Source organism: Metapseudomonas cellulosilytica, from assembly GCF_049334135.1.
In the GTDB taxonomy this organism is placed as follows: domain Bacteria; phylum Pseudomonadota; class Gammaproteobacteria; order Pseudomonadales; family Pseudomonadaceae; genus Metapseudomonas.
Genome location: NZ_JBHZGN010000002.1, coordinates 337,453 through 392,705, shown reverse-complemented (window position 1 = coordinate 392,705; position 55,253 = coordinate 337,453). Strand labels below are relative to the sequence as shown.

53 protein-coding genes and 1 riboswitch (2 of these 54 only partly in view) are annotated in these 55,253 nt (G+C 65.9%); of the genes, 28 read left to right on the top strand and 25 right to left on the bottom strand.

The genetic code is table 11. From position 1 onward, the window contains the following. A protein-coding gene (locus ACFW0H_RS03945) for a 1-acyl-sn-glycerol-3-phosphate acyltransferase (RefSeq protein WP_422912592.1) crosses the window boundary here: on the bottom strand, positions 1–202 show its 5' end (the start). Its footprint begins 962 nt before the window's first position; 202 of the gene's 1,164 nt are visible here — the first part of the coding sequence; it begins with the start codon at positions 200–202; the stop codon falls past the left edge of the window. 106 nt (positions 203–308) lie between these two features. On the opposite strand from ACFW0H_RS03945, the gene ACFW0H_RS03940 reads away from it, so the two are divergent. From ACFW0H_RS03940 to ACFW0H_RS03930, 3 genes are read left to right on the top strand one after another with little or no spacing between them, the layout of a single operon-like run. After that, positions 309–491, top strand: coding sequence for a CPXCG motif-containing cysteine-rich protein (locus tag ACFW0H_RS03940; RefSeq protein ID WP_422912591.1), 183 nt, complete (start codon positions 309–311; stop codon positions 489–491). Then, positions 491–751 carry a putative signal transducing protein gene (locus ACFW0H_RS03935; RefSeq protein ID WP_422912590.1) on the top strand — a complete coding sequence of 87 codons (261 nt, stop codon included), beginning with the start codon at positions 491–493 and terminating at the stop codon, positions 749–751. Before ACFW0H_RS03940 ends, ACFW0H_RS03935 begins: the two co-directional genes overlap by 1 nt. A 24-nt stretch (positions 752–775) precedes the next feature. Continuing rightward, a complete protein-coding gene (locus tag ACFW0H_RS03930) occupies positions 776–1,390 on the top strand; it encodes an SOS response-associated peptidase (protein WP_422912589.1) in 615 nt (204 codons plus the stop codon). 280 nt (positions 1,391–1,670) lie between these two features. Here ACFW0H_RS03930 and ACFW0H_RS03925 read toward each other — a convergent pair whose 3' ends face one another. After that, a complete protein-coding gene (locus ACFW0H_RS03925) occupies positions 1,671–3,812 on the bottom strand; it encodes a methyl-accepting chemotaxis protein (protein ID WP_422912588.1) in 2,142 nt (713 codons plus the stop codon). 173 nt (positions 3,813–3,985) lie between these two features. On the opposite strand from ACFW0H_RS03925, the gene ACFW0H_RS03920 reads away from it, so the two are divergent. Beyond that, a complete protein-coding gene (locus ACFW0H_RS03920) occupies positions 3,986–4,804 on the top strand; it encodes a M48 family metallopeptidase (protein WP_422912587.1) in 819 nt (272 codons plus the stop codon). A gap of 105 nt (positions 4,805–4,909) precedes the next feature. Then, positions 4,910–5,893: an NAD-dependent epimerase/dehydratase family protein gene (locus ACFW0H_RS03915; protein ID WP_422912586.1), complete on the top strand. Its 984-nt coding sequence runs from the start codon at positions 4,910–4,912 to the stop codon at positions 5,891–5,893. On the opposite strand, the gene ACFW0H_RS03910 is transcribed toward ACFW0H_RS03915, so the two are convergent. From ACFW0H_RS03910 to ACFW0H_RS03890, 5 genes are all read right to left on the bottom strand, one after another. Next, complete coding sequence (locus ACFW0H_RS03910) at positions 5,894–6,337, bottom strand: ketosteroid isomerase-related protein (RefSeq protein ID WP_422912585.1); 444 nt, start codon at positions 6,335–6,337, stop codon at positions 5,894–5,896. Positions 6,338–6,483: 146 nt separating this feature from the next. Next, complete coding sequence (locus ACFW0H_RS03905) at positions 6,484–7,065, bottom strand: TMEM165/GDT1 family protein (protein ID WP_422912653.1); 582 nt, start codon at positions 7,063–7,065, stop codon at positions 6,484–6,486. A 102-nt stretch (positions 7,066–7,167) separates the two neighbouring features. Further along, positions 7,168–7,279, bottom strand: a riboswitch (yybP-ykoY riboswitch). A 48-nt stretch (positions 7,280–7,327) separates the two neighbouring features. Continuing rightward, positions 7,328–8,803: an amino acid permease gene (locus ACFW0H_RS03900; protein WP_422912584.1), complete on the bottom strand. Its 1,476-nt coding sequence runs from the start codon at positions 8,801–8,803 to the stop codon at positions 7,328–7,330. Between the two features lie 89 nt (positions 8,804–8,892). Further along, the gene (locus ACFW0H_RS03895) at positions 8,893–9,891 is read right to left on the bottom strand and encodes a methyltransferase (protein WP_422912583.1); all 999 of its coding nucleotides are present in this window, start codon (positions 9,889–9,891) and stop codon (positions 8,893–8,895) included. 51 nt (positions 9,892–9,942) lie between these two features. Next, complete coding sequence (locus tag ACFW0H_RS03890; RefSeq protein WP_422912582.1) at positions 9,943–10,905, bottom strand: 2-hydroxyacid dehydrogenase; 963 nt, start codon at positions 10,903–10,905, stop codon at positions 9,943–9,945. Between the two features lie 83 nt (positions 10,906–10,988). Here ACFW0H_RS03890 and ACFW0H_RS03885 point away from each other — a divergent pair, with 83 nt between their 5' ends. Further along, complete coding sequence (locus ACFW0H_RS03885; RefSeq protein WP_422912581.1) at positions 10,989–11,618, top strand: LysE family translocator; 630 nt, start codon at positions 10,989–10,991, stop codon at positions 11,616–11,618. Positions 11,619–11,884: 266 nt separating this feature from the next. Here the strand turns inward: ACFW0H_RS03885 and ACFW0H_RS03880 are convergent, their stop codons facing one another. Beyond that, positions 11,885–12,664, bottom strand: a complete 780-nt coding sequence (locus ACFW0H_RS03880) for an AraC family transcriptional regulator (RefSeq protein WP_422912580.1) — start codon at positions 12,662–12,664, stop codon at positions 11,885–11,887. 83 nt (positions 12,665–12,747) lie between these two features. Between ACFW0H_RS03880 and ACFW0H_RS03875 the strand changes: the two genes are divergently transcribed. Further along, positions 12,748–13,932 (top strand): MFS transporter, encoded by a 1,185-nt coding sequence (locus tag ACFW0H_RS03875; RefSeq protein ID WP_422912579.1) that lies wholly within the window; start codon positions 12,748–12,750, stop codon positions 13,930–13,932. A 132-nt stretch (positions 13,933–14,064) separates the two neighbouring features. Here the strand turns inward: ACFW0H_RS03875 and ACFW0H_RS03870 are convergent, their stop codons facing one another. After that, positions 14,065–15,240 carry a thiolase family protein gene (locus tag ACFW0H_RS03870; RefSeq protein WP_422912578.1) on the bottom strand — a complete coding sequence of 392 codons (1,176 nt, stop codon included), beginning with the start codon at positions 15,238–15,240 and terminating at the stop codon, positions 14,065–14,067. A 181-nt stretch (positions 15,241–15,421) separates the two neighbouring features. Between ACFW0H_RS03870 and ACFW0H_RS03865 the strand changes: the two genes are divergently transcribed. The 4 genes from ACFW0H_RS03865 to ACFW0H_RS03850 all read left to right on the top strand — a co-directional run bounded on the left by ACFW0H_RS03865 (position 15,422) and on the right by ACFW0H_RS03850 (position 23,563). Continuing rightward, positions 15,422–17,104 (top strand): fatty acid--CoA ligase, encoded by a 1,683-nt coding sequence (locus tag ACFW0H_RS03865; protein WP_422912577.1) that lies wholly within the window; start codon positions 15,422–15,424, stop codon positions 17,102–17,104. 241 nt (positions 17,105–17,345) lie between these two features. After that, positions 17,346–19,295: a DUF1302 domain-containing protein gene (locus ACFW0H_RS03860; RefSeq protein WP_422912576.1), complete on the top strand. Its 1,950-nt coding sequence runs from the start codon at positions 17,346–17,348 to the stop codon at positions 19,293–19,295. A 31-nt stretch (positions 19,296–19,326) separates the two neighbouring features. After that, positions 19,327–20,694, top strand: coding sequence for a DUF1329 domain-containing protein (locus tag ACFW0H_RS03855; protein ID WP_422912575.1), 1,368 nt, complete (start codon positions 19,327–19,329; stop codon positions 20,692–20,694). Between the two features lie 148 nt (positions 20,695–20,842). Next, on the top strand, positions 20,843–23,563 hold the full coding sequence (locus ACFW0H_RS03850) for a LuxR C-terminal-related transcriptional regulator (RefSeq protein WP_422912574.1): 2,721 nt from the start codon (positions 20,843–20,845) through the stop codon (positions 23,561–23,563). Here the strand turns inward: ACFW0H_RS03850 and ACFW0H_RS03845 are convergent. After that, positions 23,543–24,406 carry a hypothetical protein gene (locus ACFW0H_RS03845; RefSeq protein ID WP_422912573.1) on the bottom strand — a complete coding sequence of 288 codons (864 nt, stop codon included), beginning with the start codon at positions 24,404–24,406 and terminating at the stop codon, positions 23,543–23,545. The genes ACFW0H_RS03850 and ACFW0H_RS03845 overlap by 21 nt on opposite strands. Before the next feature lie 172 nt (positions 24,407–24,578). On the opposite strand from ACFW0H_RS03845, the gene ACFW0H_RS03840 reads away from it, so the two are divergent. Next, positions 24,579–25,520 (top strand): alpha/beta fold hydrolase, encoded by a 942-nt coding sequence (locus tag ACFW0H_RS03840; RefSeq protein ID WP_422912572.1) that lies wholly within the window; start codon positions 24,579–24,581, stop codon positions 25,518–25,520. Positions 25,521–25,844: 324 nt separating this feature from the next. Here ACFW0H_RS03840 and ACFW0H_RS03835 read toward each other — a convergent pair whose 3' ends face one another. Continuing rightward, entirely contained in the window at positions 25,845–26,681 is an 837-nt protein-coding gene (locus tag ACFW0H_RS03835; protein ID WP_422912571.1) for a metal-dependent hydrolase, read from the bottom strand. Positions 26,682–26,803: 122 nt separating this feature from the next. On the opposite strand from ACFW0H_RS03835, the gene ACFW0H_RS03830 reads away from it, so the two are divergent. The 6 genes from ACFW0H_RS03830 to ACFW0H_RS03805 all read left to right on the top strand — a co-directional run bounded on the left by ACFW0H_RS03830 (position 26,804) and on the right by ACFW0H_RS03805 (position 35,781). Beyond that, positions 26,804–27,823, top strand: coding sequence for an AraC family transcriptional regulator (locus ACFW0H_RS03830; RefSeq protein ID WP_422912570.1), 1,020 nt, complete (start codon positions 26,804–26,806; stop codon positions 27,821–27,823). 50 nt (positions 27,824–27,873) lie between these two features. Further along, positions 27,874–28,515 (top strand): MBL fold metallo-hydrolase, encoded by a 642-nt coding sequence (locus ACFW0H_RS03825; RefSeq protein ID WP_422912569.1) that lies wholly within the window; start codon positions 27,874–27,876, stop codon positions 28,513–28,515. Between the two features lie 80 nt (positions 28,516–28,595). Continuing rightward, on the top strand, positions 28,596–29,294 hold the full coding sequence (locus ACFW0H_RS03820) for an OmpA family protein (RefSeq protein ID WP_422912568.1): 699 nt from the start codon (positions 28,596–28,598) through the stop codon (positions 29,292–29,294). A 197-nt stretch (positions 29,295–29,491) separates the two neighbouring features. Continuing rightward, on the top strand, positions 29,492–33,220 hold the full coding sequence (locus tag ACFW0H_RS03815) for a response regulator (RefSeq protein ID WP_422912567.1): 3,729 nt from the start codon (positions 29,492–29,494) through the stop codon (positions 33,218–33,220). After that, positions 33,201–35,366: a putative bifunctional diguanylate cyclase/phosphodiesterase gene (locus ACFW0H_RS03810; protein WP_422912566.1), complete on the top strand. Its 2,166-nt coding sequence runs from the start codon at positions 33,201–33,203 to the stop codon at positions 35,364–35,366. The genes ACFW0H_RS03815 and ACFW0H_RS03810 overlap by 20 nt, the downstream gene beginning before the upstream one ends. Before the next feature lie 100 nt (positions 35,367–35,466). Beyond that, a complete protein-coding gene (locus tag ACFW0H_RS03805) occupies positions 35,467–35,781 on the top strand; it encodes an EthD family reductase (protein WP_422912565.1) in 315 nt (104 codons plus the stop codon). A gap of 79 nt (positions 35,782–35,860) precedes the next feature. Here ACFW0H_RS03805 and ACFW0H_RS03800 read toward each other — a convergent pair whose 3' ends face one another. From ACFW0H_RS03800 to ACFW0H_RS03785, 4 genes are all read right to left on the bottom strand, one after another. Beyond that, positions 35,861–36,766 carry an acyltransferase gene (locus ACFW0H_RS03800; RefSeq protein WP_422912564.1) on the bottom strand — a complete coding sequence of 302 codons (906 nt, stop codon included), beginning with the start codon at positions 36,764–36,766 and terminating at the stop codon, positions 35,861–35,863. A gap of 289 nt (positions 36,767–37,055) precedes the next feature. Next, positions 37,056–39,089 (bottom strand): phosphate acetyltransferase, encoded by a 2,034-nt coding sequence (gene pta, locus ACFW0H_RS03795; protein WP_422912563.1) that lies wholly within the window; start codon positions 39,087–39,089, stop codon positions 37,056–37,058. Positions 39,090–39,111: 22 nt separating this feature from the next. Continuing rightward, positions 39,112–40,278, bottom strand: coding sequence for an acetate/propionate family kinase (locus tag ACFW0H_RS03790; RefSeq protein ID WP_422912562.1), 1,167 nt, complete (start codon positions 40,276–40,278; stop codon positions 39,112–39,114). Continuing rightward, complete coding sequence (locus ACFW0H_RS03785) at positions 40,278–40,604, bottom strand: DUF3565 domain-containing protein (protein ID WP_422912561.1); 327 nt, start codon at positions 40,602–40,604, stop codon at positions 40,278–40,280. Before ACFW0H_RS03785 ends, ACFW0H_RS03790 begins: the two co-directional genes overlap by 1 nt. On the opposite strand from ACFW0H_RS03785, the gene ACFW0H_RS03780 reads away from it, so the two are divergent. From ACFW0H_RS03780 to ACFW0H_RS03765, 4 genes are all read left to right on the top strand, one after another. Then, on the top strand, positions 40,573–41,058 hold the full coding sequence (locus ACFW0H_RS03780) for an FKBP-type peptidyl-prolyl cis-trans isomerase (protein ID WP_422912560.1): 486 nt from the start codon (positions 40,573–40,575) through the stop codon (positions 41,056–41,058). The genes ACFW0H_RS03785 and ACFW0H_RS03780 overlap by 32 nt on opposite strands. A gap of 126 nt (positions 41,059–41,184) precedes the next feature. Next, on the top strand, positions 41,185–41,667 hold the full coding sequence (locus ACFW0H_RS03775; protein ID WP_422912559.1) for a glutathione peroxidase: 483 nt from the start codon (positions 41,185–41,187) through the stop codon (positions 41,665–41,667). A gap of 145 nt (positions 41,668–41,812) precedes the next feature. Beyond that, positions 41,813–42,403 (top strand): TetR/AcrR family transcriptional regulator, encoded by a 591-nt coding sequence (locus ACFW0H_RS03770; RefSeq protein ID WP_422912558.1) that lies wholly within the window; start codon positions 41,813–41,815, stop codon positions 42,401–42,403. Between the two features lie 56 nt (positions 42,404–42,459). After that, positions 42,460–43,569, top strand: a complete 1,110-nt coding sequence (locus ACFW0H_RS03765) for an NADH:flavin oxidoreductase (protein WP_422912557.1) — start codon at positions 42,460–42,462, stop codon at positions 43,567–43,569. 307 nt (positions 43,570–43,876) lie between these two features. Here the strand turns inward: ACFW0H_RS03765 and ACFW0H_RS03760 are convergent, their stop codons facing one another. Beyond that, positions 43,877–45,064 (bottom strand): glycosyltransferase family 4 protein, encoded by a 1,188-nt coding sequence (locus ACFW0H_RS03760; RefSeq protein WP_422912556.1) that lies wholly within the window; start codon positions 45,062–45,064, stop codon positions 43,877–43,879. Positions 45,065–45,460: 396 nt separating this feature from the next. Between ACFW0H_RS03760 and ACFW0H_RS03755 the strand changes: the two genes are divergently transcribed. Beyond that, positions 45,461–45,823 (top strand): hypothetical protein, encoded by a 363-nt coding sequence (locus tag ACFW0H_RS03755; RefSeq protein WP_422912555.1) that lies wholly within the window; start codon positions 45,461–45,463, stop codon positions 45,821–45,823. An 86-nt stretch (positions 45,824–45,909) separates the two neighbouring features. On the opposite strand, the gene cysZ is transcribed toward ACFW0H_RS03755, so the two are convergent. Then, a complete protein-coding gene (gene cysZ, locus ACFW0H_RS03750; RefSeq protein ID WP_422912554.1) occupies positions 45,910–46,656 on the bottom strand; it encodes a sulfate transporter CysZ in 747 nt (248 codons plus the stop codon). A gap of 282 nt (positions 46,657–46,938) precedes the next feature. Here cysZ and trxB point away from each other — a divergent pair, with 282 nt between their 5' ends. Beyond that, entirely contained in the window at positions 46,939–47,886 is a 948-nt protein-coding gene (trxB, locus tag ACFW0H_RS03745) for a thioredoxin-disulfide reductase (protein ID WP_422912553.1), read from the top strand. 66 nt (positions 47,887–47,952) lie between these two features. Here the strand turns inward: trxB and ACFW0H_RS03740 are convergent, their stop codons facing one another. The 6 genes from ACFW0H_RS03740 to ACFW0H_RS03715 all read right to left on the bottom strand — a co-directional run bounded on the left by ACFW0H_RS03740 (position 47,953) and on the right by ACFW0H_RS03715 (position 51,018). Continuing rightward, positions 47,953–48,294 (bottom strand): HopJ type III effector protein, encoded by a 342-nt coding sequence (locus tag ACFW0H_RS03740; protein WP_422912552.1) that lies wholly within the window; start codon positions 48,292–48,294, stop codon positions 47,953–47,955. Beyond that, complete coding sequence (locus ACFW0H_RS03735; protein WP_044873575.1) at positions 48,291–48,584, bottom strand: DUF1244 domain-containing protein; 294 nt, start codon at positions 48,582–48,584, stop codon at positions 48,291–48,293. Before ACFW0H_RS03735 ends, ACFW0H_RS03740 begins: the two co-directional genes overlap by 4 nt. Positions 48,585–48,669: 85 nt before the next feature. Continuing rightward, positions 48,670–49,041: a dihydroneopterin triphosphate 2'-epimerase gene (gene folX / locus ACFW0H_RS03730; protein WP_422912551.1), complete on the bottom strand. Its 372-nt coding sequence runs from the start codon at positions 49,039–49,041 to the stop codon at positions 48,670–48,672. A 3-nt stretch (positions 49,042–49,044) separates the two neighbouring features. After that, entirely contained in the window at positions 49,045–49,605 is a 561-nt protein-coding gene (folE, locus tag ACFW0H_RS03725; protein ID WP_422912550.1) for a GTP cyclohydrolase I FolE, read from the bottom strand. 22 nt (positions 49,606–49,627) lie between these two features. Next, positions 49,628–50,338, bottom strand: a complete 711-nt coding sequence (gene folM, locus ACFW0H_RS03720) for a dihydromonapterin reductase (RefSeq protein ID WP_422912549.1) — start codon at positions 50,336–50,338, stop codon at positions 49,628–49,630. A 110-nt stretch (positions 50,339–50,448) separates the two neighbouring features. Beyond that, complete coding sequence (locus ACFW0H_RS03715; protein ID WP_422912548.1) at positions 50,449–51,018, bottom strand: antibiotic biosynthesis monooxygenase; 570 nt, start codon at positions 51,016–51,018, stop codon at positions 50,449–50,451. Between the two features lie 232 nt (positions 51,019–51,250). Between ACFW0H_RS03715 and ACFW0H_RS03710 the strand changes: the two genes are divergently transcribed. Next, positions 51,251–52,198, top strand: coding sequence for a MerR family transcriptional regulator (locus ACFW0H_RS03710; protein ID WP_422912547.1), 948 nt, complete (start codon positions 51,251–51,253; stop codon positions 52,196–52,198). 129 nt (positions 52,199–52,327) lie between these two features. On the opposite strand, the gene ACFW0H_RS03705 is transcribed toward ACFW0H_RS03710, so the two are convergent. Next, on the bottom strand, positions 52,328–52,774 hold the full coding sequence (locus tag ACFW0H_RS03705; protein WP_422912546.1) for a PAS domain-containing protein: 447 nt from the start codon (positions 52,772–52,774) through the stop codon (positions 52,328–52,330). Between the two features lie 102 nt (positions 52,775–52,876). On the opposite strand from ACFW0H_RS03705, the gene ACFW0H_RS03700 reads away from it, so the two are divergent. Then, complete coding sequence (locus tag ACFW0H_RS03700; RefSeq protein WP_422912545.1) at positions 52,877–53,326, top strand: flavodoxin; 450 nt, start codon at positions 52,877–52,879, stop codon at positions 53,324–53,326. Continuing rightward, positions 53,326–53,784, top strand: coding sequence for a cupin domain-containing protein (locus ACFW0H_RS03695; RefSeq protein ID WP_422912544.1), 459 nt, complete (start codon positions 53,326–53,328; stop codon positions 53,782–53,784). The genes ACFW0H_RS03700 and ACFW0H_RS03695 overlap by 1 nt, the downstream gene beginning before the upstream one ends. 115 nt (positions 53,785–53,899) lie before the next feature. Here the strand turns inward: ACFW0H_RS03695 and ACFW0H_RS03690 are convergent, their stop codons facing one another. Beyond that, the gene (locus tag ACFW0H_RS03690; protein WP_422912543.1) at positions 53,900–54,796 is read right to left on the bottom strand and encodes a LysR family transcriptional regulator; all 897 of its coding nucleotides are present in this window, start codon (positions 54,794–54,796) and stop codon (positions 53,900–53,902) included. Between the two features lie 96 nt (positions 54,797–54,892). Here ACFW0H_RS03690 and ACFW0H_RS03685 point away from each other — a divergent pair, with 96 nt between their 5' ends. Continuing rightward, positions 54,893–55,253, top strand: the 5' portion of a protein-coding gene (locus ACFW0H_RS03685; RefSeq protein WP_422912542.1) for a CidA/LrgA family protein. 26 nt of this gene lie beyond the right edge of the window; the window shows 361 of its 387 coding nt (coding positions 1–361); it begins with the start codon at positions 54,893–54,895; the stop codon falls past the right edge of the window.

The window sequence follows — 55,253 nt, the reverse complement described above, 5'->3', positions numbered from 1 at the left end:
TGGCCACCGAGTCGATGCTGGCGAACTCCCGGCGCAGCCGATGAGCTATAACAGGCTTGAGGAGCCAGCCCAGCGGGCCCGCCAGTTTCGGGAAACGGTAGCGGGTGAGGGTGCCGAGGAAGGCGTCGTCGGCGAACAGGCGCGCGAGCACTGTCGAGACCTCGGCATCGTCATAGGGTCGGATGGCTTCAAATTCGCCCATTGGTCACTCTTGTTCTGGAATCGGCTGGGTAAAAGGATGGAGACCCCGCCATGCGGGGCCTCAAATAGACCGGCGATTATACAGGCAAGTCACAAGGGAGGCGGTGATGCTGGAAACCGAGGACTACCAATGCCCTTACTGTGGCGAGCCGGCCGAAGCGGTGCTCGATCTTTCGGGCGGCGACCAGCAGTATATCGAGGACTGTCCGATCTGCTGCCGGCCCATCCTGTTCCTGCTCTGGACCGATGGCCAGGACTTCCGCCTGGAGGTTCGCCGGGAGGATGACTGATGCGGCGCATCTATGAACCGAGGGACCTGATCGAAGCCGAACTGCTGATGGGCATGCTCGCCAGCGAGGGGGTGGAGGCGCATCTCGCCGGCGGTCACCTGTTGGGCGGCATCGGCGAGCTGCCGGTGTTCGGGCTGCTCGGCCTGCTGGTGGAGGATGAGGACGCCGAGCGCGCCAGCGGGTTGATCGCCGCGTACAATGCGGCCCAACCGATGCCGGGTGAGGAGCCTGACAGCTACCCCGGCACACTGCTCTGCTGATACCCGCCCCGAGCTGGCCACCCCATGTCTGGACGTTTCGCCCTGTTCCGCTGGTCGCCCGCAATGGCGGCCCTTCCCGGTTTTCCCGCTGACCACCAGCCGCACTGGAACCTGGCCCCTGGCGGGCGGGTGCTGATGCTGCGCGAGCAGGACGGCCAGCGCCGCGCCGACATGGCCCGCTGGGGCCTGACGCCGGCCTGGCTCACCGACCTGTCGAAGACCCCCGCCCACGCCCGGGTCGAGACCCTGGCCGACCAGCCGATGTTTCGCGAGGCATTCCGCTCGCGGCGCTGCCTGATTCCGGCCAACGGCTTCTATGAATGGCGTGGGGTGCGCAAGCGGCCTTACTGGGTCAGCGCCGAGGGCGGGATCATGTACTTCGCGGCGCTCTGGGAGTCCTATCCGGTGGGTGACGTGGCCTACCTCAGCCTGGCCATGGTCACCCAGCCCGTCGCCGACCTGCGCCGTCCCCTGGTGCTGGACGAGGACGGCCAGCGAATCTGGCTGTCGGGCGATTCGACGCCGATGCACCTGCTCGAACTGCTGGCCAGGCCCGGCCCGCCGCTGCGCGAGCGGGCCCTGGCGAACCTGGTGAACGATCCGAAGCTGGATGGTCCGGAGTGCCTGACGCCGGCGTAGACGGTCCACCTGTAGGGGCGAATTCATTCGCCAAGCCGTCCAAAGGACTGCCATGCGGAGTCCGCGCTCGGGCATCGACCCTCTCCCCAGCCCTCTCCCTGAAAGGGAGAGGGGGCGGACGGTGCAAGGTCTGGCTGTGGTGCTTTTCCTGTGGGGGCGAATTCATTCGCCAAGCAGGCCGAAGGTCTGCCATACGAGGTTGAGAGGGGCAGCTGCGCCGCCCTTGGCGATTGAAATCGCCCCTACAAGAAAAAGCCCCTCGTGAGAGGGGCTTCCAGCCTTACACCCTGAACTGATTGATCAGCCGCCTTTGCTGCTCGGCCAGCCTGGTCAGCTCGGCGCTGGCCTGGGAGGCTTCGTCGGCGCCGCCGGCGACTTCGTTGGCCACCTGGCCGATGTTGATCACGTTGCGGTTGATGTCTTCGGCCACCGCGCTTTGTTCCTCGGCGGCGCTGGCGATCTGGGTGTTCATGTCGTTGATCACGGAGACCGCCTGGGTGATGGACTCCAGCGCATGGGCGGCCTCGTTGGCGTGCTGCACGCTGGTGTCGGTCTTCTCCTGGCTGTCCTGCATCACTTTCACCACTTCGCGGGTGCCGTGTTGCAGCTGCTGGATCATGGTCTGGATTTCTTCGGTGGCCTGCTGGGTCTTCTGCGCCAGGTTGCGCACCTCGTCCGCCACTACGGCGAAGCCGCGGCCCTGCTCGCCGGCGCGCGCCGCCTCGATGGCCGCGTTCAGCGCCAGCAGGTTGGTCTGCTCGGCGATGCCGCGGATGGCGACCAGGATGGCGTTGATGTTCTCGCTGTCCTTGGCCAGGTTCTGCACCACACCCACGGCGTGGCCGATCTCGGTGGCCAGTGCAGAGATGGCTTCGGCGGTGCTGTGGACAATGCGCTTGCCATGGTTGGCCGCCTGGTCGGCATGGCTGGCCGCTTCCGCCGCATGGGTGGCGTTGCGTGCCACGTCCTGGGCGGTTGCGGTCATCTCGTGCACGGCGGTGGCCACCAGCTCGATTTCCGCCAGTTGCCGCTGGACGCCCTGGTTGGTGCGAATGGCGATGTCGGCGGTGTGCTCGGAGGAGTCGCTGACCTTCTGCACCGAGGTCACCACCTGGCTGATCATCGACTGCAGCTTGCCGAGGAAGGTGTTGAAGCCGCCGGCGATGGCGCCCATTTCGTCGGCGCGGCTGTTGTGCAGGCGCTGGGTCAGGTCGCCATCGCCCTTGGCGATGTCGTCGAGCATGCCGACCATCTGGCGCAGCGGGCGGGCGATGCCGTAGCCGACGAACCAGATCACCAGCAGGCCCAGGCCGGCAATCAGCAGGCCCACCAGGGTCATGCCGAATATATCGGCGTCGCGCTGGGCGGCCAGGTCGGCCTGCAGCTGGTTGAGCTCGGCGAAGACCGCCTCCTGCGGCAATTGCAGCACCAGCGTCCAGCGCACGCCGGTATCGGCGATGGTGAACGGCAGCAGCAGCTGGATGTGGCCATGTTCCTTGTCCCAGGAGTACGACTGCTGCCCCGGCGACAGGCTGGCCAGCTTGGTCATCTCTTCGGCGCCGAGGACGCTGGCGGCCGGTTCTCCGAGTTTGCCGGCGTCTTTGGTGTAGGCGACCAGGCGGCCATTGGCGGAGATCAGCGCAATCTCGCCGGCACCGTCATACAGGCTGCTGTCCGCACTTTTCAGCAGGTCCTGGATGAACGCGAGAGACAGGTCGGCGCCTACCGAACCGCGGAACTGGCCATTGACCAGGATCGGCGCATTGAACGAGGACATCATCACCATCTTGCCGCCCATCTCGTAGGGCGCCGGGTCGACGATACAAGGACGCAGGTTCTGTTTCGGGCACAGGTAGTACTCCCCCTCGCGAACACCGGTGGGCAGCAGCTTTTCGCTTTCCAGCGTGTCACCCATCGGCTCCACGGTGAGGCTGCCGTCGGCCTTGCGGTACCACCAGGGCATGAAGCGGCCGTTGGCGTCGTAACCCTCGCCGCTGCGCCCGCTGTAGTCGGCGTCACTGCCGGCGAAGGCGTTGGGTTCCCAGGCGGCGAAGGCGTCCAGGAGCTTCGGGTTCTGCACCACGGTCTGGCGCAGCAGGCGGGACATCTCGTCCCGGCCGAGGGACAGCGCGGGCTCGCCGCCGGCGGTGGATTCGCCGAGCAGCATGTTGGTGTGCGCCAGCCCTTTCACCACCGTCAGCGGATACTCCAGCTCGCGCTGGATCTGGCTCGCCTGGGCCCGGGCCAGGGCGACCAGACGCTGTTCGATACCCTGCTCGAGCAGCGCCTGGGTCCGCTGCTGCACCAGCTCCTGGCTGCGGGCGCCGGAGAACAGCGCATAGAGCACCAGGGCGGCGACCACGGCGAGCACGCTCGCGCCGGCCAAGGCTGCGATGGAGAATTGGATGGACCTGAACTTCATGGGGGCTCCGGATCGAGAGGATTGCACCTGTGCTTCCTGTATCGGCAGCAAGGTGAAATTTCCTGAGTCGGCCATGCAGTTAATTGCGCCAGTGGCTTGTCTACATGCGACGTGGTTGCCGGGGTTCCGGGTCAACCGTAGCATTACCGACCTCGCAAGAATGGAGAGCCAATATGGCCAAGCTGTTTTACCTGTCCGGGCTGACCGCGGCCCTGCTCCTGGCAGGATGCCAGGCCGTCAACACCACCAGCGGCGGAGCAGTGGGCGTCGACCGTCAGCAGTACATGTTCAGCATGCTGTCGACCTCCGAGCTCAACCAGATGTACGCCCAGTCCTACCAGCAAACCCTGAGCGAGGCCTCCCAGAAGGGTGTGCTGGACAAGAGCAGCGCCAACGCGCGTCGGGTCGATGCCATCGCCAAGCGCCTGATCGCCCAGACCCCGGCCTTCCGCCCCGATGCCGCGCAGTGGGCCTGGGATGCCAACGTGATCGACAGTGACGAGCTCAACGCCAACTGCGGTCCGGGCGGCAAGATCATCGTCTACAGCGGCCTGATCGAGAAACTCAAGCTCACCGACGACGAGCTGGCAGCGGTGATGGGCCACGAAATCGCCCACGCCCTGCGCGAGCACAGCCGCGAGGCCATGTCCAAGGCCTACGGTGTGCAGATGGCCAGCCAGATCGGCTCGGCGCTGGGCGTCGGCCAGTTGAGCATGGGCGTGGCCAATGCCGGGGTCGAATACCTGATGACCCTGCCCAACAGCCGTTCGAACGAGAACGAGGCTGACCTGATCGGCCTGGAGCTGGCCGCCCGCGCCGGCTACGACCCGAATGCCGCCATCACGCTCTGGCAGAAGATGGAAAGGGCGGGTGGCGGCGCGCCGCCCGAGTTCATGAGCACCCACCCCTCGTCCGGTTCGCGCATGGCGTCGCTGAAAGCGGCCATCCCGAAAGTGATGCCCCTGTATCAGCAGGCCAAGGGGCAACGCTAGTATTTGCGGATGTCGCGCCTGGCATCCCGGCAACCCGCGTTCTAGACTGCTCGCCGCCACCTCGCTGTATCGAGGTGGCGAATCTCCAGCGGATGAGGAGTCGCAGTGAAAATCGCCGTACTTGGAGCAACCGGCCTGCTCGGCCACCATGCGGCCCGCGCGGTGAAGGCCGCGGGTCACCAACTGGTGCTGATCCACCGGCCGTCGTCACGGATAGAACGACTGGCATACCTCGAAGCCGAGTGCCGGCCAGCGGAACTGCTGGATCACGCCGGCCTTACTCGGGCCCTGGGTGGCCTGGATGGCGTGATCTTCTGTGCCGCGGGCTACCCGAAGCGTCCACGCCGCTGGCAGGAGGAAGTCGCCAGCGCCCTCGACCAGACCAACCACTTCTACGCCGCCTGCCTGGCCGCCCATGTGCCGCGCATCCTCTACACCGGCGCGGCCATTGCCCTGCCGCAGCATCCCGAGGGCCTGCCTGGCCATGAGGGACTTTTCTACGAAGGCATGCCGCGCTGGAAGAACCCCTACCTGCTGAGCAAGTGGGCGCTGGATGAACAGGCCCGTGAACAGGCGCGCAGTGGCCTGCCGGTGATCATCGGGATTCCCGGCATGTGCCTGGGCGAGTTCGACGCGGTGCCCAGCACCGGCCGCCTGGTCATCGCCATGGCCGAAGGCTGGATGACTCACTACGTGCCGGGCCGACGCAACCTGGTGGATGCCGCCGATGCCGGGCGCGGTCTGCTGCTGGCGCTGGAGAAGGGGCGGGTGGGCGAGCGTTACCTGCTCACCGGGCAGAACATCGAGATGGCCGAGCTGACCGAACGTATCGCAGCGCTGCTCGGCGTAGCGCCGCCACAGCCCATGCCGTTGGCGCTGGCCAAGGGCATAGCAGCCATTGGGCGCTTGCGCTATCGGCTGTCCGGTGAACGGCCGAAGCTGGATGACACTGCCATCGCGGTGATGGCCGGGGGACAGTTCCTCGACGGCAGCAAGGCGCGCCACGAATTGGGCTATGTCGCCGAGACGCCGCTGGAGATCACGCTGGAACGCACTATCGGATGGTTCCGCGCCAACGGCTATCTCTGACTAAGGCAGGGCTTTCTCGGCCAGATGCTGGGTCGAAAGGCCCAGCTGGGCGCGGAAGCTTTCCATGTCGAACATGGTGCAGATTTCCTGCACCTCACCCAGGCTATTGATGGTCCAGAACGCCATCGCCGAGATGCTGAGTACCTTGTCACTGGGCGGATAGCCCAGGGCCGGCTTCTGGATGCTGCCGATCAGGGTGCACCAGGTCACCACCTTGTTGCCTTCGGCGATGCATTCCTCCACCACCACTTCCAGGTCGGGCATGGCTTCGCGGATGTTCTGCACCATCCGGCAATAGGCGGCGCTGTTGAAGGGGCGGCTGATGAAGGAACTCTTGTAGAGGAAGTCCTTGCTCTGCAGCTGCTCGGCAAGGGCCAGGCGGCCCTTGTTCCACGACAGTTCGATGTGCTGGCGAACCAGCCGTTTCATATCGTCCAGTGACACGATGCGCTCCCTTGCGCCGTGGATCAGCGCGTCACTTTACCAGTACGGCCGTCCCAGGCATTGGCCGAAATGCCGCCAGTGGCGGCAACTTCGTTGCATGCAGGATGGGGCGAGCTAGCGGAGCGCCGCCCGCCCCATACGACCGCTCAGAGCACCCCGCTGAGATTCAGGGCTTCGTACACCGCATAAGCGGCCAGGGCGGCGAAGGCGGCTGCGGCCAGGCGGCGGATCAGCGCCAGTGGCAAGCGGTCGGCGGCGAAGTTGCCGGCCAGCACCACGGGCACGTTGGCGATCAGCATGCCGAGGGTGGTGCCCATCACCACCATGACGAAATGCGGGTACTGGGCGGCCAGCATCACGGTGGCGACCTGGGTCTTGTCGCCCATTTCGGCGAGGAAGAAGGCGATCAGGGTGGTCACGAAGGGGCCGTACTTCTTCAGGCCGGACTCTTCGTCGTCATCCAGTTTGTCCGGCACCAGGGTCCAGGCAGCCACGGCGGCGAAGGAGGCGGCGAGGACCCAGCTCAGGGTGGCGGCGGAGAAGAAGCTGGCGACCCAGGAACCCACGGCGCCGGCGGCGAAGTGGTTGGCCAGGGTGGCAACGACTATGCCCCAGATGATCGGCCAGGGTTTGCGGAAGCGGGCGGCGAGGAGCAGCGCGAGCAGCTGCGTCTTGTCGCCGATTTCGGCGAGGGCGACGATCAGTGTCGGGACGAAGAGGGATTCCAGCATCAGGGTTCCTACGGGGGCGGGTCGACTAATCACCATGACACGTACAGCCTGCCCGCCCCGGGTCAGGATGTGCGTGTCATAGGTCTTGTCAAACCGCTGGCCTGTCCGTGCAGGCACTGGGTCGCATGCGCCATGGTCTGCGGACCAAGTGTGTTGACGCACGCCGGGCGAGCTGGGCGCTCGCGGGAGACTACTCCCCTAGGACGGGGCGCATTGTGCACAAGCCGGGCAGCCCCGGCAAGCGCGAATTGCCCTGCGGTCAGTTGTCGCCGCCGTGCACGTCCATCTCGCTGTAGCTCACCAGGCGGCTGCCCTTCTTCATCCGATAGCCCAGCCAGATGGCGAGGAACAGCGGCAGGCTGATATAGGTGGCGGCCAGGCCCGCCCAGTCGATGCGCTCGCCGACGAAGGCCTGGTAGTTCTGCCCGAGGGTGATCACGAGGCAGAGGCTGAAGGCGAATAGCGGGCCGAAGGGGAACAGCTTGGCGCGGTAGGGCAGGTCCGCCAGGCGGCCGCCCTGGGTCAGGTAGCCCTTGCGGAAGCGGTAGTGGGAGATGGCGATACCCAGCCAGGCGATGAAGCCGCACATGCCCGAGGTGTTCAGCAGCCAGGTGTAGAGGGTGCTGTCGCCGACGATGGAGGTGAAGAAGCACAGCGCGCCCACCAGGGTGGTGGCGTAGAGCGCATTGCGCGGCACCCCGCTGGCGGACAGGCGGGCGAACAGCCTGGGCGCCTTGCCCTGCAGGGCGAGGTTGAAAAGCATGCGGGTGGAGGCGTACATGCCCGAGTTGCCGGCGGAGAGGATGGCGGTGAGGATCACCGCGTTCATCACGCCGGCAGCGGCGGCGAAGCCGGCACGCTCGAAGAGCAGGGTGAAGGGCGAGACACTGATGTCGCTGGCGTCGTTCTTCAGCAGGTTCGGCTCTGTGTAGGGAATCAGCATGCCGATCACGAAGATGGCCAGGATGTAGAACATCAGGATGCGCCAGAACACCTGGCGGATGGCGATGGGGATGTTCTTCCTGGGGTTCTCCGATTCGCCGGCGGCGATACCGATCAACTCGGTGCCCTGGAACGAGAAGCCGGCGATCATCGCCACCCCGACCATGGCCTGCAGGCCGCCGACGAAGGGGGCGTCGCCCTGGGTGAAGTTGCTGAAGCCAGGGGATTCGATGCCGCCCATGATGCCGAAGATGGTGGCCAGGCCGATGCCGATGAAGACCACCACCGTCACCACCTTGATCAGGGCGAACCAGAATTCGCTTTCGCCGAAGCCCTTCACCGAGATCACGTTGAGCAGGAACATCAGGCCGAGGAACAGGGCGCTCCAGTAGAGGCCGGGTACGTCCGGCAGCCAGAAGCTCATGATCAGCTGCGCCGCCACCAGTTCGGCGGCGATGGTCACCGCCCAGTTGTACCAGTAGTTCCAGCCCAGGGCGAAGCCGAAACCGTCGTCGACGAAGCGGCTGCCATAGGTACTGAACGAGCCGGAAACCGGAATGTGCGCGGCCATTTCGCCGAGGCTGGTCATGAGGAAGTAGACCATCACCCCGATCAGCGCGTAGGCGAGCAGGGCACCGCCGGGGCCGGCACTGGCGATTGTGGCGCCGGACGCGACGAAGAGGCCGGTACCGATGGAGCCGCCGATGGCGATCATGTTCAGGTGGCGTGGTTTGAGGGAGCGGTGCAGGCCGTCCTTGGCCGGGGTGGTGCAGGCAGCATTGAGATCGGTCACGAAAAAAACTCCAGACCGCCCGGCGCGAACCGGGCGGGGGCGGCTATCGATTGCCGCTTGACTGTGGATAAGGGGCAGCGCCCGCCAGGTCAGCCCCGGCGGGCACCGTAGATGCGGAAGCCGTCGCCCTCGGCGAGGGTGCGGCAGGAGCCCAGGTGCCGCTCGATGAGCGGTGGGTACTTGAGGAAGCTGTTGGCCACCAGGCGCAGTTCACCACCGGGCGCCAGGTGCTGGCGTGCTTCGCGCAGCAGGTCCTCGCTGGCCTGGTAGTCGGTGTGCACGCCCTGGTGGAAGGGCGGGTTGCTGACGATGGCGGCGAGTCCCTCCGGGGCGCCCTGGATACCATCGGCGGCGATCACCTCACCCTCAAGGCCATTGGCGGCCAGGGTCAGGCGGCTGCTGGCGACGGCGAAGGCGTCCACGTCCAGGAGTGTCAGGCGGCTCTGTGGATAACGGCGCTTGAGCACCGCGCCGAGCACCCCGGCGCCACAGCCGAAGTCCAGCAGGTGGCCGCCGGGCAGGCCATCCAACTGCTGCAGGAGCAGGGCGCTACCGCGATCCAGGCGGCCATGGCTGAACACACCGGGCAGGCTGACCACCTCCAGCGGGCCGTCGGCCAGTTCCAGGCGGTAGTGCTGGGCAAGGCTTCCAAGGTCGGGCGCTGCGGGGGCCTGAGCGATGCTCACCTGCCACAGCTGGCAATGCCGCGCGCTGTCCAGCTTGCGCGGCTTGCCGAAGGCGGCCAGCTGCTTGGCGGCGCGCTCGATGCCGCCGCGCTTCTCGCCCACCAGGAACAGCTCGCCGCCGGGCAGGCGCGCGGCCAGGGCAGCCAACAGGTAGTCGGTCAGCTCGCGGGACTTGGGCAGGAAGAGCACGGCGGCGGCAATGGTGGCCTCCGGCGGCGTCGTGCCGAAGTGGCTGCGTCCGGCGAAGCGGCTCTCGAGGGCCGCGTGCTCACCGGCGTGCCAGCTCCAGCCGCTGGCCTGGGGCAGGGTGCCGAGCAGGTCGTCGGCTGGCAGTCCGGCCAGCAGCACCGGGCGTTGGAACAGGTCGGGCTGTCGAAGCAGGACTTCGCTGCGTGGGTCCATCTGAAGAAGATCCTGATAAAAGCAGCGAATTTTATCAGGATCTTGTATGAACTAGCTGACGACTCTGACAGGCGATGCCTTCAGCCAAGCCGTGCCATTCTCGGCGAGCTGCCGCACGATGCGCTGGCGGGCCTCGCGGCTGCCCCAGGCACTGTGCGGCGTAACGATCAGGCGCGGGATATCGGCGGCCAGCAACGGGTTGCCGTCGCGCGGTGGCTCCTGGGTCAGCACGTCGGTGGCGGCGCCACCCAGGTGGCCGCGGCGCAGGGCGTCGGCCAGGGCCTGTTCGTTCACCAGGCCGCCGCGGGCGGTATTCACCAGCAGGGCACCGGGCTTCATCAGGGCCAGTTCGGCGGCGCCGATCATGTCGCGGGTCTGCTCGTTGAGCGGGCAGTGCAGGGTCAGGGCGTCCACCTGGGGCAGCAGCTCGGCGAGCGGCAGGCGGTCGGCGCGGGCCGGGCGCCCCGGCAACTGGCCGAGCAGCACGCGCATGCCGAAGGCTTCGGCCAGGCGCGCCACGGCTCCGCCCAGTTCGCCATGGCCGAGCAGGCCGAGGGTCTTGCCTTCCAGTTCGAAGATGGGGAAGTCCAGCAGGCAGAATTGGCTGGCCTGCTGCCAGCGCCCGGCACGCACCGCCGCCTGGTAGTCCGGCAGGCTGGTGGTCAGGGCGAGCAGCAGCGCCAGGGTATGCTGCGCCACCGACGGCGTGCCGTAGGCCTGGCAGTTGCAGACGGTGATGCCTTGGGCGCGGGCCGCCTCCAGGTCGATGTTGTTGGTGCCGGTGGCGGCGACCAGGATCAGCTTGAGCTGCGGGTTGGCGGCCATGGCGGCGGCGTCGATGCGCACTTTGTTGCTGATGGCCACCTGGGCGCCATGCAGGCGTTCGGCGACCTGTTCGGAGGCGGTCTGCGGGTGCAGCTGCAACTTGCTGAAGGCTTGCCGCAGCGGGGTCAGGTCGAGGTCGCCGAGGTCGAGGGAGGCGTGGTCGAGGAAGACGGCGCGGCTGCTGTTCATGCTGGTCTGTACCTTTTGCGGGTCCGTTGGAAGGCGTAAGGTTGCCAGCCTACCAGAGCCAATCGTTGCCAATCGGAGGTTCCATGTACTTGACGGAATTTCTCACCGTCGCCCTGATTCACCTGCTGGCCGTGGCCAGTCCCGGGCCGGACTTCGCCATCGTGGTACGCGAGAGCGTGGCCCATGGCCGGCGCGCCGGCACCTGGACCGCATTGGGCGTGGGTACCGGGATCTTCGTGCATGTGGCCTATTCCCTGTTGGGCATCGGCTTGATCGTTTCCCAGTCGATCATGCTGTTCAACGCCTTGAAGTGGGCGGCTGCCGCTTACCTGCTGTACATCGGCATCAAGGCCTTGCGCGCCAAGCCGGCCGATCCGGTGGCCGCCGAAGCCGCCCTCATGGCTGGCGAGCGCAGTCCGCGCGGGGCCTTCGTCACCGGCTTCGTCACCAATGGCCTGAACCCCAAGGCGACGCTGTTCTTCCTTTCCCTGTTCACCGTGGTGATCAATCCGCACACGCCGCTGGCGGTGCAGGCCGGCTACGGCGTCTACCTGGCCTGCGCCACCGCAGCCTGGTTCAGCCTGGTGGCGCTCTTGTTCAGCCAGCGCCGCGTGCGCGCCGGTTTTGCCCGCATGGGGCACTGGTTCGACCGGTTGATGGGCGCGGTGCTGGTGGGATTGGGGATCAAGCTGGCGTTCACCGAGCTCAAGTAGCTGGCCCTTGCCACGTTGTAGGAGCGAATTCATTCGCGAAGCGGGCCGAAGGCCTGCCATACAGCCATCGTGGATGAGTTCGTTCCCACAGGAGAAGCAAGGGCATGCGAAACCCATCGATCCGACAGCATGGGTTTCGCTCCGCTCGCGGAACGCCGCCCGACCCATCCTACGGGCTGCCCTTGCCGCGTTGTAGGAGCGAATTCATTCGCGAAACAGGCCGAAGGCCTGCCATGCAGCCATCGCGAATAAATTCGCGCCCACAGTCATTCCTTTTCCAGCGCGGCCAGTTGACCGAGGTTGGCCACGTACTCCCGCGGGTTTTCTCCCAGCAGACGCCGGAACATGGCGCTGAAGGCCCGTCCGCTGCCGTAGCCCAGATCGGTTGCCACCTTCTGCACGCTCTGCCCGGCCAGCAGCCGGGGCAGGGCTTCGGTGAGGCGCAGTTGCTGGCGCCAGTCGTTGAAGCTCATGCCCAGCTCACGGGCGAACAGCCGCGCCAGGGTGCGGCTGCTGGCGCCCACTTCCAGTCCCCAGTCGTCCAGGGTGCGATCCAGTTCCGGGGTTTGCAGCAGGGCCAGGCAGATGGCCCGCAGACGGCGGTCTTCCGGCACCGGCAAGTGCAGGGGCATGCGTTCCAGAGCAGCGATCTCGTGGAGGATCAGCCGCTGCACCAGCAGTCGATGGGATTGCGCATCCATCTCCTCCAACTGGATGGCGCGCAGGATCAGCTCCCGCAGCAAGGGTGAAACCGCCAGAACGCAGCAATTGTCGAGGTTGGCGGGGGCGGCGTCGGCGGCGATGAACAGGGTGCGCATCTGCACCTGGCCGGACATGAAGATCTGGTGTTCGATGCCCGGCGGAATCCATACCGCCCGAGTGGGCGGGATCACCCAGGCGCCTGCGTGGGTGACCAGACGCATCAGGCCCCGGGCGGCATAGAGGAATTGCGCCTCGGCATGCAGATGGCGATCGACATGGGCGCCGTCGGCATAGTCCCGGGCGATGGCGCTCAAGCGGCCCTGCTGGTGGAGGTTGATGAGCATGTCTGATTCGATGACTTATATGGCAGATCGTGCGCTTGTGGCCAACCTAGCATGACGGCTCCAACAACTCGAACGCCGCTGCCATGAATCGACCTCGAACCGTCATCCGCTTCATCAACGCCGCCCATGTGCTCGATCACATGTTCATGCTGATCTTCCCGGCCGCTGTGCTCGGCATGGGTCGCGACTTCGGTCTGGCCTATGGCGAGCTGATCGGCCTGTCCCTGGGCGGCTTCATCGCCTTCGGCGCCTGCTCGCTACCGGCGGGCTGGCTGGGCGACCGCTGGAGTCGGCGGCAGATGATGCTGCTGTTCTTCCTCGGCATCGGCGCCGCGGCTATTTTCACCGGCCTCAGTCATTCGGTGCCGGCGCTTGTGGCGGGCCTGACCCTGATGGGTGTGTTCGCCGCCATCTACCACCCGGTAGGCACCGCAATGCTGGTGGCCCATGCCGAGAACCGCGGCCGGGAGATCGGCATCAACGGCATGTGGGGCAACCTGGGCGTGGCCTTTGCCGCGTTGCTCACCGGCTTTCTCACCGCCCGCTTCGGTTGGCGTGCGGCTTTCATCCTGCCGGGCGCGGTGGCGCTGCTGCTGGGCTTCTGGTTCGCCTGGTGCGTGCGTGACGAGGCGCCTCCCGTGGCCGCGGCCAACGCTCGGCGCGCAGGCCTGGGGACGGGCATTTCCATGCCGCTGGTGTTCGGCGTGCTGGCACTGGTAACAGCCACCGGCGGCGTGGTGTTCAACGCCGCCACCGTGACTTATCCCAAGCTGTTCCAAGAGCGCCTGCATGACCTGTTTTCCGCCCCGGAAACCCTCGGGCTGGTGGTCAGCCTAGCCTACGCCTTCGGCGCGGTGGCCCAGCTCCTGATCGGTCGGGTGATCGACCGGGTCAGCCTGAAGCTGCCCTTCGTGCTGCTGACCTTCTGCCAGGCGCCGTTGCTGCTGGCGATCGCCTGGGCTGACGGCTGGGTGGTGATGCTGCTGGGCGCGGCCTTCATGTTCGCGGTATTCGGCCAGGTGACGGTGAACGACTCGATGGTCGCCAACTTCGTTGCGCCACAGTGGCAGGCGCGGGTCTTCGCCCTGCGCTACTTCCTTTCCTTCGGCGCCAGCGCAGCGGCGATTCCGATGATCGCCTTCATCGAGCCGAGGCAGGGACTGACGGGGTTGTATATGGTGCTGACGGGCTTCGCGGCGCTGACCTTCGTGGCGGCTCTGGTGTTTCCGCGAACGCCGGCGCATGCGCCCAAGGCAGTCGCTGCGTAGGGTGGATAGCGCTCTTCTATCCACCATCCGGTGGAAATCCAACACGTGGATTTCCACCTTTGCGATCCAGTTGAATCCTACCCATGAAAAAGGCGCGGTATCGACCGCGCCTTCTTGCATTGCTGCGAAGCGTTACAGCAGCTCGATCGCCACCGCAGTCGCTTCACCGCCACCGATGCACAGCGAGGCGATGCCGCGCTTGCCGCCCTTGTTACGCAGGGCGTTGATCAGGGTGATGATGATCCGCGAGCCGGTGGAGCCCACCGGGTGGCCCTGGGCGCAGGCGCCGCCGTAGACGTTGACCTTGGCGTGGTCCAGGCCGTGTTCGCGCATGGCCAGCATGGTCACCATGGCGAAGGCTTCGTTGATCTCGAACAGGTCAACGTCGTCCTTGTTCCAGCCGGTCTTCTTGAACAGGTTGGTCATGGCGCCGATGGGGGCCAGGGTGAATTCGCTCGGGTCCTGGCTCTGGGTGGCGTGGCCGACGATCTTCGCCAGCGGCTTGAGGCCACGGCGGGCGGCTTCGTCGGCGGTCATCAGGACCAGGGCGCTGGCGCCATCGGAGATGGAGCTGGCGTTGGCGGCGGTGATGGTGCCGTCCTTCCTGAAGGCGGGTTTCAGGCCGGGGATCTTGTCCAGGTTGGCGGTAAGCGGTTGCTCGTCGTCCTTCACCACCACCTCACCCTTACGGGTGGTCACGGTCACCGGGACGATTTCGGCGGCCAGGGAACCGTCGGCGATGGCAGCCTGGGCGCGCTTGAGGGATTCGATGGCGTAGGCGTCCATCTCTTCACGGGTCACGCCGTGCTTGTCGGCGGTTTCCTGGGCGAAGGAACCCATCAGGCGGCCGGTGCGGGCATCTTCCAGGCCGTCGAGGAACATGTGGTCCTTGATCTCGCCATGGCCCATGCGCAGGCCGGTGCGGGCCTTCTCCAGCACGTAGGGCGCGTTGGACATGCTTTCCATGCCGCCGGCCACCATCACCTGGTTGCTGCCGGCCTTGAGCAGGTCGTGGGCCAGCATCACGGCTTTCATGCCGGAGCCGCAGAGCTTGTTGATGGTGGTGCAACCGGTGGCAGCGGGCAGGCCGGCGACCAGCGCCGCCTGGCGGGCCGGGCCCTGTTTCAGGCCGGCGGGCAGCACATTGCCCATGATCACTTCCTGCACATCGGCCGGCGCAATGCCGGCGCGGCTGACCGCCTCGCGTATGGCCAGCGCTCCAAGGTCCACGGCGGATACGCCGGACAGGCTGCCCTGGAAGCCGCCCATGGGAGTACGGGCGCCACTGACGATAACGATATCGGACATCTCGAACCTACCTTTTATGGCTAACTGGCCGCGACCGGCCGGAGCCCTGGATTCTATCTGGTGACCGGAAAGCTAAAAAGAGTCACTCATCAAATCACTCTTTCGACTGATTTGCGCCTGGCCGAGGGGGCCTAAAGTCGAGATCAACAAAAAAGACCTCCAACCTCACCAGGTACGCCCCATGCTCGAGACCCGCATCATCAAGCCCGCCGACAATGCCTACGTCTATCCGCTGCTGATCAAGCGCCTGCTGATGTCCGGCAGCCGCTACGAGAAGACCCGCGAGATCGTCTACCGCGACCGTATCCGCTACAGCTACGCCACCTTCAACGAGCGCGTCGCGCGCCTGGCCAACGTGCTCACCCAGGCCGGCGTCAAGGCCGGCGACACGGTGGCGGTGATGGACTGGGACAGCCATCGCTACCTGGAGTGCATGTTCGCCATCCCGATGATCGGCGCCGTGCTGCACACCATCAACATCCGCCTTTCGCCGGAGCAGATCCTCTACACCATGAACCACGCCGAGGACCGCTTCGTGCTGGTCAACAGCGAGTTCGTGCCGGTCTTCAATTCCATCCGCGGCCAGCTGACCACGGTAGAGAAGACCCTGCTGCTCACCGACGGCAGCGACCATAATGCCGACCTGCCCAACCTGGTAGGTGAGTACGAGACCCTGCTGGCAGCGGCCGGCACCTCCTACGACTTCCCCGATTTCGACGAGAACTCGGTGGCCACCACCTTCTACACCACCGGCACCACCGGCAATCCCAAGGGGGTCTACTTCACCCATCGCCAACTGGTGCTGCACACCCTGTCCATGGCTTCCACCATCGGCGCCCTGGACAGCATCCGGCTGATGGGCACCAACGACGTGTACATGCCCATCACCCCGATGTTCCACGTGCATGCCTGGGGCGTGCCCTACGTTGCCACCATGCTCGGGGTGAAGCAGGTCTACCCGGGGCGCTACGAACCGGACATGCTGTGCCGCCTGATCCGCGAGGAAAAGGTCACCTTCTCCCACTGCGTGCCCACCATCCTGCAGATGGTGATGAACGCGTCCACCGCCCAGGGCTACGATTTCGGCGGCCTGAAGATGATCATCGGCGGCAGCTCGTTGAATCGTGCCCTCTACGAAGCCGCCAAGGCCCGTGGCATCCAGCTCACGGCCGCCTACGGCATGTCCGAGACCTGCCCGCTGATTTCGGTCGCCCACCTCAACGAGGAACTGCTGGCCGGCAGCGAGGATGAGCGCATCACCTACCGCATCAAGGCCGGCGTGCCGGTGCCGCTGGTGGAGGCCGCCCTCATGGACGCCAACGGCCAGTTCCAGCCGGTGGACGGCGAGTCCCAGGGCGAGCTGGTGTTGCGCGCGCCCTGGCTGACCTTCGGCTACTTCAACGAACCGCAGAAGAGCGAGGAACTCTGGGAGCACGGCTGGCTGCACACCGGCGACGTGGCCACCCTGGACGGCATGGGCTACATCGACATCCGCGACCGCATCAAGGATGTGATCAAGACCGGTGGCGAGTGGATTTCCTCCCTGGAGCTGGAAGACCTGATCAGCCGTCATCCCGCCGTGAAGGAAGTGGCGGTGGTGGGCGTACCCGATCCGCAGTGGGGCGAGCGGCCCTTCGCTCTGGTGGTGGTACGTGACAACCAGGCCCTGGACGCCAAGGCGCTGAAGGAACACCTCAAGCCCTTCGTCGAGCAAGGTCACATCAATAAGTGGGCCATTCCCAGCCAGATCGCCGTTGTTACTGAAATTCCCAAGACCAGCGTGGGCAAGCTGGACAAGAAACGCATTCGTGTCGACATCGCCCAATGGCAGGCGACCGGCAGCACCTTCCTCTCCGCTCTCTAAGCAGCACGGGCCGCGCCTTTCGGGGCGCGGCCCGATTGACCAAGCAAACGCTTGGCTTACTAATTGCTGCGTTCTGACGATAACTGGCTATCTTTCCTACCGAAGGATCGGACTAATCCGCCGGAAGGGGCGAGCCAGAGTGCCTGGGGGCTCCAAATCACACTTTCGAGGGATCAAGCGCTAATACCCGCTGGCTATAGTCCGCAAGCATCAATAACAAAAAACACATGGAGTAGCGTCGATGACAACAACCACAACGTTCTGGCGCCTGGCAAAACTGCCACTGGCCGTCAGCCTCGCTTCCACGCTCGCCGCTCCGGCATTTGGCGTGTCCTTCAACATCGGTGAGATCGAGGGGCAATTCGACTCCTCGCTGTCCGTGGGGGCCAGTTGGTCCATGCGGGGGGCTGACAAGGACCTGATCGGGGTGAATAACGGTGGGGATGGCCTGTCCCAGACCTCCGACGACTCCCACCTGAACTTCAAGAAGGGCGAGACCTTCTCGAAGATCTTCAAGGGCATCCATGACCTCGAACTGAAGTACGGCGACACCGGCGTCTTCGTCCGTGGCAAGTACTGGTACGACTTCGAGCTGAAGGACGAGCACCGCCTGTTCAAGGACATCGACGACAGCGGCCGCAAGGAAGCTGCCAAGTCCTCCGGCGCCGAGCTGCTCGACGCCTTCATCTACCACAACTACGACATTGCCGACCTGCCGGGCAGTGTGCGCCTGGGCAAGCAGGTGGTGAGCTGGGGTGAAAGCACCTTCATCGGCAACAGCATCAACTCGATCAACCCGATCGACGTGTCCGCCTTCCGCCGCCCCGGCGCCGAGATCAAGGAAGGCCTGATCCCGGTCAACATGTTCTACGTGTCCCAGAGCCTGACCGACAACCTCTCCGCCGAAGCCTTCTACCAGCTGGAGTGGGACCAGACCGTTGTCGACAACTGCGGCACCTTCTTCGCCCAGCCGGACGTCATCGCCGATGGCTGTGACCAGAACCTCGCGGTACTGACCAACAACCCGGCCCAGATTGCTCAGATCAACAGTATCTTCGGCCCACGCGGCCTGGGTGTGACACCGTCGCCGTTCAATGAAGGGATACTGGTCAAGCGCGGACCTGACCGCGATGCCGACGACGACGGCCAGTATGGTTTCGCGCTGCGCTACTTCGCGGAGCCGCTGGATACCGAATTCGGCGCCTACTACATGAACTACCACAGCCGCCTGCCGGTATTCAGCGGCACCGGCGCCTCGGTAGCGGCGCAAAACCAGATCAACGCAATCTCCACTGCCTTGCTTGCAAACCCTGCGCTTGGAGCTACCGCTGCGGCGCGCGCCAACGCTGCGGGGCGTCTCGCCGCAGCGGCAACGGCGGGCAACTCCCAGTATTTCGTCGAGTACCCGGAAGACATTCACCTGTTCGGCCTGAGCTTCTCCACCACCCTGCCCACCGGAACGGCCTGGAGTGGTGAGGTCAGCTACCGACCGAACGCGCCGGTCCAGCTGAACACCACGGACATTCTGTTTGCGGGTCTGAACCCCATTGTCCTGGGTGGGGCAATTCGTCCTTTCGACAATGCATCGGTTCTCGATGGCCAGGCCGGCCAGGACCTGCACGGCTATCGCCGCAAGGAAATCACCCAGTTCCAGACCACCTTCACCCATTTCTTCGACCAGGTCATGGGCGCGAGCCGCCTGACCCTGGTGGGCGAAATCGGTGTGGTCCACACCGGCGGCCTGGAAAGTACCAGCAAGGCGCGTTATGGCCGCGACCCGGTGTTCGGCCCCGGCCCGCTGGCGGGCACCTTGAACGGCTTGCCGACCTGCCAGGCTCTGAACGTCAGCACCCTGGGCAGTGCCACGGCGGAAAACGTCAGCAAGTACTGCGAGGACGACGGCTTCGTCACCAGCACCGCCTGGGGTTACCGCATGCGAGCGGTGTGGGACTACAACGACGTGTTCGCCGGCATCAACCTGAAGCCGAACATCGCCTGGTCCCATGACGTGGACGGTTATGGTCCGAACGGTCTGTTCACCGAAGACGCCAAGGCGATGAGTCTGGGGCTGGATGCCGAGTACCAGAACACCTATACCGCCAGCCTGTCCTACACCGACTTCTTCGGCGGCAAGTACAACACCCTGATCGACCGCGATTTCCTCGCGCTCAGCTTCGGCGTGAACTTCTAAGCGGACTGCAATCTTGAGGAAGACGAAAACCATGAAAACAACAAAGAGTCTGCTGAAAACCGGCGCCCTGGCGCTGTCCTTGCTGGCCACCAGCGTGATGGCTGCGGTGCCCGCCGATCAAGCCGCCAAGCTGGGTACCACGCTGACGCCGCTGGGCGCCGAGAAGGCCGGCAACGCCGATGGTTCCATCCCCGAGTGGACCGGCGGCCTGCCGCAGAATGCTGGCACCGTCGACTCCAAGGGATTCCTGTCGGACCCCTTCGCCAGTGAGCAGCCGCTGTTCACCATCACCGCGCAGAACGTCGACCAGTACAAGGACAAGCTGACCCCCGGCCAGCTGGCGATGTTCAAGCGCTACCCCGACAGCTACAAGATGCCGGTGTACAAGACCCACCGCTCGGCCTCGGTGCCGGCCAAGGTGATCGAAGCCACCCAGTACAACGCCACGCACACCAAGCTGGTGGAGGGCGGCAACGGACTGGAGGACTTCCACACCGCCAACCCCTTCCCGATTCCGCAGAACGGCCTGGAAGCCATCTGGAACCACATCACCCGCTATCGCGGCGGCAGCGTGCGCCGTCTGGTGACCCAGGCGACCCCGCAGCCGAACGGCTCCTACAGCCTGGTGTACTTCCAGGACGAGTTCACCTTCCGCGACCAGTTGAAGGACTACGACGCGAGCAAGCCGAGCAACGTGCTGTTCTACTTCAAGCAGCGGGTAACCGCGCCTTCGCGCCTGGCCGGCAACGTGCTGCTGGTGCACGAGACCCTCAACCAGGTGAAGGAACCGCGCCTGGCCTGGCTCTACAACGCCGGGCAGCGTCGCGTGCGTCGCGCGCCCCAGGTGTCCTACGACGGTCCGGGTACCGCGGCGGACGGCCTGCGTACTTCCGACAACTTCGACATGTACAACGGTGCGCCGGACCGTTACGACTGGAAGCTGGAAGGCAAGAAGGAGATCTACATCCCCTACAACAGCTACAAGCTGGATGATCCGAAACTGAAGTACAGCGATATCATCAAGGCCGGCCACATCAACCAGGACCTGACCCGCTACGAGCTGCACCGCGTATGGCACGTGGTGGCGACCCTGAAGCCGGGCGAGCGCCATATCTACGCCAAGCGTGACTTCTACATCGACGAGGACACCTGGCAGGCCGCCGCCATCGACCACTACGACGGTCGCGGCACCCTGTGGCGCGTGGCCGAGGCCCATGCCCAGTACTACTACAACCACCAGGTGCCCTGGTACACCCTGGAAAGCCTCTACGACCTGCTGTCCGGGCGCTACCTGGCCCTGGGCATGAAGAACGAAGAGAAGCAGTCCTACGACTACGGCTACACCGCTGGCGAAAGCGACTACACCCCGGCGGCCCTGCGCCAGGCGGGCGTTCGCTAAGCCCTACAACACCTTGTATGGAAGCCGGCCTGCGGGCCGGCTTTTTTCTTGCCTGTACTTCCCGCCGGGGCTTCTATTGGTTCACTTGAACGGCTAGGCTCGTCCAGGTTAGCGGCCCTGTACGCACAACACTCCTAGAAGCTGGGTGATGACCGTTCTGACCCGTACGCGATCCATGACTTCAGCCGCCGGACCGACGGCCGATGCACGCTTCTTTCGCCCGCCGCGGCCCGCCGGCCACGTTCCGCGCCCGCGCCTGTGCGAGCGGCTTGCCGCCGGCCTGGATGGCCGCCTGCTGATGCTCAGTGCTCCGGCCGGCTTCGGCAAGAGTTCCCTGGCCATCGAGTTCTGTGAAAGCCTGCCGCCCGGCTGGCAAAGCCTCTGGCTCAGCCTCAGCCGCCGCGACAGCGACCCCGGGCGCTTCCTCGAACGGCTGCTCGATGGCTTGCGCCAGTTCTATCCAGGCCTGGGCGACGAGGCGATGGGCCACCTGAAGATGCGCCAGCGCCACCAGCCCTTCGCCTTCGAACAGTGGCTGGATGGCCTGCTCGATGAAGTCGCGGCACGCCTCGATGCCGATCAGCCGCTGCTGCTGGTGCTGGACGACTACCACCTGGCGCAGAACGCGGTGCTCGATCGCTGCCTGCAGTTCCTCCTCAATCACCTGCCCGATGGCTGGGTGCTGCTGGTGACCAGCCGCCAGCGCCCGGACTGGCACCTGGCGCGGCTGCGCCTTTCTCGACATCTGCTGGAGTTCAGCGAGCAGGACCTGCGCCTGACCGAAGAGGAATGCCTGGCCCTGCTGAGCAGCCAGGGCGCCAAACTCGATGGCGAAGATCTGGAAAGCCTGCTGCAGCGCAGCGAGGGCTGGGTCGCGGGCCTGCGCCTGTGGCTACTGGCCGGCCAGGACGCCGCCAGCCCGGACGTGGGGCAGGGCGCCCATGGCGATGAAAGCCTGATCCGCGAATACCTGCTGGAGGAGGTGATCGAGCGCCAGCCGCCCGATGTCCAGGCCTTCCTCTTCGAGACCGCCCGCTTCGAGCGCTTCTGCGCCGAACTCTGCGACGCCGTGCGCGAAAGCCACGACAGCGCCGCCATCCTCCAGCACCTGCAGGCCCACCAGGTGTTCCTGGTGCCGCTGGACGAACAGGGCCGGTGGTACCGCTACCACCACCTGTTCACCGACCTGCTGCGTACCCGCGCTTCCATCAGGCTGGCGCCTGCCGGCATGCACCTGCGCGCCTGCCGCTGGTTCACCGCACACGGCATGCTCGACGAAGCGGTGGAACAGGCCCTGCGGGCTGGCCAGCCGGATGTGGCGGCCTCGTTGGTGCAGAACCTTTCCGAAGAACAACTGCTGGCCAACCAGAACATCGCCACGCTGCTGCGCTGGAAAATGGACCTGCCCGACAGCCTGCTCTCCAGCACGCCACGGCTCATCGTGCTCTACAGCCTGGCCCTGGGCCTGGCCTGCCAGCTGGACGCGGCGGAGGAACTGGCGGGCAACCTGGCGCGCTTCCTGCCGGCGCCGGATGCCGCGCAGCAGAGCAGCCTGCTGGCGCAGTGGCAGGCGATCAGCGCGTTGATCGCCCGGGGCCGGGGCGATATCGACCGGGCCGAGCAATGCTGCACCGAGGCCCTCACCGCCCTGGCGCCGGAAAACTACGGGCAGCGCCATCTGTGCCTGTCCCTGCTGGGCAATATCGCCGTGGTGCGCGGCGACCTCTGGCGCGCCCGCGGTTTCAATCGCGAGGCCCTGGAAATGGCCCGCCGCGGCGCCAATCCCTTGTTCGAGTCCGTGGTCCATTACGACCGTGCACGGGTGCTGCAGATGCGCGGCGAAGTCCAGCGTTCCCAGGCCGAGGTGCAACTGGGCCTGGAGCGACTGCGAAGCGTGGCGACGCCGCGTGCCTGCGTCGCCCGGGCCCGGCTGATGCTCTACCAGGGTTACCTGCAGAGCCTGCAGATGCGGCCCCAGGCGGCGCGGGTCAGCCTCCAGGCTGGCATCGCCGAAGCCCGCGCCTGCCGGGATATCAGCCTGCTGATCGGCCATTGTGTCCTCGCCGGGCTGGAAGGCCGGGAGGGCCGTTTCGCCGCTGCCTTCGCGCAACTGGCGGAGGCCGAGCGGCTGATGCACATCTGGGATGTGCCGCCCATCTACTACCTGGCGATGATCACCCTGTTCAAGTGCGAGCTGTGGCTGGCCCAAGGGCAGCTGGAGCTGGCCGAAGCCTGGCTGCCGCGCCTGGCGGAAACCTACTCCGGCGAGCAGGCTGCGGCGGCTCCCGAGTTCCACCCGCAATTGGCGCTCTATATCGAGCTGCAACAAGCGGCCCTGGCCCGTGCCCAGGGCCAGACGGCTGAGGCCGATGCGCGCCTGCGGGCGCTGATGGAAAAGGCCGAGGCCCAGGACTCCCTCCATGTCGCGCTGATGGCGCGGCTGCAGCGGGTGGCGGTGTTGCGCAACGGTCGCGAGCGGGAATCGGTCGCCTTGCTGGATGGGGCCCTTGATGGCCTGCCCGGTGGTGCCCTGCTGCCTTTCCGTGAGTTGCTGGAGCAGCATCCCCAGTGGCTGCGTGAACAACTGGCGGCCCGCTCGCCGGACGCGGTACGGGAACTGCTCGAACTGCTGCCGGGCGCCGAGGTCGTGCTGCCGGCCGACGCCGGAATCACGGAGGCCCTCAGTTCGCGGGAGCTGGCGGTGCTGCAACTGATCGCCCAGGGTTGCTCCAACCAGGAAATCAGCGAGCGCCTGTTCATCTCCCTGCACACGGTGAAAAGCCACGCCCGCCACATCAACAGCAAGCTGGGCGTGGAGCGTCGCACCCAGGCGGTGGCCCGGGCCAAGTCACTCGGTCTGTTGCGCTGAGGCCGGTGGCGAGAGGTCCAGTGCCGGAGCGGCCGGTCCGGGGGCGGCGGGCGTGGCCAGTTGGGCGTCCACATCCTGCTGGATGCCGGCCAGCACCGGCAGCAGGTCGGTCATGTTGCCGCGCACTTCGGCATCGGGGTGCTTCTCGGCCAATTCGGCGACCCGTGCCAGCAATTGCCCGCGCACCTCGGCCTGCAGATGCACGAATAGCTCGGGCATCTGCTTGGCCAGTTCGGCGCTGTAGAGCACCAGGTCCTCGCGGTTGAACTGGCGCGTCAGGCCCAGGTAGTCCAGGGCGCTGGAGGTCAGCATGGCCGCTGCGGCCTTGGTTTCCTGCAGCCCCTTGAGGCGCACCGGGTTGCCCTGTTCCTTAGCCGAAAGGGTCATCCAGAACTCCACCGTGAGGCTGAAGAGGATGGCCTGCTGGCGCAGGGAGTAGGTCATCAGGCCCAGTGCCTCGGCGCCATAGGGCTGCTGCGCGGCCTTGAAGTCGAAGTACAGGCGCATCAGCTCCTTGAGCTGGAACAGCACCTCGCGCGCCTCGTTCTGCCGCAGTTCCAACGGCGCATAGATGTTCAGCTGCGGCTTGAAGTTCTCTTCGCTGACCATGCGCGTGTAGATCGGACCGGTGAATTCGCCGCTGCGCCGTGGCAGCGCGTTTGCCTGGGTGCTGTCGATCATGCGCAGAGCCAGGATCAACTGGTGGTAATCGGCGCTGCCCCAGGGGCGCTGAATGTTGGGAATCTTCTGGCCGAGGTAGAAAAGCTCGGCTGCCGGGGCGTGCAGCGCGCACACCAACAGGAGGATGGCCAGCGGCCAAAGCAGGGGGCGGTTCAGTGTCATCGTCCGTGGCATTCCGGCGGGAAGGGCCGGCCAAGATTAGCGAGGCCATGCCGCGTCGTCACCCGCGCCTTGGTTGGGCTGGCGACGCTCACGCTCAACCTAGGTTGGGCGCGGGACGTGTGCCTGCGTGCTCTGATAGCTCCTCGACTACAACAATCACGAGGTGCCCGGAATGTCCGCATCCAGCCTGCCGCTGTCTCCGCCGCTCGCCGCCGGTTTCGCCCGCCTGGGCTTCGGTTCCCTGCCGCTCGATCGCCTGAAGGCGCGCTACGCCAGCGCCGACAGCGGATCGCGCTTCATCGAGCTGGATGGCTTCAATGTCCACTATCGCGACGAGGGCAGCCGTGACAAACCGGTTCTGGTGATGATCCACGGCGTGGTCGCCTCCCTGCACACCTGGGACGGCTGGGTCGAGGCCTTCGCACCTCACTACCGGATCATCCGCTTCGACGTGCCCGGCTTCGGCCTCACCGGCCCCAAGCGCAAGGGCGACTACTCGGCCGAACGCATGGTCGGCATGCTCGGCCTGTTGCTGGATTACCTGGGGATCGCCAAGGCCTCCATCGCGGGTAATTCCCTGGGCGGCTACATCGCCTGGAATTTCGCCCTGGCCCAGCCAGAGCGGGTGGAAAAGCTGGTGCTGATCGACCCGGCCGGCTACCGGATGCGCAAGGTGCCCTGGATGATCGCCTCCGCCGCGCTGCCCGGCGCCACCCTGGCCATGCCGCTGTGGATGCCGCGAGCGTTGATCGCCCAGGGGATCAAGGAAGTCTATGGCGAGCCGGGACGGATCAGGCCCGGCGTGGTGGACCGCTACTACGACCTGAGCCGTCGGCCGGGCAATCGCCGGGCGATGATGGATATCTTCCGCGTCCTGCTGAAGGTCAACCGCGAGGAGCTGGACGGAACCGGTCAGCGCGTGGCGCAGATCAAGGCGCCGACCCTGCTGCTGTGGGGCGAGAGGGACCGCTGGATCTCGCCGAAACACGTGCCGCTCTGGCAGCGCGACCTGCCGGGCATCCAGGTGAAGACCTATCCCGGCGTGGGGCATATCCCGATGGAGGAGATTCCGCAGCAGAGTGCGGCGGATGCGATGCGGTTCTTGTTGGGGTGATTGACTTCAGTTTGGCCGAGCATTGCGCAAGGCCCACCTTCCCTCACCCCAGCCCCGCTCTGCGCCCCGGCCAGAACGCTTCGCGTTCTGGCGCTCACAGGCACAGGAAGCAGTGCTTCCAAAAACGCGCCTGTTCGCCCCAGAGGGAGAGGGAGCAGTACGTGCAGGATCGAGAGAAAGTGCCAGGCGCGAGTCACCCCTCTCCCTTTGGGAGAGGGGCCGGGGGGTGAGGGTAGTGTCCGCCGCTCGGACTTCACCTCAAGCACATTCAAGCCACAAAAAGAAAACGGCCCCGAAGGGCCGCTTTCTCTACTCGAATGACGCTCAAGCCACACTCGCCCGCGCCACATCGAACTCCTCCCGTGCCCGGTACAACAGCTCCAGGTTGTCATGCTGCCAGGGATGGAAACCCTTCCTGAAGAAGTCCAGGTAGGTCCCGATCAGCGGCCGGAAGATGCCGTTGCGGCCCCACATCCAGCTCAGGCCGTCGCGCCAGACGCGCCAGTTCCACAAGAGGCCGTCGCGCTCGAGCATGTGTGCCAGGCCACGGGTGGTGTCGAGGACGAAGAAGAAGGTGCCCATCAGCATCGCCCGGCGCAGCAGCCGGTGGCTGCCGCAGACCTGGTTGTAAACGTCGAAGGCCACCGCCTTGTGCTCCGTCTCTTCCAGCGCGTGCCAGCGCCACAGGCGGGCCATGGTGGGATGGGCGCCGGCCATGTACTCGGGATTCTTCAGCAGGCCGTCGGCCATGATCGCGGTGATGTGCTCCAGGGCCGCGGTGGCAGCCAGCTGGCGGCGCGGGGAGAACTTCTTCTGGGTGAAGCGGATCCGCGCCTGGGCGCGGCGCTCGATGGTACCGATGTCATAGCCCAGTTCGCGCAGGCGGTTGCTGTATTCCAGGTGCTCGCGGCTGTGATGGCCCTCTTGGCCGATGAATCCGCGAATCTGCTCTTTCAGTACCGGGTCTTCGATCTGCTCGCGGAATTGGCGCACCGAATCGATGAAAAACCGTTCGCCGTCAGGGAAGAGCACCGACATCGCGTCGAACAGGTGGCTCTTGAAGGCGTCGCCACCATGCCAGTGGCGGGGCAGGGGGCTGGGCAGGTCGAAATCCATGTGACGCGGACGGATAACCAATCCTTCGGGGGTGGTGCTGGCCATGGGGGCTCCTTGAATCTATCTGGACCATGGTCCCAATATCCGCTTGCCGGGTTTTGTCGGACAAGGTTATCTACAGCCAACCTTCAGGTCATATCCGGCCATAGCCAGAACAAGACGCCAATATGAAGCAACCCCTGACTTTCTCCGCCGAACTGGTTCCCATCGCCTATGCCGAAGCCCTGCTGACCCTGGCCGAAGAGCTGGGCGTGGCGCGTCCGGTATTGCTGGCCAGCGCCAGGATCCGGCCGGAGGTGCTTGGCAACCCCAATGGACGGCTGTCCTTCCTCGACTTCAACCATCTGGCCGGTGCCGCCCTTCGGCAATGCCGCGAGCCGGCCCTGGGCCTGATGCTCGGCCAGCGGCTGAACGTTTCCACCCACGGCATCCTTGGCTATGCGGTGCTCTCCAGCGCCAACCTGGGGCGGGCCCTGCAGTTCGCCATGCAGTATTACCGGGTCCTGGGCCTGGCTTACGAACTGGAGCTGGTGGAGCAGGGCGACTGCCTGCAGTTGCGCGCCACCGAGTCCTTCCCCATGGGGCCCCTCGGGCGTTTCGCCGGCGAAGGGCTGCTGGCCAGCTTCTTCAGCATCGCCCGCTTCCTGGTGGGGGAGGAGCTGCACGGCCAGCAGGTGGGTTTCGCCCATACGGCGCCGGTCTATGCAGCGCGCTATGCGGAGGTGTTCGGCGTGGCTCCGCGGTTCGAGCAGCCCTGCCACTGGCTGAGCCTGCCCAGGAGCTACCTGGCTCGGCCCATGGCGCTGGCCAATCCGGCCACGGTGCAGATGTGCGAACAGCAGTGCGAGGCCCTGCTGGCCAGCCTGGATGTCCAGGACGCCCTGCTGACCCGCGTGCGTCGACTCCTGCTGGCGCGTCCCGGCGACTTCCCCGACCTCGACGGTGCCGCCCGCGCCCTGCACACCAGCGGCCGCAGCCTGCGCCGGCACCTGGCGGTCATGGGCACCAGTTATCAACAGGTACTGGACGAAGTACGCAAGGGCCTCGCCCTGCAATACCTCGGCACCACCCAGTTGCCGCTGTTCGAGATCGCCAGCCTGCTGGGCTTCAGCGACCCGTCCAACTTTCGCCGTGCCTTCCGCAAATGGACGGGCAGGCTGCCGAGCGATTATCGTGCCGGGCCGTGAAGCCCATTCGCCGAGCGCCGCAGAGCGCGCCGCCGTACCGGAGATGCCCGATGACCCAGCCCACCGCCCTGATCCGCGAAACCTTCCCCGTCGGTCCCTTGCAGTGCAACTGCACCCTGATCGGCGACCCGGTCAGCAAGAAGGCCATCGTCGTCGATCCGGGCGGCAACCATGAACAGATCCTGGCGCGCCTGGAGGCCCATGGCCTGAAGCTGGTGAGCATCATCCACACCCATGCCCACCTGGATCACTTCCTGGCTTCCGGCGAGTTGAAGAAGGCCACTGGCGCGACCCTGCACCTGCACAAGGAAGACCAGTTCCTCTGGGACAACCTGGAAATGCAGTGCCGCATGTTCGGCGTGCCCTACAAGCCGGTGCCATCGCCCGACCAGTGGTTGGCCGACGACGAGGAACTGGCCTGCGGCTGCGGCGTGGCCCTGCATACACCGGGGCACACCCCAGGCTCCATGAGCTTCTGGTTCCCCCAGGCCAAGCTGCTGATCGCCGGTGATACCCTGTTCCGCCGCGGCATCGGCCGCACCGACCTCTGGGGCGGCGACTACGCCACCATCGAGCGCTCCATCAAGCAGCGCCTGTACAGCCTGGACGAGGAGGCGACCGTGGTCACCGGCCACGGCCCGGACACCCGTCTGGGCGACGAGATGCGGGAAAATCCCTTCGTGCGGGCCTGAGCCACGGAATTTCTGTCGAGATTGATGTCTAATTGCCCGCAGCCACACCGGCTAAACGATTTCTCAGGAGTAATGAGTCCATGTTCACCCCGCGTCGCCTGATCATCGCCGCCACCGCTTTCGCCATGCTGTCGGGCTGTGCCGCGCCAGGCACCTACGATAACCAGGGCCAGGCCCCGAGCCAGGGCGGCATGAGCAAGACCGCCAAGTACGGCGCCCTGGGTGCCCTCGCCGGCGCCGTGGCAGGTGCCGCGATCAACCACGACAACCGTGGCAAGGGTGCTCTGATCGGTGCCGCCGTGGCTGGCGCGGCCAGCGCGGGCTACGGCTACTACGTCGACAAGCAGGAAGCGGAACTGCGCCGCAGCATGGAAGGCACCGGTGTGCAGGTGGAGCGTCAGGGCGACAATCTCAACCTGATCATGCCCGGCAACATCACCTTCGCCACCAATTCCGCGAACATCGCCAGCAACTTCTACAGCCCGCTGAACAACCTGGCGACTTCATTCAAGCAGTACGACCAGAACAACATCGAGGTGGTCGGCCACACCGACAGCACCGGTGGCCACCAGTACAACGTGAACCTGTCGCAGCAGCGCGCCCAGAGCGTGGCCAACTACCTGATGGCCCAGGGCGTCAATGGTGCCCGCGTGACCTCCCGCGGCATGGGCCCGGACCAGCCGGTCGCCAGCAACGCCAACGAGACCGGCCGTTCGCAGAACCGCCGTGTGGAGATCAAGTTGACTCCCATCCCCGGCGCCCAGGTTTCGCAGCAGTAAGATTCCCTGCATCCCCGTACAAGGCCCGCGTTCGCGGGCCTTGTCGTTTTTGCCGCGCGTCGTTCGTCTGCTGGCGCAACGCCAGTTTCAACATTCCTGTCTAGACTGCGATGCAGGGTTCCGTTGAGCCCCGTCGCAATCGTCGACCAGTGCCCCCTAGAGGCGCGGCGACGGCCACGGACTGGACAGGAGATGGCATGGACGATCGACAGCTGCCCCTTTCTCGCAAGTACCTGCTGCCCTTGCTGGTGACGCTGGCCCTGATGCTGGTGCTCGGCGGCCTGGTGCTGTGGCAATGGCTGGCCCTCGAAGCGCGCAACCGGACCGAGTACGAACAGCGGTTCAAGATCGAGGCCGAGGAAATCGCCCAGCGCGTCAGTACGCGCATGCGCGCCTACGAGATGGTGTTGCGCGGCATGTCCGGCCTGGTGGTCGGTAGTACCGCCGTATCGGCCGAGGAGTGGGCGCGGGCCTCCGACCAGTTGCAGCTGCAGGACCGCTATCCGGGCATCCAGGCGCTGGCCTGGGCACGCTATCTGAAGCACGACGAGCTCAATGAATTCGTCGGCGAAATCTGGGAACAGGGCCGCCGCGACTTCCGCGTCGTCCCCCAGGGCCCGCGGGACGAGTACATCGTGGTGCAGTACAGCAGCCCCATGGACTGGCGCAACCGCCGCACCCTGGGCTTCGACATGCTCACCGAGGACGTGCGCAGGCAGGCCCTGGATGTGGCGCGGGATACCGGCGAAGCCAGCCTCACCGGGCCGATCAAGCTCAGGCAGGAAACCGACCAGGAAGTGCAGAGCGGACTGCTGCTCTATATGCCGGTGTATCGCCCGGAGGCGCCCATCACCACAGCCGAGGAGCGCCGCGCGGCGCTGCTCGGCATGGTCTGTGGCGCGTTCCGCGTGCACGACCTGATGGAGGGCATCCTGGGCACCCAGGCCAAGCTCTACAGCATCGACCTCAAGGATCTCGGCAGCCCCGAGGCACCCCTGCTGGCGCAGATCGAGCAGGCTGTCCCGCCACGTTTCCACCAGGTCCAGGAGATCCATCTGTTCGGTCGCACCTGGGCGCTGGGGGTGGGCAGTACCGCCGAGTACGAAGCGATGCAGGGCAACAACCGCATCACCTTCAGCCTCTGGACCGGCATGGCCGCGGCGCTGCTGCTGTCCCTGCTGGTGGGGGGGTATCTCTACCAGCGCGAGCGGCAGCTGCAGCTCAGTCAGGTTGCCACCGCCGAACTCGCCGAGCGGGAAGAGCGCTTCCGCCTGCTGCTGCAGCACCTGCCGGTCGCGACCCTGATCTGCGATGCCGAGGGCCGGATCGAGATGGCCAACGCCAGTGCGGGCGATCTGCTGGCCTGCGATGCCGGGCACCTGCCGGGGCAGCGTGTGCAGCGCTTCCTGCCCAATGCCCCGGCGTTGCAGAGCGGGAACATCGACCAGTCCCCGACCCAACTGATCGAGGTGGAGGCATTGCCGGAAGGGGGCGAGCGAATTCCCGTGGCGCTCACCTTGAGCAGCCTGAATCATGGCGTTGGCCAGCGCTTTCTGATCAACCTCGTCGACCTGCAGGCGCGCAAGAGCGCCGAGGAGCGTTTCCGCCTGGTGGTGGAAGCGTCGCCCAATGCCATCGTCCTGGTGGATACCCGCGGCCGGATCGCCATGGTCAATCGCCAGACCGAGCAACTGTTCGGCTACACCCGCCAGCAGTTGCTCGATGCCCCGGTGGAAATGCTCCTGCCCGAGGCCCTGCGCGACGCCCATGCGGACCTGCGCGAGGGCTTCCAGCGCAAGCCCGAGCAGCGGCGCATGGGGAGCAACCGCGAGCTGTTCGGGCAGCATCGGGATGGTCAGATGATCCCGCTGGAGGTGGGCCTGTCGCCCATCCGCGCCGGCCGCGAAACCCTGGTGCAGGCGGTGATCATCGACATCAGCGAACGCAAGGCGGCGGAGCAGCGTCTGCGCGACCAGGCCGAGCAGCTGATGCTGGCCAACCGCTACAAGTCCGAATTCCTTGCCAACATGTCCCATGAACTGCGCACGCCGCTGAACAGCATCCTGATCCTCAGCGACCAGCTGCGGCAGAACATGGTCGGCAACCTCACCGAGAAACAGACGCGCCACGCGGACATCATTCATCGCGCCGGCGGCGACCTGCTGCAGCTGATCAACGACGTGCTCGACCTGGCCAAGGTCGAGGCCGGGCGCATGCAGCTGAAACTGGAACCGCTGAACATCCAGGACATGCTCGCCGAACTGGATGGCAGCCTGCGGCCGATGGCGGAAATCAAGGGATTGCGCCTGTCCTCCCATGTCCAGGCCGGCGTGCCGCGGGTTATCCACAGCGACCGGGTGCGTCTGCACCAGATCCTGCGCAACCTGCTGTCCAACGCGCTCAAGTTCACCGAACAGGGTGATGTGGAACTCTCCGTGGAGCTCGACACGGCTGCTGCAATGGATGAACGCGAGGTGCTGCGCTTCGTCGTCCGGGACACCGGCATCGGCATCCCCGAAGACCAGCATGAGCGCATCTTCCAGGCTTTCCAGCAGATCGACGGCTCCACCAGCCGGCGCTTCGGCGGCACCGGCCTGGGGCTGGCCATCACCCGCCAGCTGGTACTGGCGCTGGACGGCGAGATCAGCCTGGAAAGCGTGCCGGGACGGGGCTCGCGTTTCATCGTGCGCCTGCCGGTGGCGGTGGCCGCCAACCAGCCGAAGGACGAGGACGTGCCCGCGCAGCCGGTGCGCATTGGCCAGGGGCCGGCGGTGCTGATCGTCGAAGACGACGTCAACTTCGCCTCGGTGATCGCCGAAGAAGCCCAGGCCCATGGTTTCTCCAGCGTCCATTGCCGCAGCGGCAGGCAGGCCATCGGCCTGCTGCAGGAAGAACGCTTCGCCGCGGTCATCCTCGACATCCTGTTGCCCGACATCAGTGGCTGGCAGATCTACCGGCGCTTGCGCGGCCAGGCCAATCACCGCACCACCCCGGTGAACATCATCTCCTGCGTGCCGCAGCCCCAGGACTGGAACGAGGACGCTACCCGCTACCTGGTCAAGCCCATCGCCCGCGAGGACCTGGAGAAGGTCTTCAATGACCTCGAGGGCGGCCAGCCGCCGGATGAGCGCAAGCTGTTGCTGGTGGAGGATGTGGACGTGGAGCGCGAGCACTACCGCGAGCACCTGGAGCAACTGGGCTTCAACGTGGTGGCCAGCGCCAGCGGCGAGGGCGCTCGCAGGGCCTATGCCGAGAGCGATTTCTCCGCGCTGGTGATCGACCTGGACCTGCCCGACCAGGACGGCTTCGAGCTGCTCGACAGCCTCGACCGGGAACGATCCCTGGATGGCTCGCGGGTGGTCATCAACACCGGGGTCGATGTCAACCAGCAGAACCTGCAGCGCCTGCGCCGTTACTCGGCGGTGGTGGTGCGCAAGGCGGGGGAGGACCTCGACAACCTCAGTTCGGCGGTCCAGGGCTTCCTCGCCGGCCTGCGCCAGCCGCAGCCGGGCGCGGTGGTGGACCCCCTGGAAGGCAGCCGCGTGCTGCTGGTGGATGACGATGTGCGGAACATCTACGCGCTCAGTGCGCTGCTCGATGAAACCGGCATGAAGGTCACGGCCGCCCGAGATGGCCTGGAAGCCATCGACTGCTTCCAGCGCGAACCCTTCGACCTGATCCTGATGGACATGGCCATGCCCAATATGGACGGCTACACCGCGACCCGCGTGCTCAAGCAGGAGCATGGCTGCGGCATCCCGATCATCGCCCTGACTGCCCATGCGATGAAGGGTGACCGGGAAAAATGCATCACCGCCGGCGCCGACGACTACCTGGCCAAGCCGGTGACTCGCCAGGAGCTCCTGGACATGCTCTACCGCTGGCTGGAACAACCGGGAGGTTGCCATGGCGCACCCGCAGCCTAAACAAGCCCCTGCCGCCAATGTCCTGCTGGTGGTGGACGACCGCCAGGAAAACCTCGCCGCCATGGAGGCGCTGCTGGACGATGGCGAATGGCAGGTCCGCACCGTCGATTCCGGTGAGGCGGCGCTGCAATGCCTGCTGGAGGAGGAAGTCGGCCTGGTCCTGTTGGACGTGCAGATGCCACGCATGGACGGCTTCGAGGTGGCGCGGCTGATGCGCAGCAGCCCGCTGACCCGCTACACGCCGATCATCTTCATCTCCGCCATCGCCCACACCCAGGATGCGGTGTTGCGCGGTTACGCCTCCGGCGCGGTGGATTTCATCCTCAAACCCTTCGACCCCCAGGTGCTGCGCCACAAGATCCAGTCCCTGCTGGCCCACGAGCGCAACCGCCGCGATCTCCTGCATCTCAGCCAGCAGCTGGACAGTGCCCGCGCCTTCAATGCCTCGGTGCTGGAAAACGCCGCCGAGGGCATCCTGGTGGTGGGCGAGGACGGCCTCATCAGCTTCGCCAACCCCGCCATGGCGCACATGCTCCAGGGCACGGTGGGCGACCTGGTAGGCCGGCCCCTGTTGAGCCTGATCGCCTATCCGGAGGTGGGCGGCGAATGGAAGCTGTCGGACTTCTACCGCCACTGGAAGCAGAACGAGACCTATCGCCTCCACGACGCCTGTCTGAAGACGCTGGGCGGTGAACGCCTGCCGGTGGCGCTGTCGTCTTCGCCCCTGCCGCGCTTGCAGCGCTCCATGGTGGTCATCGCCCTGGACATGTCCGTGGTGCGCCAGCTGCACGCGCAACTGGAATCCCAGGCCATCACCGATGCCCTGACCGGATTGCTCAATCGCCGCGGCTTCCACCAGGCGCTGGAAGCTTCGCTGGCGCGCATCGAGCGCAATGGCAAGCGCATGGCGGTGCTCTACCTGGACCTGGATGGCTTCAAGCTGATCAACGACTCCCTCGGCCACGAGGCCGGTGACCGTGTGTTGCGCCGGGTGGCGGAGCAGTTGAAGAACTGCCTGCGACCCTACGACATCCTTGCGCGTATGGGCGGCGATGAGTTCACCGCGCTGCTCGACACCCTGGACCACCCCGAAGATGCCGCGCGAGTGGCGGAGAAACTGATCGAACTGGTCTCGGTGCGCCATCGCATCGAAGGTATCGACATCACCCTCGGCGCCAGTGTCGGCATCGCCTGCTTCCCCGAGTGCGGGCAGAGCGTGGACGGCCTGCTGCGGGCGGCGGACATCGCCATGTACGAGGCCAAGCGCGCCGGGCGCCAGCAGTACCGCTTCTATTCGCCGGAAATGAATGGTCGCGCCCGCTCCCGGCTGATGCTGGAGGAAAGCCTGCGCAATGCCATCGAGCAGAAGGACTTCCATCTGGTCTACCAGCCGCAGATCCATCTGGAAACCGGCCGCCTGCGCGGTTTCGAGGCCTTGTTGCGCTGGGAACACCGGGTCGCCGGTACCGTGGCGCCCAATGTCTTCATCCCGTTGCTGGAGGAAACCCGCCTGATCAACCGCCTGGGCGACTGGGTGCTGCGCGAAGGGGCCAGCCAGTGCAGCGCCTGGGGGGCTTCCTTCGGTCAGGACCTGGTCATCAGCCTCAATGTCAGTCCGGTGCAATTCGGCATGCCGCAACTGGTGGACGATCTGCGGCGGGTGCTGGGTGAGTTCAACCTGCGACCCGAGCAACTGGAGGTGGAGGTCACGGAGAGTGCGCTGATGCAGGACCTGGAGCTGACGCGCGACCAGCTCCGGCAGCTACGTGCCCTGGGTGTGCGCATCGCCATCGACGATTTCGGCACCGGCTATTCATCCCTGGCGTATCTGCGTCATTTCGAGTTGGACACCCTGAAGATCGACCGCCTGTTCATCTCCAACATGCTGGAATCCCGACGCGACGCCGCGGTGGTCAGCACCATCATCGACCTCAGCCGCCACCTGGGCCTGGAGGTGATAGCCGAAGGCGTGGAAACCATCGCCCAGCGTGACTGGCTGCTGGAACACGGCTGCACCTTCATGCAGGGCTTTCTGGTGGCGCCGGGACTGCCGGTGGCCAAGGCGGAAGCCTTTCCGCGGCTGGTGGACTGGCGTGCACTACGCGAGGGTGCTGCTGGCAGCCTCTTGCCCACGCCGTCTTCCTGATCGGCGAAGGCCATCACGCACAGCGGAAATAGCGGGCCTACACTTCACCTGTCGGGGCATCCGGGACCACGTCCCCGGCATATCGCGATAAGGAGGCTCCATGTATTGCTTTGTTGTGGCGTACCCCAATGCGCCGGGCGCCAAGTTCGACTTCACCTACTACTGCGAGGAACACATCCCGCTCCTGGCCCGCCTGATCGGCGAAAACCTGGTGAAGGTCGAAGTCCGCAAGGGCCTGGCCTCGGTGGATGGCGCCGTGGCGCCGTTCATCTGCATGGCCAACATCTGGGTACTGTCTGTGGAGGAGTTGCGCAGCACGCTGGAATTGAACGGCGACGAGATCAGCGCCGATATCCCCAACTACACCAACCTGGCGCCCCTGCTCCAGGTAGATGAGGTGCTACAGACTTCATAGAGCAAGAGAAAGCCCGCCAATCGGCGGGCTTCTCGTTTCAGCCTGCAGGGTGGGTCCAAGCCCACCATCGGGTCCGCGTTCAGGCCGCCGGGAACTGCTGGTGCAGGCGCGCCAGTTGGGCGTCCTTGGCTTCCCACAGGCGGTTCACCCATTGCTGGAAGGCCAGGCGGTAGTGCTCGTCCTGGTCGTAGTTCCGGCCGATGAACTCGCGGGGGATTTCCAGCTTCTCGATGCGTACCACCACCTGGCGCAGCTGGCCGGCCAGCAGGGCCCAGAAGCTCGGATTGCCATCCGGGTAGTGGATGGTGACGTTGATCAGCGAGTGCAGTTGCTCACCCATGGCGTCCAGCACGAAGGCGATGCCGCCGGCCTTGGGTTTGAGCAGGTACCGGAAGGGCGAGCCCTGTGCGTCGTGCTTGGCGCGGGTGAAGCGCGTGCCCTCGAGGAAATTGAAGATGCCCACCGGATTGTCGCGGAACTTGGCGCAGGTGCGGCGAGTGGTTTCCAGATCCTTGCCCTTCTTCTCCGGATATTTGGCCAGGTAGGCCTTGGAGTAGCGCTTCATGAAGGGGAAATCCAGCGCCCACCAGCACAGGCCGATCACCGGAACCCAGATCAGCTCCTGCTTGAGGAAGAAGCGCAACAGGCGAGTGCGGCGATTGAGCAGGTGCTGCAGGACCAGGATGTCCACCCAGCTCTGGTGATTGCTGGTGACCAGGTAGCTGCACTGGTAATCGAGGCCTTCCAGGCCTTTGACGTCCCAGCGGGTGTCACCCACCAGGCTCATCCACGCCTTGTTGCAGCTGATCCAGCCTTCGGCGATGGAGCTGGCTGCCCAGTTCAGCAAGCCCCTGGCCGCGCGCAAGGGCAGCAGCAACTTCAGCAGCGTGACGGCGAACAGCGGGATGCACCAGAACAGCGTGTTGAGGGCCAGCAGCAGCGCCGCCAGTGCGCCACGCAGGGAGGAAGGGATAAAGCTGAGCATGGCAGGGATGAAGCCTCACCGTGGGGTGGTCGTGGCCACCTCGTTATGGACCGGACCCGCGGCAATCCCTGACGGCGGGCAGAATGGTGGCCAAGGTTAACGGTTGTTCACTGGACTGCAAGCGCGAAGGGTGACCAGGTGGTCGAGGCGAGGGCGAAGAGCGTAGGGCTGCACGTATTCCTGTAGGGGCGAATTCATTCGCCAAGCAGGCCGAAGGTCTGCCCTTGGAATTCACAGGGGCTGCTGCGCAGCCCTTGGCGAATGAATTCGCCCCCACAGAAGAGCAAGGTCAGCCCTCGTTGCCGCACGCCGCCTGGATCGCCGTGAGGGCGATGGTGTGGATGATGTCGTCCACCAGCACGTTGCGGGGCAGGTCGTTCACCGGCTTGCGCAGGCCCTGGAGCATCAGCCCGCCACTGACCACATGGTCGCCCTGCTGCGTTTGCTTGTAGGCCGCATCGCCGCTGGCCAGGTCGGGGAACACGAAGACCGTGGAGCGGCCGTCCTGGGCCGCGCTGGCGTAGGGCAGGGGACCGTCGATGGGCAGGTCGGGGCGGGCGGCGCGGGCCAGCTCCAGCGCTTCACGGACCTTGCCCAGTTCCGCGGCGTCGCCCGAATCGCTGATCAGCGCCACCCGCGGGACTATGCCCAGGGCTGCGGCGGAGTCGGCGCTCTGCAGGGCGATTTCCGCCAGGTCCCTGGCGTCGGGCTCGGGGTTCACCGCGCAGTCGCCATAGACCACCACCTGGTCCGGCATCAGCATCAGGTAGACGGACGAGGCGATGCGGTAACCGGGGGCCGACTTGATCAGCTGCAGGGCCGGGCGAATAGTGTTGGCGGTGGGGTGGATGGCGCCGGACACCAGGCCGTCCACCTCGTCCAGGGCCAGCATCATGGTGCCGAGCAGGACGTTGTCTTCCAGCTGCGCGGTGGCCATGGGGGCGTTCAGGCTCTTGTTCTGGCGCAGCTCCACCATGGGCTGCACGTAGCGCTCGCGGACCCGATCCGGATCGAGGATTTCCAACCCCGCGGGCAACTCGATGCCGTGGGCGCGCGCCACGGCGTGTACATCTTCAGGCTTGGCCAGCAGCACGCAATGGGCGATGCCGCGCGCCTGGCAGGCGGCGGCGGCCTGCACCGTGCGCGGTTCGCTGCCTTCGGGCAGGACGATGCGCTTGCCGGCCAGCTGGGCCTGCTGCAGCAGCCGATGACGGAAGGCCGGCGGTGACAGGCGCTGGCCGCTCGGGGCGCCGCAACGGGCGCGCAACCAGTCGAGTTCGAGGTTGCGGGCGACGAACTCGGTGACCTTCTCCGCGCGCTCGCGGTCGTCCACCGGGATTTCCTTGTTCATCCGGTTCAGGTTGGTGGCGGTGTCGTAGGTGCCGGTGGCCACGCTCAGTACCGGCAGGCCGCCTTGCAGGGCGCCCCGGCAGAGTTCCAGGGTGCGTGGGTCGGGCGGGATATCGCTGGAGAGCAGCAGGCCGGCGAGCGGCACGCCGTTCATGGAGGCCAGGCTGGCGGCGAGGATGATGTCGTCGCGGTCACCCGGGGTCACCACCAGCACGCCGGGCTTCAGCTGCTGCACGGTGTTGGGCACGGTACGCGCGCAGACCACGATCTTCTGCACCCGGCGCTGGTCGTAGTCGCCAGCGTGGATCACCTGGGCTTGCAGCAGGTCGGCGACGTCGCGGGTGCGCGGCGCGTTCAGCTCGTCCAGCCAGGGCACGCTGCCGAGGACGCGGAAGTCGTCGCCGCGCAGCAGCGGCGACTGTTCCTTGAGGCGGCGCACGAAGTCCTGGTCGCGCACCTTGTTGAGGATCACCCCCAGCACCTTGGGGTCGCGCGGGCCGCCGAACTGCTGGGCCTGGATCTCCAGGCGGTCCGACAGCTCGGAGAGACTCTCGTCTTCCGGCGCCGAGACCAGGAGCACGTCGGCGTCCAGGCTCTTGGCCAGGTGAAAGTTGATGCGTGCGGCGTAGCTGGCGTGGCGGGTCGGCACCATGCCCTCGACTATCACCACGTCCTTGCCCTGGGCGGCGTGCTGGAAGAGGCCGGTGATCTCGTCCAGCAGCTCGTCCAGCTGGCCGTCGGCGAGCATCCGTTCCACCTGGGACTGCGCCAGTGGCGTGGGCGGTTTCAGGCCGTGGGTGCGGGCCACCAGTTCGGTGGAGCGTTCCGGGCCGAGGTCACCCGGATGGGGCTGGGCCACGGGCTTGAAGAAACCGACCTGCAGGCCGGCCAGTTCCAGGGCGCGCACCAGGCCGAGGCTGGTGGAGGTGAGGCCGACGCCGAAGCCGGTCGGGGCGATGAAAAAACAGTGCATGGGGCTCCTTGGCAAAGGTGATTCAGGCGAGCAGGGCCAGGGTGTCGAAGGCGATCTGGCGTTCTTCGTTGGTCGGCACCACCAGCACGCGCGGATGGCCGCGCTTGTGGATGGGGCCGGCGACGCCACGCACGCAACGGGCGTTGGCTTCGCGGTCGATGGCCAGGTTGAGCAGCTTCAGGTGATCCACCGTGCGGCTGCGCACAAGGGGCGAATTCTCGCCTATCTCGCCGGTGAAGATCAGCCCGTCCAGTTGCGGCAGGGCGCAGCCCACGGCTGCCAGGGTCTTGGCCAGGCGATAGCAGAAGACTTCGATCGCCAGGGTGGCGCCGGCGTGACCCTGGTCGCGGGCCTTCTCCAGGCTGCGCATGTCGCTGGCCAGCGCGGAAAGACCGAGCAGCCCGCTTTCCTGGCGCAGCACCTGGTCGATCTTCTCCAGGCTCCAGCCGAGGCTGCGGTGCAGCTGGGTGTAGAGGTGCGGATCGATGTCGCCGCTGCGCGTGGCCATCACCAGGTTCATGCTGGCGTCGCGGCTCTGGCCGTTGACGATGGCGCAGGCGGAGCTGTGCTCGCCCAGGTGGGCGGAAAGCCAACAGCTGTCGCCAATGGAGAGCCCCGCCAGTTCGGCGGCGCGGTGGCTGACGTAGCGGTGGCTGTTGCCGTGGAAGGCGTAGCGGCGCAGGCCGTGATCGCGGTAGACGGCGTCCGGCAGGGCCAGGCGGTAGACGTGCTCGGGCATGCTCTGGTGGAACGCCGTGTCGAACACCGCCACATGGGGCAGGCTCGGCAACAGGTGCATGGCGGCTTCGACGCCCGCCAGGCTCGCCGGCATCTGCTGCGGCGCCAGCGGGGCGAGGGCCTGGAGGCGGCGGATCAGTTGGGCGTCGATGCGGCGGGCGGAATTGAACAGTTCGCCGCCATGCAGGACGTGGTGGCCGACGCCGTGGAGCTTGCCGCCAGCGGCGCCCTGGACGATGGGCATCAACTGGGACAGCGCGGCGCGATGGTCCGCGTTGGGGATCATCAGGCTGTCCTTGTCGCCGCCGCGCTGCCAGCGCAGTTCGGCGTCGCGGCTGCCGAGCCCTTCGGCCAGGCCGTGGAGGATGAACTGGCTGTGGGCTTCGTTGACCAGGGCGAAGCGCAGGGAAGTCTTGCGGGCGTGGATCACCAGGATGTTGCGTGCGGGCATCAGGTTTCCTCGGTGGATTCGGGGGCCAGGCCCTGGGCGCACCAGCCGCAGGGGAACAGGTGGCCCAACTGGGCGGCGCGCCGTTCGGGGTCGAGTACCCAGGCGCGGGATTGCCAGGGCGGCTGGTGCCGCAGATGCTGAGTATGGCCGCAGGAAAGCACCGCCACCCAGTGACCGTCTTCATCTTGTCTGTAGCCGACCAGCCGCGGCCGCCCGTCCGCGTTCGGGTCGCAATCGACTGGCCGCGCGGTTAAACTTGCTCGTTCATCATTCATTCGCAGAAGGTCTCGCACCATGCTGATCGCCGCCAACAAGGCCGTGTCCATCGACTATACCCTTACCAACGACGCCGGTGAGGTGATCGACAGTTCCGCCGGCGGCGCCCCGCTGGTGTACCTGCACGGCGCCGGCAACATCATCATCGGCCTGGAGCGTGCCCTGGAAGGCAAGCAAGCCGGCGACGAGCTGAACGTTGCCATCGAGCCGGAAGACGCCTATGGCGAGTACAGCGCCGAGCTGGTCGCCACCCTGGACCGCGCCATGTTCGAAGGCGTGGATCAGCTGGAAGTCGGCATGCAGTTCCACGCCTCCGGCCCGGACGGCAGCATGCAGATCGTCACCATCCGCGATATCGACGGCGACGACGTCACCGTTGACGGCAACCACCCGCTGGCCGGCCAGCGCCTGAACTTCAAGGTCAAGGTGGTCAAGGTGCGTGACGCCAGCGACGAAGAGATCGCCCACGGCCACATCCACGGCGAAGGCGGTCACCACCACTGACGGCCGTCCGCGACTGCCGACCCGGCAAACCGCGACCCGGCTGCTAAGCTGAAAGAACCGAAAAAGGCGCCCCGGGGCGCCTTTTTTGTCTGCTGTGAAATCCCTGAGATTTTCGAGGAGTCAGTCATGAGTGTGTTTCACGACCTCAAACTGCGTGCGCTCAACGGTCAGGATCTGCCGTTGGCGCCCTACAAGGGCCAGGTGGTTCTGGTGGTGAATGTCGCCTCCAAGTGCGGCCTGACCCCCCAGTACGCCGGGCTGGAAAAGCTCTACCAGCAATACCGTGACAAAGGCTTCACCGTGCTGGGCTTGCCCTGCAACCAGTTCGCCGCCCAGGAGCCGGGAAGCGAGGAGGAGATCCGCGAGTTCTGCAGCCTGAACTACGGCGTGACCTTCCCCCTGGGCAGCAAGATCGAGGTCAACGGCTCGGCACGCCATCCGCTGTACCGCCTGCTGGCGGGCGAGGGGGCCGAGTTCCCCGGCGACATCACCTGGAACTTCGAGAAGTTCCTCGTCGGTAAGGACGGCCGCGTGCTGGCGCGCTTCTCGCCGCGCACGGCGCCGGAAGACCCCGCGTTGATCCAGGCCGTCGAGAAGGCCCTGGCCTGATTCACCCCCACTCATGACCGGGGCGGAAGGAACCGCCCCGCCTCCCCCCCACGCATTCGCACGCCATCCCTCCGGCCTGTGGCCACCAATCACGCAGATCAATAGTGCTGGGCAGGGCGAGACGACCGGTCATATGCTCGCCGCCATGACCAGTATCCGACTCGACAAACGCGACCTCATCCTCGCCAAGGGCTCCCAGGTGATGACCCGCCGTGGCTACCACGGTACCGGCGTGCAGGAGATCGTCCAGGCCGCGGGCATTCCCAAGGGCTCCTTCTATCACTACTTCGCCAGCAAGGAAGATTTCGCCCTGCAGGCGCTGGAGCACCTCTACCAGCCGCGCCTGGAGCGTTATGCCCAGGCCCTGGCCAATCCGGCGCTGAGCCCGTGCCAGCGCATACTCGCGTACTACCGCGACCTGCTGGCGCACTTCTCCAGCCGCGAAAAGCCCGAGTACCACTGTTTCATCGGCAGCCTCGGCTACGAGATGGCCGAGCTGTCGCCCGCCATCGGCGCGCAGGTGGAAGGCATCCTGCAGGGCTCGGTGGACATCCTCCAGGCTTGCCTGGAAGAGGCCGTGGCCGCTGGCGAACTGCCCGCCGATGAAGACTGCGCCAACCTCGCAGCCTTTATCGCCAACGCCTGGCAGGGTGTGCTCACGCGCCTGAAAGTGGGCGGCGGCACCACGCCCATGAACGCATTCGTCGACCGCCTGGAGTTGCTGCTCCGGGCCTGACTTTCCATGCCTTGAAACCGAGACGACCGGTCATCTGGCCGGCCACAGGAGAACCCATGTCCGCTCCCGTACAAGCCCTCTTCGAACCCTTCCGCCTCGGCGGCCTGGAACTGCCGACCCGTGTGGTGATGGCGCCCATGACCCGTTCCTTCTCCCCGGGCGGCGTGCCCAACGCCAAGGTGGTGGAGTACTACCGCCGCCGCGCCGCCGCCGGTGTCGGCCTGATCATCACCGAGGGCACCACCATCGGTCACAAGGCTTCCAACGGCTATCCCCACGTGCCGCGCTTCTTCGGCGAGGACGCCCTGGCTGGCTGGAAAGAAGTGGTGGACGCCGTGCACGCAGAGGGTGGCCGCATCGTTCCGCAACTCTGGCACGTGGGCAACGTGCGCCGCCTGGGCACCGAGCCTGACGCCGGCGTGCCCGGCTACGGCCCGATGGAGAAAGTGAAGGACGGCCAGGTGGTGATCCACGGCATGACCAAGGGCGACATCCAGGAAGTGGTCGCCGCCTACGCCCAGGCCGCCCGCGACGCCAAGGCCATCGGCATGGACGGCGTGGAAATCCACGGCGCCCACGGCTATCTGATCGACCAGTTCTTCTGGGAAGGCAGCAACCAGCGCAGCGACGAATACGGCGGCAGCCTGGCCAACCGCTCGCGCTTCGCCATCGAAGTGATCCAGGCCATCCGCGCCGCCGTCGGCCCGGACTTCCCGGTGATCTTCCGCTTCTCCCAGTGGAAGCAGCAGGACTACACCGCCCGTCTGGTGACCAGCTCCGAAGCCCTGGGGGATTTCCTCAAGCCGCTGTCCGATGCCGGTGTGGATATCTTCCACTGCTCCACCCGCCGTTTCTGGGAGCCGGAATTCGAAGGCTCCGACCTCAACCTGGCCGGCTGGACCCGCCAGCTCACCGGCAAGCCCACCATCACCGTCGGCAGCGTCGGCCTGGATGGCGAGTTCCTGCAGTTCATGGTCAAGACCGACAAGGTTGCCCAGCCGGCCAATATCGAAGGCCTGCTGGAGCGCCTGAACAAGGAAGAATTCGACCTGGTCGCCGTGGGCCGTGCCCTGCTGGTGGACCCCGACTGGGCGGTGAAGGTGCGTGAGGGCCGGATGCAGGACATCCTGCCGTTCAGCCGGGATGCGTTGGTGAGCCTGGTGTAAGACCTGAAGAAGCCCCGCCTTGGCGGGGCTTCTGCTTTGGAGCTTGCGTCTGGCTCGCTGTATCAATCCGGCACGGACTGCTCCCTCTCGCTCTGGGGCGAACAGGCGCGTTTTTGGAAGCACTGCTTCCTGTGCCTGTGAGCGCCAGAACGCGAAGCGTTCTGGCCGGGGCGCAGAGCGGGGCTGGGGTGAGAAGCATCCACCGCTCCGACTCCTGCCAAACCCGCAGTCAGTTGGGCTGACAGCACCGCCCCCTGGGGCCGGGCTCGCTCCGCTTGGTCTTTACGGCGCCGGCCGTGGCCTTCACCTAAACGCGGGGAGGCAGGCTGCCGCCGACGGGCGCTTCCAACTCCGGCCGACGGGCATGCAGCAGGTATTGTTCGAACTGCTGGACGATGGCTTCCCAGCCCTGGCGACCGGCGTGCATCCGCGCATTGAGGCGCACGCGACGCAGGCTTTCCGGGTCTTCGAGCAGCCAGCTGGCCGCGTCGATGAAGCTGGATGGCTGATCGGGCATGGCCAGGGCACCGTTATGGCCGTGGCGGATGTGCTGGGCCGCCGCGGCCTGGTCGAAGGCGACCACCGCCAGGCCCGAGGCCAGCGCTTCGAGCACCACATTGCCGAAGGTTTCCGAGAGGCTGGGGAAGAGGAACAGGTCTCCTGAGGCATAGTGACGGGCCAGTTCCTCGCCGCGCTGCACGCCACAGAAGATGGCGTCCGGCAGGGCGCGCTGGAGCGGGGTTCGCTGCGGGCCGTCACCCACTATCACCAGCTTCAGCCGCAGCTGTGGATAACGTTGCTGCAGGCGCAGGAAGGTGTCGCCGAGCAGGCCCAGATTCTTCTCCGCCGCCAGGCGGCCGACGTGGAGCACCGCGATGTCCCGCTCCCCCAGGCCCCATTGCGCGCGTAGTTCAGGGCTGCGGCGGACCGGATTGAACAACTGGCCGTCGACACCGCGGGACAACAGCTGCAGGCGTTCGAAGCCGCGCCGGGTGAGGTCCTGCAATTGGCTGACGCTGGGTACCAGGGTCAGACGCGTGGCGTTGTGGAACCAGCGCAGGTAGTTGGTCAGCAGGCGGGTCATCAGGCCTGCGCCGTAATGCCCGGTGTATTGCTGGAAGTTGGTGTGGAAGCCGCTTACTACCGGAATGCCCAGGCGCCGCGCGGCGCGCAGGGCGGAGAAACCCAGCGGGCCCTCGGTGGCGATGTAGAGCACATCCGGTTTGCGCTGGCGCCAGCGGCGCAGCAGCTTGTGCAGGCAGGACTGGCCCCATTGCAGGCCCGGGTAGCCCGGCAGGGGCCAGCCACGGATCAGCAGCAGGTCGTCGTCGCTTCTGCGGCCGTTGTCACAGGACTGGCGCGGGCGCACCAGCTGCAGCCGGTGGCCGGAGGCGCGCAGGCCATCGCAAAGGCGGCCAAGGGTATTCGCCACGCCGTTGACTTCGGGCAGGAAGGTTTCGCTGATCAGCGAGATGTACAGGGGGGCTGTGGTCATGGAGCCAATATCGGTGCCGGCGATGATGCCCGTATGACAACCCTGTGACCGATGAATGACGCCATCGCCGCGCGGGCGGGGCAGGGCGAGGAGAGGCTCGCCGGGATGCCCGCGCCTGGGTACGGCCGTCGCGCAGCCGGGGGATTGGCCCGGACTCTCCTAGAATTGATAGCGCATGTCCCTCATGCCGAGAGGGCTGCGTAATCCTTTGCTCAATGCATGGGGCAGCGGATGGTCTGGCAGTTACCACATCCCCCGACCTGATGGGCAACGCATCCGCACCGGACGCTCACCGGTTGCGGATCGATCTAGCCATGGGACTTCCCCGGTCCGGGGCTAGGCGCCTCGCCTCTACGGCCATGTAGAGGCTTCCTCTGAATCTCCCGGAGGTTCGAGATGAACAACGTGCTCCTCATAAGCGGATTCGCGGCCTGCCTGCCGCTGATGGCCTTTGCCGACGCCAGGATGGAGGCTGAACTGAACGGCCTCGATATCGACCTGGCGCTAAGCGCACCCCTGATCCATACAGTCGATTCTTCTGCCATCAGCCGGGGCGCCAGTCAGGTACTCAAACTCACCAACCGCGGTGCGCAAGCTGCCCTGTGCCGGGTCGAACCGGGCGTGGCCGACGCCATGCGCCCGGCGGGCAAGCGACTGCTGCTCGAGCCGGGCACCAGTGCGCTGGTGATCGTCGACAGCCGGCCAATAGGCCGCAGCACGGATGCCAGGCTTTCCTGCACGCCCGAACGCAGCTCATAGCCGATCCCGGCTTTCGCCCCTCGGCAGGGTTCCACGGGGTACCGTGGGAGCCCTGCCGGGGGGCGAGTCAATCGAGCCTACCGGCGTTACTTCACCAGTGCCTTGTCGCCGCCTTCGCGCACCCAGAACAGGGTGGCGCCGGCCACGGCGGCGGGCATCATCAGGATGTTGACGAAGGGGATCAGCAGCGCGAGGTAGGTGGCGCCACCGAAACCCAGGCTCTGCCAGCGCTTCTCGCGCAGCCAGGCGAGCATCTCGTTCCAGCCCAGCTTGTGGTTGTCCGCCGGGTAGTCGATGTACTGCACCGCCATCATCCAGATGCCGAAGACGATCCACAGCGGCGTAGCCAGCAGGTTGACACCGGGGATGAAGGAGAGAATGAGCAGCGCCCCGGCGCGTGGCAGGAAGTAGGCCAGCTTGCGCAGTTCGCGGCCCACCGTGCGCGGGATCATGGCCATCAGCTCGGCCCAGCTGAAGGTCGGGAAGTCGTCCTGGCCGCGTACCACCACTTCCACCTTTTCGGCGAGGAAACCGTTGAAGGGTGCGGCGATGATATTGGCCAGCATGGTGAAGCTGAAGAACACCAGCACCACCACCAGCAGCACGAACAGCGGCCAGATCAGGTACTGCAGGAAGCTCAGCCAGTCGGGGAGACTGGGCATGAAGGCGTCGACCCAACCGCTGAATTCCTGGACCGCGAAGCCGATCAGGGCGGTGAACAGTAGCAGGTTGACGGTCAGCGGCAGCAGGACGAACAGGCGCAGGCCGGGACTCAAGACCAGTTTCAGTCCTTCGCCGAGGTATTGCGGCCCGGATAGTGCGGGTGCAGGCATCGTGGGTCCCCCAAGGTTGCAAACGCGCCGACCTTACCGGCTTTGCCGGCATCGAGGATAGTTCGGAAACGGCCAGGAACAATTTCGCCTTGGGCCAATAGGCGCTTCCTATGGGTGGGATTGAGAGGGGGTATTTCCGCTATCGAGGGGCGGTCGGTAACCTTGCGACCATTCCTGGCCAGCTGGAAATGGCCAGACCCGGTTCAACGGAGCCCCTGCACCCAAGCCTTCCCCAAGTGCCGCAGCGGCTCCTTTTTATTGCCCTCGGGGCAGGAGTCAGCCATGTCCGAAGCACGTCATTCGCGGGTCATCATCCTCGGTTCCGGTCCCGCCGGTTACTCCGCGGCTGTCTACGCCGCCCGCGCCAACCTCAAGCCGCTGCTGATCACCGGCATGCAGGCGGGCGGCCAGCTGACCACCACCACCGAAGTCGACAACTGGCCCGGCGACCCCCACGGCCTCACCGGCCCGGCGCTGATGCAGCGTATGCAGGAGCATGCCGAACGCTTCGAGACCGAAATCGTCTTCGACCACATCAACGCCGTCGACCTGGCCGGCAAGCCTTTCACCCTGGTGGGCGACAGCGGCAGCTACACCTGCGATGCACTGATCATCGCCACCGGCGCCAGCGCCCGTTACCTGGGCCTGCCCTCGGAGCAGGCGTTCATGGGCAAGGGCGTGTCCGCCTGCGCCACCTGCGATGGCTTCTTCTACCGCAACCGCGAAGTGGCGGTGGTTGGCGGCGGCAACACCGCCGTGGAAGAGGCGCTGTACCTGGCCAACATCGCTAGCAAAGTGACCCTGGTGCATCGCCGCGAGACTTTCCGCGCCGAGAAGATCCTTCAGGACAAGCTGAAGGCGCGGGTTGCCGAGGGCAAGATCGAGCTCAAGCTGAACGCCGAAGTGGACGAAGTGCTGGGCGACGCCATGGGCGTCACCGGCGTGCGCCTGAAGCGCAACGATGGCGGCAGCGACGGGCTGAAGGTGGATGGCCTTTTCGTCGCCATCGGCCACACCCCGAACACCTCGCTGTTCGAAGGCCAGTTGGCGCTCAAGGATGGTTACCTGGTGGTAAACGGCGGCCGTGATGGCAACGCCACCGCCACCAACATCCCCGGTGTGTTCGCCGCCGGCGACGTGGCCGACCATGTCTACCGCCAGGCCATCACCTCGGCTGGCGCCGGTTGCATGGCGGCGCTGGATGTCGAGCGTTACCTCGACGCGCAGTGATCCCGGCATGAAGAAAAAGCCCCGCGTTCGCGGGGCTTTTTCTTTGGCAGCCGCCTTGGGTTGGCGTCAGGCCTTGCGCTTGAGCGACTGGCGCTCGAAGCGCACACCTGCCAGCCCGGTGGCCATCAGGGCGCGGATATTGCCGTGGTCGCTGCCCTCGGGGGTGGCCAGCACGGCGCGGTAGTGCTCGCCGAAGGCCAGCAGGGTCTCTTCCAGGCTGAAGCCTTCCAGCAGGGCCAGGCCGAGGGTCTTGCAGGAGCCTTCGTTCTGCCCGGCGGCGTTTTCCACAGCGCCGTTGCTGAAGGCGCTCTGCTGGTAGTCGTAGCCCGCGGCGATGAACGCCAGGGTGTCGGCGAAGAGGTACTGGTCGCTGTGCAGGCGGGCGCGGAAGTCGTTCAGGTCGCTCATTCTTTGTTCGCTTTGTTGAAGGCCGCTTGTTGTTCGGCGCTGGCTTCTTTCTGGTACTTGGCTTTCCAGTCGGCGTAGGGCATGCCGTAGATCTCTTCGCGCGCCTGGTCCGGGGTGACGTCCAGGCCGAGATCGTCGGCGGCGGCCTTGTACCACTTGGACAGGCAGTTGCGGCAGAAGCCGGCGAGGTTCATCAGGTCGATGTTCTGCACATCGGGGCGGCTACGCAGGTGTTGCACCAGACTGCGGAAGGCTGCAGCTTCGAGTTCGAGGCGTTCTTGCTCGGTCATGGCAGGATTCTCCTGGGGCTTGCGGGAGGAATTGGGCGGGATGATAAGAGCCCTCCTTGGCCTCGGCAATCGGGTCGGAGCCGCCTCAGCGATGGGCGGCCAGGGTTATCGAAACCGATTCGGCAAAACGCAGCGCGTGGGGCTTGTCCACTTCCACTTCGGCATAGCGCACGCTGGGGTTGGCCATCACCAGGTCGAGGATTTCCTGGGTCAGGCGTTCCAGCAGGGCGAAACGGTTCTCTTCGACGTGGCGGATGATGGCCTTGGTGATGGTGCGGTAGTTCAGCGCATGGTCGATGTCGTTGTCCCGTACCGCTTCCTCGGCCGGGTAGAGGATGGTGAGGTTGATCAGCACATCCTGCTTGTTGAGGATTTCCTCTTCCTTGATTCCGATGAAGGTGCGCAGGCGCAGGTCCTTGACGCGGATTCGCGCCATTCCAGGCTCCAGTCTCGGCATTCTCTAGTTGCTCCGCTTGATCAATTTCAGGAATTCGTGGCGGGTGTTCTGGGATTCCCGGAAGGCTCCGAGCATCACCGAGGTGCTCATCACCGAGTTCTGCTTCTCCACGCCGCGCATCATCATGCACATGTGCTGGGCCTCGATCACCACCGCCACACCGGCGGCGCCGGTAACTTCCTGCACCGCCTCGGCGATCTGCCGGGTGAGGTTCTCCTGGATCTGCAGCCGCCGTGCGTACATGTCGACGATGCGGGCGATCTTCGACAGCCCCAGCACCTTGCCGGTGGGAATGTACGCTACATGGGCCTTGCCGATGAAGGGCAGCAAGTGGTGTTCGCAGAGGGAATAGAGCTCGACGTCCTTGACCGTCACCATCTCGTCGTTGTCCGAGGCGAAGAGGGCGCCGTTGACGACTTCCTCCAGGCTCTGCTGGTAGCCATGGCAGAGGAAGCGCATGGCCTTGGCGGCACGCCCGGGGGTGTCGCGAAGGCCTTCGCGGTCCGGGTCTTCCCCCACACCCAGCAGGATCTCCCGGTAGTTGCGGGTCAGTTCGTCGTTCATGGTTGCAGTCCTCCCGGCCGCTTCACCGCAAGTGGCGGCCGCCGTTGAGGGTGAGCGTCGTTCCGGTGACGTAGGGGTTGTCCAGCAGGTAGCGCACGCTTTGGTAGACCACCTGCGGACCGGGTTCTATCCCCAGCGCCGACTTGGCCAGGGTCTTGCGTCGGTAGTCAGCATCGTCGTCGGCGTTGAACATCACCAGCGCCGGTGCGATGCCGTTGACCTTGATGTGCGGGGCGAAGCGCGCGGCGAAGGACAGTGTCAGGTTGTCCAGCCCGGCCTTGCTGGCGCAGTAGGCGATGCGTTTCTCGCTGCCCTTGCGCGCGACGTCGTCGCTCAGGTGGATGATGTCCGCCGGGCTGCTGTGGCGCAGCAGTTCCTCGCAGTGCAGGTTGATCAGGTAGGGCGCCAGCATGTGCACGCTGAACAGGCGCTGGAAGGCCTCCGCCTCCTGACCGGGCGCTTCGGTCAGCCAGTCCGAGGCGTTATGGATGATGGCGCGCAGGCTGTCGGTGCTGCCTTTGAGTTCGGCGATGAAGGCGAGGATACCGGCTTCGCTGGAGAAGTCCGCCTGCAGTGCCAGGGCTCCGCGCTCGCGCAGGTGCTGCACGCCTTCGCGCTCGGTGCGGTAGCTGATGATCACCGGCTGGCCCTCGCCCAGCAGGCGTTCGGCGCAGTAGAAACCGACGCGCTGGCTGGCGCCGGTGATCAGGATCGGGGCGGCGGGTCGGCTCATGGACGCCTCGGGAGCTGAGGGGTGGTGGCCGGCGGAGAGGGTGGTGCAGGCCGAATCTGCACCACGTTATACCAGGGGTGGGGGTTGCACAAATACGCGGGCGGCGACCCTCAGCGCGGCTGCACGGCGACCGGGTTGCGAGCCATGGCCGCGCGCCTGCCTTGCAGCCAGGGGGCAAGGAGCCGGGTGGACAGCGGGATGAACCAATAGGTCATCAGCGGCGTCAGCACCAGGGTGCTGAGGAAGATCCGCAGGGCCAGCGGCAGTTCGCCCAGCCAGCCACCGAAGAGCAGGTTGAACGCCAGGGATACCGGGAAGAACGCCAGCCAGATGGCCACGCTCTGCTTCCAGCGCGGAGGCCGCTGCTCGGCCTTGCCGAACCAGGCGTCCAGGCCGAGGGCGCGGTGCTCGTGCGGCTGCTCGAACAGCCCGGTACCGCGCTCGAGCCAGGCACGGCGCGAGGCGGAATGCTCCCAGGCGGCCATGGTCGGTTCGTCGGCGAAGCGGAAGACCATCTGGAATTCATCGTCATTCGGCGGCGGCGCCAGCACACCGGAGCCGAGATAGCCGGGAAAGTCGGCGGCCAGTTGCTCGCCTTCGCGCAGCCAGGCCATGAAGTCGTGGTAGCGCTCGCGGGCGACGCGGCGGGCCACCATCAGGGTGACGGGATCGGCAGACATTGTGTATCTCCTTGCGGCCAGGCGACCACCCGGGTAGGGCGGGACGCATCTCGCAGCGCCGGGGTGGTGGGCTGCGGAGAAAAAGAGGCAAGGATTATTCCGGTTTTTCGGCAAAGCGCCAGCGCGAAGGATGACCGGCAAGTCGTGCCCCAGGCGGCGCGGGTCCCGGCTGATTGGAATCGTCGCAACAAGGTTTAAACTTCCTGAATCCATCCCCTGACGACAGCCTGCCATGACCGAATCCGGTGCATCCCTCGCCTCGGGCGCCCAGAAACAGGAAGAGCTCTTCCCGATCCGCGAGGTCGCGCGCCTGACGGGCGTCAATCCGGTCACCCTGCGAGCCTGGGAACGGCGTTACGGGCTGATCCAGCCGACCCGCACCGAAAGCGGCCACCGCCTCTATTCCCTGGCCGATGTCGAGTCGGTGCGCAGCATCCTGGCCTGGATCGAGCGCGGCGTGTCGGTGAGCAAGGTGGGCAAACTGCTGGCCCGCAGCCAGGCGGCCAGGATACTGGCGGCGCCGGCCTACCACGAGCGTGCGGCGGGGGAGTGGAGCGAGTGGCGGGGGCAGGTGCGTGCCGCCGTCGCCGCCCTGGATGAGAGCGGACTGGAGCGGGTCTACGGTCAGGTGTTCTCGACCTATCCGCTGCACGTGGTGTTCGCCGACGTACTGATGCCGGTCTGGCAGGAGTTGCTGCTGCGCCAGGACGAGTACGGCCGCGGCAGCGAATGGGTGTTCTTCGACAGCTTCCTTCGTGCCCGTGTCCTGCAGCGCCTGCAACTGGCCCGCTGTGGCCAGCAGGCGCGGGTGATCCTGGCGCCGTTGCCGGGGCAGGGCCGCGAACTGGAACTGCTGGTGGCCGGCCTGCTGCTGAGCAGCAGCGACGTGGCGGTCAGCGTGTTGGGCCTGGGCCAGCCGCTGGCGGAGCTGGCGATGGTCTGCGGCAAGCTGCAGCCCCAGGCGCTGGTGCTCTTCTCCAACCACCCGCCGGCCGACGACCTTGGCCACCAGCTCAACCGCCTGGCCCTCGGCCTGGACTGTCCCCTGGCCCTGGCCGGCGAAACCGCCGACCTGATGGGCGAAGACCTGGATGGCACCCCGGTGGCCTGCCTGGGCGGCGAGGGACGGCTCATGCAGCGGCGCCTGCGGCAATTCCTCGCCGGGCATCTGGATACCTGAGCTGTCGCACGGTGGCAGAACCATCACGGGTGTGAAGAATATGCCGCATGGCCTGATCCGTAGGGTGAAAATCCACGTGTTGGATTTCCACCGCAATGGTGGATTGAAGAGCGCTATCCACCCTACGAATCAGCTTCTGAGCGCCGCCAGCTCGGCCTTCAACGCGGCCAGTTCGGCTTCCAGCTCGCGCACCCGCTGGCGGGCTTCCACCTGCTCGGTGACGTCCTTCTGGATGCCGATGAAGTAGGTGAGCTGGTCGGACTCGTTGAACACCGGGGTGATCGACAACTCGTTCCAGAAGGCGCTGCCGTCCTTGCGGTAATTGCGCAGGATCTGCCGGCAGGGCACGCGGCTGCGCAGGGCCTGGCGAATCGCGGCAAGGCCCAGCTGGTTGCGGTCCTGGCCCTGGAGGAAGCGGCAATCCTGATAGAGGATTTCATCGCGGGAGTAGCCGGTGAGGCGCTCGAAGGCGGCATTGGCATAGATCAGGATGTTGTCCTCACCCTCCTGCTCGGCGACCACTATGCCGTCGTTGGACGCGTCTATCACCAGTTGCAGCAGCTTGACGTTGATCATGTTGCGGCTCTTCTGACCTGACCGGAAGCAGTCTAAGGCATCATGCCGACCTTTCCAGTTGCGGCATAATGCGCGGCCTTACGCCCCAGACTCGGAGTACCCATGAAAGTCGCCATCCTGTCAGGCTCGGTCTATGGCACCGCCGAAGAAGTTGCCCGTCACGCGGAGAAGCTGCTCAAGGCCGCCGGCCTGGACGCCCACTACCTGCAGCGGGTGAGCCTGGATGAACTGATCGCCTTCGACCCGGAGGCCTTGCTGACCGTCACTGCGACCACCGGCATGGGCGAACTGCCTGACAACCTGCTTCCGCTCTATCACGAATTGCGCGATCGCCTGCCCAACTGGCGTGGCCGTCCCGGCGCCGTGCTGGCCCTGGGGGACTCCAGCTACGACCAGTTCTGTGGTGGCGGCGAACTGATGCGCGAGCTCCATGCCGAACTCGGCCTGCGCGAAGTGGTGGAGATGCAGCGCCTGGACGCCAGCGAAACCGTCACCCCGGAGCTGGACGCCGAGCCCTGGCTGAATGCCTTTATCGCGGCGCTGAAAGCCTGATGCATCCGCGTGCCGAGTCCCTGATCCGCGAACTGCAGCTGGAGCCGCACCCGGAAGGCGGCTTCTATCGGCGGGTGTTCGAGTCGGCCACCCGCCTGCCGGGTGGCCGCGCCGCGACGTCGGCGATCCTCTACCTGCTCCCGGAAGGTGCGGTGAGCCGCTGGCACCGGGTGGATGCGGACGAGGTCTGGCACTTCTATGAAGGCGAGCCGCTAGAGTTGCTGATTGCCGAATCCCCCATTGAGGTCCGCCGCGAAATCCTCGGCCCGGTGGCCAAAGGCAGCCTGCCCCAGCGCGCCGTGCCTGCCCACGCCTGGCAGGCCGCCCGTGCCCTGGGCGCCTACACCCTGGTGGGCTGTACCGTCGCGCCGGGCTTCGAGTTCGCCGGCTTCCGCCTGCTGGCCGATGACCCACAGGCGCAGAAGGATTGGCCGCTGCTGGGGCCCGCGCTGCTCTGATGCTGCTTTTCCCTTGTAGGGGCGAATTCATTCGCCAAGGGCAGCGCAGCTGCCCCTTAGAACCTTGAAGGGCAGACCTGCGGCCTGCTTGGCGAATGAATTCGCCCCTACAGGGTTACTCGCCGCCCTCGCCCAGCGGTGAGTATTCCCGCAGCAACTCCAGCCAGGCCTGCGCCGCCCGCGACAGGTAGGCGCCGCGCCGCCAGACGAAGGCGATGTCCCAGCGCAGGTCGGGCTCGCGCAATGGCACCAGGCGCAGGCCGGGGCGTTGCAGGGGGCGGGCGACGATGTGCGGCAGCAGCACCACGCCCTGGCCGGCGGCCACCAGCGCGGCGAGGAAGTCCGCCTGGCCACTGCGCCCCACTTCTCGCGGGGTGAAGCCGGCCTGACGGCAGGCCAGCAGCAGGCGGTCGTTGAGGGTGAAGCTCTGCTGGTAGAGCAGGAAGGGCGAGTCGGCCAGCTGCGCCAGGGCCAGGCTGTCCTCATTGGCCAGCGGATGGCCCTCCGGCAGCAGGATATCCAGCGGCTCATTGCAGAAGGGCTGGTACTCCAGCGATGGATCGCTCGGCGTGAGGCTGCCGCCCAGTTCCAGCTCGCCCTGCAGCAGCGCCTCCTCCATCAGTTTGCTGCCGCCTTCGAACAGCCGCACCACGATGTTCGGATAGCGCCGCCGGTACTCGGCGAACAGCTCGGCGAACAGCACCTCGCCGCCCAGCAGCGGCAGACCGAGGCGCAGTTCGCCCCGGCGCAGGTGGCTGAGGTCATCCAGTTCGCTTTGCAGGTCCTGGCGCTGGCGCAGCATGTCCTCGGCGTGGCGCAGCACCACCGCGCCGGCATCGGTCAGGCGCAGCTGCGGGCCACTGCGCTCCAGCAGCTGCACGCCGATGCGCTGTTCCAGCTGGGCCACCTGCTTGCTGATGGTGGATTGGGTGGCGTGGAGTGTCTTGGCCGCCTGGGTGAAACCGCCCTGGCGGACCACCTCGACGAAGCTGCGCAACTGGCGAAATTCCATGGCTATTCCAATCTCGAATGGCTGCAAGTCGAACAATTCGCTTTTGGGATGATAGGCGCGGACCTAAGCTGGCCACCAGTACCGAGGGTCACCACCATGCACCGTTCCCGCCTGCTCCACCTCAGCCGTCTCGCCGCCGAACTCGTCGTCCTCCTGGGCCTCTATGCCCTGGGCTGCAAGGTCGCGGCGCTGCTGGGCTGGCCGATTCCGGGCGGGGTGATCGGCCTCGGCCTCTTGCTGGCGGCCTTCGCCAGCGGCTGGGTGAAACCGGCGGCGCTGCAACTGGGGGCCGGCCTGCTGATGGCGGAGATGCTGCTGTTCTTCATCCCGGCGCTGATGAGTCTCCTGGACTACGGTGCGCTGCTGCGCAACGACGGCTGGCGCATCCTGCTGGTGATCGGCGCCAGCACCCTGCTGGTGATGCTCGCCACTGCGCTGACCGTGGAAACCGTATGCC

Excerpts from the sequence above, each read along its gene's own strand:
- ACFW0H_RS03925 (WP_422912588.1), bottom strand. The coding sequence starts at position 3,812 with ATGAAGTTCAGGTCCATCCAATTCTCCATCGCAGCCTTGGCCGGCGCG.
- trxB (WP_422912553.1), top strand. The coding sequence starts at position 46,939 with ATGTCCGAAGCACGTCATTCGCGGGTCATCATCCTCGGTTCCGGTCCC.
- pta (WP_422912563.1), bottom strand. The coding sequence starts at position 39,089 with ATGCACTGTTTTTTCATCGCCCCGACCGGCTTCGGCGTCGGCCTCACC.
- ACFW0H_RS03800 (WP_422912564.1), bottom strand. The coding sequence starts at position 36,766 with ATGCTCAGCTTTATCCCTTCCTCCCTGCGTGGCGCACTGGCGGCGCTG.
- ACFW0H_RS03895 (WP_422912583.1), bottom strand. The coding sequence starts at position 9,891 with ATGGACCCACGCAGCGAAGTCCTGCTTCGACAGCCCGACCTGTTCCAA.
- ACFW0H_RS03695 (WP_422912544.1), top strand. The coding sequence starts at position 53,326 with ATGCATCCGCGTGCCGAGTCCCTGATCCGCGAACTGCAGCTGGAGCCG.
- ACFW0H_RS03885 (WP_422912581.1), top strand. The coding sequence starts at position 10,989 with ATGTACTTGACGGAATTTCTCACCGTCGCCCTGATTCACCTGCTGGCC.
- ACFW0H_RS03765 (WP_422912557.1), top strand. The coding sequence starts at position 42,460 with ATGTCCGCTCCCGTACAAGCCCTCTTCGAACCCTTCCGCCTCGGCGGC.
- ACFW0H_RS03790 (WP_422912562.1), bottom strand. The coding sequence starts at position 40,278 with ATGCCCGCACGCAACATCCTGGTGATCCACGCCCGCAAGACTTCCCTG.
- ACFW0H_RS03715 (WP_422912548.1), bottom strand. The coding sequence starts at position 51,018 with ATGTCTGCCGATCCCGTCACCCTGATGGTGGCCCGCCGCGTCGCCCGC.
- ACFW0H_RS03805 (WP_422912565.1), top strand. The coding sequence starts at position 35,467 with ATGTATTGCTTTGTTGTGGCGTACCCCAATGCGCCGGGCGCCAAGTTC.
- ACFW0H_RS03710 (WP_422912547.1), top strand. The coding sequence starts at position 51,251 with ATGACCGAATCCGGTGCATCCCTCGCCTCGGGCGCCCAGAAACAGGAA.
- ACFW0H_RS03755 (WP_422912555.1), top strand. The coding sequence starts at position 45,461 with ATGAACAACGTGCTCCTCATAAGCGGATTCGCGGCCTGCCTGCCGCTG.
- ACFW0H_RS03810 (WP_422912566.1), top strand. The coding sequence starts at position 33,201 with ATGGCGCACCCGCAGCCTAAACAAGCCCCTGCCGCCAATGTCCTGCTG.
- ACFW0H_RS03740 (WP_422912552.1), bottom strand. The coding sequence starts at position 48,294 with ATGAGCGACCTGAACGACTTCCGCGCCCGCCTGCACAGCGACCAGTAC.
- ACFW0H_RS03690 (WP_422912543.1), bottom strand. The coding sequence starts at position 54,796 with ATGGAATTTCGCCAGTTGCGCAGCTTCGTCGAGGTGGTCCGCCAGGGC.
- ACFW0H_RS03920 (WP_422912587.1), top strand. The coding sequence starts at position 3,986 with ATGGCCAAGCTGTTTTACCTGTCCGGGCTGACCGCGGCCCTGCTCCTG.
- ACFW0H_RS03940 (WP_422912591.1), top strand. The coding sequence starts at position 309 with ATGCTGGAAACCGAGGACTACCAATGCCCTTACTGTGGCGAGCCGGCC.
- ACFW0H_RS03880 (WP_422912580.1), bottom strand. The coding sequence starts at position 12,664 with ATGCTCATCAACCTCCACCAGCAGGGCCGCTTGAGCGCCATCGCCCGG.
- ACFW0H_RS03935 (WP_422912590.1), top strand. The coding sequence starts at position 491 with ATGCGGCGCATCTATGAACCGAGGGACCTGATCGAAGCCGAACTGCTG.
- ACFW0H_RS03845 (WP_422912573.1), bottom strand. The coding sequence starts at position 24,406 with ATGACACTGAACCGCCCCCTGCTTTGGCCGCTGGCCATCCTCCTGTTG.
- cysZ (WP_422912554.1), bottom strand. The coding sequence starts at position 46,656 with ATGCCTGCACCCGCACTATCCGGGCCGCAATACCTCGGCGAAGGACTG.
- ACFW0H_RS03835 (WP_422912571.1), bottom strand. The coding sequence starts at position 26,681 with ATGGCCAGCACCACCCCCGAAGGATTGGTTATCCGTCCGCGTCACATG.
- ACFW0H_RS03875 (WP_422912579.1), top strand. The coding sequence starts at position 12,748 with ATGAATCGACCTCGAACCGTCATCCGCTTCATCAACGCCGCCCATGTG.
- ACFW0H_RS03785 (WP_422912561.1), bottom strand. The coding sequence starts at position 40,604 with ATGGACACGGCCTTGTTGGCGGCGATCAGCATGGTGCGAGACCTTCTG.
- ACFW0H_RS03870 (WP_422912578.1), bottom strand. The coding sequence starts at position 15,240 with ATGTCCGATATCGTTATCGTCAGTGGCGCCCGTACTCCCATGGGCGGC.
- ACFW0H_RS03735 (WP_044873575.1), bottom strand. The coding sequence starts at position 48,584 with ATGACCGAGCAAGAACGCCTCGAACTCGAAGCTGCAGCCTTCCGCAGT.
- ACFW0H_RS03815 (WP_422912567.1), top strand. The coding sequence starts at position 29,492 with ATGGACGATCGACAGCTGCCCCTTTCTCGCAAGTACCTGCTGCCCTTG.
- ACFW0H_RS03930 (WP_422912589.1), top strand. The coding sequence starts at position 776 with ATGTCTGGACGTTTCGCCCTGTTCCGCTGGTCGCCCGCAATGGCGGCC.
- ACFW0H_RS03770 (WP_422912558.1), top strand. The coding sequence starts at position 41,813 with ATGACCAGTATCCGACTCGACAAACGCGACCTCATCCTCGCCAAGGGC.
- ACFW0H_RS03865 (WP_422912577.1), top strand. The coding sequence starts at position 15,422 with ATGCTCGAGACCCGCATCATCAAGCCCGCCGACAATGCCTACGTCTAT.
- folE (WP_422912550.1), bottom strand. The coding sequence starts at position 49,605 with ATGAACGACGAACTGACCCGCAACTACCGGGAGATCCTGCTGGGTGTG.
- ACFW0H_RS03860 (WP_422912576.1), top strand. The coding sequence starts at position 17,346 with ATGACAACAACCACAACGTTCTGGCGCCTGGCAAAACTGCCACTGGCC.
- ACFW0H_RS03705 (WP_422912546.1), bottom strand. The coding sequence starts at position 52,774 with ATGATCAACGTCAAGCTGCTGCAACTGGTGATAGACGCGTCCAACGAC.
- ACFW0H_RS03780 (WP_422912560.1), top strand. The coding sequence starts at position 40,573 with ATGCTGATCGCCGCCAACAAGGCCGTGTCCATCGACTATACCCTTACC.
- ACFW0H_RS03890 (WP_422912582.1), bottom strand. The coding sequence starts at position 10,905 with ATGAACAGCAGCCGCGCCGTCTTCCTCGACCACGCCTCCCTCGACCTC.
- ACFW0H_RS03700 (WP_422912545.1), top strand. The coding sequence starts at position 52,877 with ATGAAAGTCGCCATCCTGTCAGGCTCGGTCTATGGCACCGCCGAAGAA.
- ACFW0H_RS03820 (WP_422912568.1), top strand. The coding sequence starts at position 28,596 with ATGTTCACCCCGCGTCGCCTGATCATCGCCGCCACCGCTTTCGCCATG.
- folM (WP_422912549.1), bottom strand. The coding sequence starts at position 50,338 with ATGAGCCGACCCGCCGCCCCGATCCTGATCACCGGCGCCAGCCAGCGC.
- ACFW0H_RS03850 (WP_422912574.1), top strand. The coding sequence starts at position 20,843 with ATGACCGTTCTGACCCGTACGCGATCCATGACTTCAGCCGCCGGACCG.
- folX (WP_422912551.1), bottom strand. The coding sequence starts at position 49,041 with ATGCCGAGACTGGAGCCTGGAATGGCGCGAATCCGCGTCAAGGACCTG.
- ACFW0H_RS03840 (WP_422912572.1), top strand. The coding sequence starts at position 24,579 with ATGTCCGCATCCAGCCTGCCGCTGTCTCCGCCGCTCGCCGCCGGTTTC.
- ACFW0H_RS03830 (WP_422912570.1), top strand. The coding sequence starts at position 26,804 with ATGAAGCAACCCCTGACTTTCTCCGCCGAACTGGTTCCCATCGCCTAT.
- ACFW0H_RS03825 (WP_422912569.1), top strand. The coding sequence starts at position 27,874 with ATGACCCAGCCCACCGCCCTGATCCGCGAAACCTTCCCCGTCGGTCCC.
- ACFW0H_RS03775 (WP_422912559.1), top strand. The coding sequence starts at position 41,185 with ATGAGTGTGTTTCACGACCTCAAACTGCGTGCGCTCAACGGTCAGGAT.
- ACFW0H_RS03855 (WP_422912575.1), top strand. The coding sequence starts at position 19,327 with ATGAAAACAACAAAGAGTCTGCTGAAAACCGGCGCCCTGGCGCTGTCC.
- ACFW0H_RS03760 (WP_422912556.1), bottom strand. The coding sequence starts at position 45,064 with ATGACCACAGCCCCCCTGTACATCTCGCTGATCAGCGAAACCTTCCTG.